General features: G+C 65.3%; 60 protein-coding genes and 1 pseudogene (1 of these 61 cut by a window edge). 49 read left to right on the top strand and 12 right to left on the bottom strand.

The features are described 5' to 3' along the window. The 29 genes and pseudogenes from tuf to HFK18_RS00145 form a co-directional block, all read left to right on the top strand. Positions 1 to 240, top strand: a pseudogene (tuf, locus tag HFK18_RS00005) (elongation factor Tu); the annotation flags it as partial. Between the two features lie 333 nt (positions 241 to 573). Then, positions 574 to 885, top strand: a complete 312-nt coding sequence (gene rpsJ, locus HFK18_RS00010; protein ID WP_010341589.1) for a 30S ribosomal protein S10 — start codon at positions 574 to 576, stop codon at positions 883 to 885. Positions 886 to 896: 11 nt separating this feature from the next. Beyond that, positions 897 to 1,547, top strand: a complete 651-nt coding sequence (gene rplC, locus HFK18_RS00015) for a 50S ribosomal protein L3 (protein WP_049470484.1) — start codon at positions 897 to 899, stop codon at positions 1,545 to 1,547. A gap of 12 nt (positions 1,548 to 1,559) precedes the next feature. Further along, positions 1,560 to 2,165 carry a 50S ribosomal protein L4 gene (gene rplD, locus HFK18_RS00020; RefSeq protein WP_025879302.1) on the top strand — a complete coding sequence of 202 codons (606 nt, stop codon included), beginning with the start codon at positions 1,560 to 1,562 and terminating at the stop codon, positions 2,163 to 2,165. Then, on the top strand, positions 2,162 to 2,461 hold the full coding sequence (rplW, locus tag HFK18_RS00025) for a 50S ribosomal protein L23 (RefSeq protein WP_025879303.1): 300 nt from the start codon (positions 2,162 to 2,164) through the stop codon (positions 2,459 to 2,461). The genes rplD and rplW overlap by 4 nt, the downstream gene beginning before the upstream one ends. 10 nt (positions 2,462 to 2,471) lie before the next feature. Continuing rightward, entirely contained in the window at positions 2,472 to 3,299 is an 828-nt protein-coding gene (gene rplB / locus HFK18_RS00030) for a 50S ribosomal protein L2 (protein ID WP_099819139.1), read from the top strand. A 6-nt stretch (positions 3,300 to 3,305) separates the two neighbouring features. Then, entirely contained in the window at positions 3,306 to 3,575 is a 270-nt protein-coding gene (gene rpsS, locus HFK18_RS00035) for a 30S ribosomal protein S19 (RefSeq protein WP_004145340.1), read from the top strand. A gap of 12 nt (positions 3,576 to 3,587) precedes the next feature. Beyond that, entirely contained in the window at positions 3,588 to 3,923 is a 336-nt protein-coding gene (gene rplV / locus HFK18_RS00040; RefSeq protein WP_004145348.1) for a 50S ribosomal protein L22, read from the top strand. Positions 3,924 to 3,941: 18 nt separating this feature from the next. Then, complete coding sequence (gene rpsC, locus HFK18_RS00045; RefSeq protein ID WP_005415414.1) at positions 3,942 to 4,676, top strand: 30S ribosomal protein S3; 735 nt, start codon at positions 3,942 to 3,944, stop codon at positions 4,674 to 4,676. A gap of 5 nt (positions 4,677 to 4,681) precedes the next feature. Further along, positions 4,682 to 5,095: a 50S ribosomal protein L16 gene (rplP, locus tag HFK18_RS00050; RefSeq protein ID WP_025879305.1), complete on the top strand. Its 414-nt coding sequence runs from the start codon at positions 4,682 to 4,684 to the stop codon at positions 5,093 to 5,095. Then, complete coding sequence (gene rpmC / locus HFK18_RS00055; RefSeq protein ID WP_025879306.1) at positions 5,095 to 5,280, top strand: 50S ribosomal protein L29; 186 nt, start codon at positions 5,095 to 5,097, stop codon at positions 5,278 to 5,280. Before rplP ends, rpmC begins: the two co-directional genes overlap by 1 nt. 11 nt (positions 5,281 to 5,291) lie before the next feature. Further along, positions 5,292 to 5,561: a 30S ribosomal protein S17 gene (gene rpsQ, locus HFK18_RS00060; protein WP_004145355.1), complete on the top strand. Its 270-nt coding sequence runs from the start codon at positions 5,292 to 5,294 to the stop codon at positions 5,559 to 5,561. A 12-nt stretch (positions 5,562 to 5,573) separates the two neighbouring features. Then, positions 5,574 to 5,942: a 50S ribosomal protein L14 gene (gene rplN, locus HFK18_RS00065; RefSeq protein WP_025879307.1), complete on the top strand. Its 369-nt coding sequence runs from the start codon at positions 5,574 to 5,576 to the stop codon at positions 5,940 to 5,942. A 16-nt stretch (positions 5,943 to 5,958) separates the two neighbouring features. Then, entirely contained in the window at positions 5,959 to 6,276 is a 318-nt protein-coding gene (rplX, locus tag HFK18_RS00070) for a 50S ribosomal protein L24 (RefSeq protein ID WP_025879308.1), read from the top strand. Positions 6,277 to 6,287: 11 nt separating this feature from the next. Further along, on the top strand, positions 6,288 to 6,830 hold the full coding sequence (gene rplE, locus HFK18_RS00075) for a 50S ribosomal protein L5 (protein WP_025879309.1): 543 nt from the start codon (positions 6,288 to 6,290) through the stop codon (positions 6,828 to 6,830). An 18-nt stretch (positions 6,831 to 6,848) separates the two neighbouring features. Next, positions 6,849 to 7,154: a 30S ribosomal protein S14 gene (gene rpsN / locus HFK18_RS00080; RefSeq protein WP_032977438.1), complete on the top strand. Its 306-nt coding sequence runs from the start codon at positions 6,849 to 6,851 to the stop codon at positions 7,152 to 7,154. A gap of 231 nt (positions 7,155 to 7,385) precedes the next feature. Then, positions 7,386 to 7,784 (top strand): 30S ribosomal protein S8, encoded by a 399-nt coding sequence (rpsH, locus tag HFK18_RS00085; protein WP_025879311.1) that lies wholly within the window; start codon positions 7,386 to 7,388, stop codon positions 7,782 to 7,784. Between the two features lie 17 nt (positions 7,785 to 7,801). Next, positions 7,802 to 8,326 carry a 50S ribosomal protein L6 gene (gene rplF, locus HFK18_RS00090; protein ID WP_089239003.1) on the top strand — a complete coding sequence of 175 codons (525 nt, stop codon included), beginning with the start codon at positions 7,802 to 7,804 and terminating at the stop codon, positions 8,324 to 8,326. An 86-nt stretch (positions 8,327 to 8,412) separates the two neighbouring features. Then, positions 8,413 to 8,766, top strand: coding sequence for a 50S ribosomal protein L18 (rplR, locus tag HFK18_RS00095; RefSeq protein WP_099819141.1), 354 nt, complete (start codon positions 8,413 to 8,415; stop codon positions 8,764 to 8,766). A gap of 161 nt (positions 8,767 to 8,927) precedes the next feature. Further along, positions 8,928 to 9,470 carry a 30S ribosomal protein S5 gene (gene rpsE / locus HFK18_RS00100; RefSeq protein ID WP_025879314.1) on the top strand — a complete coding sequence of 181 codons (543 nt, stop codon included), beginning with the start codon at positions 8,928 to 8,930 and terminating at the stop codon, positions 9,468 to 9,470. Further along, complete coding sequence (gene rpmD, locus HFK18_RS00105; RefSeq protein ID WP_038690275.1) at positions 9,463 to 9,654, top strand: 50S ribosomal protein L30; 192 nt, start codon at positions 9,463 to 9,465, stop codon at positions 9,652 to 9,654. Before rpsE ends, rpmD begins: the two co-directional genes overlap by 8 nt. A 4-nt stretch (positions 9,655 to 9,658) precedes the next feature. Beyond that, positions 9,659 to 10,102, top strand: a complete 444-nt coding sequence (gene rplO, locus HFK18_RS00110) for a 50S ribosomal protein L15 (protein WP_089239007.1) — start codon at positions 9,659 to 9,661, stop codon at positions 10,100 to 10,102. Between the two features lie 7 nt (positions 10,103 to 10,109). Continuing rightward, positions 10,110 to 11,477, top strand: a complete 1,368-nt coding sequence (gene secY / locus HFK18_RS00115; protein WP_025879317.1) for a preprotein translocase subunit SecY — start codon at positions 10,110 to 10,112, stop codon at positions 11,475 to 11,477. 345 nt (positions 11,478 to 11,822) lie between these two features. Then, a complete protein-coding gene (rpsM, locus tag HFK18_RS00120; protein ID WP_025879318.1) occupies positions 11,823 to 12,179 on the top strand; it encodes a 30S ribosomal protein S13 in 357 nt (118 codons plus the stop codon). Between the two features lie 11 nt (positions 12,180 to 12,190). Continuing rightward, positions 12,191 to 12,580, top strand: a complete 390-nt coding sequence (gene rpsK / locus HFK18_RS00125; protein ID WP_004145443.1) for a 30S ribosomal protein S11 — start codon at positions 12,191 to 12,193, stop codon at positions 12,578 to 12,580. A 15-nt stretch (positions 12,581 to 12,595) separates the two neighbouring features. Then, entirely contained in the window at positions 12,596 to 13,225 is a 630-nt protein-coding gene (rpsD, locus tag HFK18_RS00130; protein ID WP_025879319.1) for a 30S ribosomal protein S4, read from the top strand. 55 nt (positions 13,226 to 13,280) lie between these two features. Next, the gene (gene rpoA, locus HFK18_RS00135; protein WP_025879320.1) at positions 13,281 to 14,279 is read left to right on the top strand and encodes a DNA-directed RNA polymerase subunit alpha; all 999 of its coding nucleotides are present in this window, start codon (positions 13,281 to 13,283) and stop codon (positions 14,277 to 14,279) included. Positions 14,280 to 14,476: 197 nt separating this feature from the next. Beyond that, positions 14,477 to 14,860, top strand: coding sequence for a 50S ribosomal protein L17 (rplQ, locus tag HFK18_RS00140; protein WP_089239009.1), 384 nt, complete (start codon positions 14,477 to 14,479; stop codon positions 14,858 to 14,860). A gap of 193 nt (positions 14,861 to 15,053) precedes the next feature. Then, a complete protein-coding gene (locus tag HFK18_RS00145) occupies positions 15,054 to 15,560 on the top strand; it encodes a disulfide bond formation protein B (RefSeq protein WP_180163696.1) in 507 nt (168 codons plus the stop codon). Between the two features lie 134 nt (positions 15,561 to 15,694). On the opposite strand, the gene HFK18_RS00150 is transcribed toward HFK18_RS00145, so the two are convergent. Continuing rightward, on the bottom strand, positions 15,695 to 17,821 hold the full coding sequence (locus HFK18_RS00150) for a TonB-dependent receptor (protein WP_180163697.1): 2,127 nt from the start codon (positions 17,819 to 17,821) through the stop codon (positions 15,695 to 15,697). A gap of 223 nt (positions 17,822 to 18,044) precedes the next feature. Here HFK18_RS00150 and HFK18_RS00155 point away from each other — a divergent pair, with 223 nt between their 5' ends. Together HFK18_RS00155 and HFK18_RS00160 are read left to right on the top strand one after the other, a co-directional pair. Next, positions 18,045 to 19,436: a 3-deoxy-7-phosphoheptulonate synthase class II gene (locus HFK18_RS00155; protein ID WP_025879324.1), complete on the top strand. Its 1,392-nt coding sequence runs from the start codon at positions 18,045 to 18,047 to the stop codon at positions 19,434 to 19,436. A gap of 626 nt (positions 19,437 to 20,062) precedes the next feature. Further along, positions 20,063 to 21,205: a mechanosensitive ion channel family protein gene (locus HFK18_RS00160; RefSeq protein WP_180163698.1), complete on the top strand. Its 1,143-nt coding sequence runs from the start codon at positions 20,063 to 20,065 to the stop codon at positions 21,203 to 21,205. A gap of 75 nt (positions 21,206 to 21,280) precedes the next feature. Here HFK18_RS00160 and HFK18_RS00165 read toward each other — a convergent pair whose 3' ends face one another. The 3 genes from HFK18_RS00165 to typA are packed head-to-tail and all read right to left on the bottom strand — an operon-like array spanning position 21,281 to position 25,271. Beyond that, complete coding sequence (locus HFK18_RS00165) at positions 21,281 to 22,903, bottom strand: amidase (protein ID WP_180163699.1); 1,623 nt, start codon at positions 22,901 to 22,903, stop codon at positions 21,281 to 21,283. Between the two features lie 41 nt (positions 22,904 to 22,944). Continuing rightward, positions 22,945 to 23,412, bottom strand: coding sequence for a DUF2127 domain-containing protein (locus tag HFK18_RS00170; protein WP_025879438.1), 468 nt, complete (start codon positions 23,410 to 23,412; stop codon positions 22,945 to 22,947). Between the two features lie 11 nt (positions 23,413 to 23,423). Beyond that, the gene (gene typA, locus HFK18_RS00175) at positions 23,424 to 25,271 is read right to left on the bottom strand and encodes a translational GTPase TypA (protein ID WP_025879437.1); all 1,848 of its coding nucleotides are present in this window, start codon (positions 25,269 to 25,271) and stop codon (positions 23,424 to 23,426) included. Between the two features lie 239 nt (positions 25,272 to 25,510). Between typA and HFK18_RS00180 the strand changes: the two genes are divergently transcribed. The 6 genes from HFK18_RS00180 to HFK18_RS00205 all read left to right on the top strand — a co-directional run bounded on the left by HFK18_RS00180 (position 25,511) and on the right by HFK18_RS00205 (position 32,130). After that, complete coding sequence (locus tag HFK18_RS00180; RefSeq protein WP_025879436.1) at positions 25,511 to 26,002, top strand: peptidylprolyl isomerase; 492 nt, start codon at positions 25,511 to 25,513, stop codon at positions 26,000 to 26,002. Between the two features lie 123 nt (positions 26,003 to 26,125). Next, on the top strand, positions 26,126 to 27,112 hold the full coding sequence (locus tag HFK18_RS00185; RefSeq protein WP_025879435.1) for a malate dehydrogenase: 987 nt from the start codon (positions 26,126 to 26,128) through the stop codon (positions 27,110 to 27,112). Positions 27,113 to 27,236: 124 nt separating this feature from the next. Further along, positions 27,237 to 27,851 carry an RluA family pseudouridine synthase gene (locus tag HFK18_RS00190; RefSeq protein WP_180163700.1) on the top strand — a complete coding sequence of 205 codons (615 nt, stop codon included), beginning with the start codon at positions 27,237 to 27,239 and terminating at the stop codon, positions 27,849 to 27,851. A gap of 611 nt (positions 27,852 to 28,462) precedes the next feature. Continuing rightward, positions 28,463 to 30,343: a propionate--CoA ligase gene (gene prpE, locus HFK18_RS00195; protein ID WP_180163701.1), complete on the top strand. Its 1,881-nt coding sequence runs from the start codon at positions 28,463 to 28,465 to the stop codon at positions 30,341 to 30,343. 193 nt (positions 30,344 to 30,536) lie between these two features. Further along, positions 30,537 to 31,040 carry a hypothetical protein gene (locus tag HFK18_RS00200; protein ID WP_180163702.1) on the top strand — a complete coding sequence of 168 codons (504 nt, stop codon included), beginning with the start codon at positions 30,537 to 30,539 and terminating at the stop codon, positions 31,038 to 31,040. A 46-nt stretch (positions 31,041 to 31,086) separates the two neighbouring features. After that, on the top strand, positions 31,087 to 32,130 hold the full coding sequence (locus tag HFK18_RS00205) for a suppressor of fused domain protein (RefSeq protein WP_180163703.1): 1,044 nt from the start codon (positions 31,087 to 31,089) through the stop codon (positions 32,128 to 32,130). A gap of 65 nt (positions 32,131 to 32,195) precedes the next feature. Here the strand turns inward: HFK18_RS00205 and HFK18_RS00210 are convergent, their stop codons facing one another. The 5 genes from HFK18_RS00210 to HFK18_RS00230 all read right to left on the bottom strand — a co-directional run bounded on the left by HFK18_RS00210 (position 32,196) and on the right by HFK18_RS00230 (position 37,564). After that, positions 32,196 to 32,807 carry a glutathione S-transferase N-terminal domain-containing protein gene (locus HFK18_RS00210; RefSeq protein ID WP_100463223.1) on the bottom strand — a complete coding sequence of 204 codons (612 nt, stop codon included), beginning with the start codon at positions 32,805 to 32,807 and terminating at the stop codon, positions 32,196 to 32,198. Between the two features lie 86 nt (positions 32,808 to 32,893). After that, the gene (locus HFK18_RS00215; RefSeq protein WP_025878087.1) at positions 32,894 to 33,352 is read right to left on the bottom strand and encodes a cell wall hydrolase; all 459 of its coding nucleotides are present in this window, start codon (positions 33,350 to 33,352) and stop codon (positions 32,894 to 32,896) included. 299 nt (positions 33,353 to 33,651) lie between these two features. Then, complete coding sequence (locus tag HFK18_RS00220) at positions 33,652 to 35,682, bottom strand: NADPH-dependent 2,4-dienoyl-CoA reductase (protein WP_180163704.1); 2,031 nt, start codon at positions 35,680 to 35,682, stop codon at positions 33,652 to 33,654. Positions 35,683 to 35,773: 91 nt separating this feature from the next. Beyond that, entirely contained in the window at positions 35,774 to 36,403 is a 630-nt protein-coding gene (locus tag HFK18_RS00225) for a hypothetical protein (protein ID WP_180163705.1), read from the bottom strand. Between the two features lie 141 nt (positions 36,404 to 36,544). Further along, complete coding sequence (locus HFK18_RS00230; protein ID WP_180163706.1) at positions 36,545 to 37,564, bottom strand: zinc-binding alcohol dehydrogenase family protein; 1,020 nt, start codon at positions 37,562 to 37,564, stop codon at positions 36,545 to 36,547. Between the two features lie 359 nt (positions 37,565 to 37,923). Here HFK18_RS00230 and HFK18_RS00235 point away from each other — a divergent pair, with 359 nt between their 5' ends. The 4 genes from HFK18_RS00235 to HFK18_RS00250 all read left to right on the top strand — a co-directional run bounded on the left by HFK18_RS00235 (position 37,924) and on the right by HFK18_RS00250 (position 40,987). Then, the gene (locus HFK18_RS00235; RefSeq protein WP_176021648.1) at positions 37,924 to 39,012 is read left to right on the top strand and encodes an OmpA family protein; all 1,089 of its coding nucleotides are present in this window, start codon (positions 37,924 to 37,926) and stop codon (positions 39,010 to 39,012) included. Between the two features lie 217 nt (positions 39,013 to 39,229). Further along, the gene (locus tag HFK18_RS00240) at positions 39,230 to 39,736 is read left to right on the top strand and encodes a hypothetical protein (RefSeq protein ID WP_049467667.1); all 507 of its coding nucleotides are present in this window, start codon (positions 39,230 to 39,232) and stop codon (positions 39,734 to 39,736) included. A 20-nt stretch (positions 39,737 to 39,756) separates the two neighbouring features. Continuing rightward, positions 39,757 to 40,566, top strand: a complete 810-nt coding sequence (locus HFK18_RS00245; protein WP_180163707.1) for a pseudouridine synthase — start codon at positions 39,757 to 39,759, stop codon at positions 40,564 to 40,566. An 85-nt stretch (positions 40,567 to 40,651) separates the two neighbouring features. Next, positions 40,652 to 40,987, top strand: coding sequence for a hypothetical protein (locus tag HFK18_RS00250; RefSeq protein ID WP_180163708.1), 336 nt, complete (start codon positions 40,652 to 40,654; stop codon positions 40,985 to 40,987). Positions 40,988 to 41,106: 119 nt separating this feature from the next. On the opposite strand, the gene kbl is transcribed toward HFK18_RS00250, so the two are convergent. Beyond that, complete coding sequence (kbl, locus tag HFK18_RS00255) at positions 41,107 to 42,312, bottom strand: glycine C-acetyltransferase (protein WP_180163709.1); 1,206 nt, start codon at positions 42,310 to 42,312, stop codon at positions 41,107 to 41,109. 210 nt (positions 42,313 to 42,522) lie between these two features. Between kbl and HFK18_RS00260 the strand changes: the two genes are divergently transcribed. Beyond that, positions 42,523 to 43,215, top strand: coding sequence for a TorF family putative porin (locus HFK18_RS00260; protein WP_089239045.1), 693 nt, complete (start codon positions 42,523 to 42,525; stop codon positions 43,213 to 43,215). A 197-nt stretch (positions 43,216 to 43,412) separates the two neighbouring features. On the opposite strand, the gene tdh is transcribed toward HFK18_RS00260, so the two are convergent. Continuing rightward, complete coding sequence (tdh, locus tag HFK18_RS00265) at positions 43,413 to 44,435, bottom strand: L-threonine 3-dehydrogenase (RefSeq protein WP_032952044.1); 1,023 nt, start codon at positions 44,433 to 44,435, stop codon at positions 43,413 to 43,415. Positions 44,436 to 44,774: 339 nt separating this feature from the next. Between tdh and HFK18_RS00270 the strand changes: the two genes are divergently transcribed. The 7 genes from HFK18_RS00270 (at position 44,775) to HFK18_RS00300 (ending at position 53,390) form a co-directional block, all read left to right on the top strand. After that, entirely contained in the window at positions 44,775 to 46,937 is a 2,163-nt protein-coding gene (locus HFK18_RS00270) for a S46 family peptidase (RefSeq protein WP_180163710.1), read from the top strand. A 217-nt stretch (positions 46,938 to 47,154) separates the two neighbouring features. Further along, complete coding sequence (locus HFK18_RS00275; protein ID WP_180163711.1) at positions 47,155 to 47,799, top strand: histidine phosphatase family protein; 645 nt, start codon at positions 47,155 to 47,157, stop codon at positions 47,797 to 47,799. Positions 47,800 to 47,841: 42 nt separating this feature from the next. Continuing rightward, positions 47,842 to 49,113: a bifunctional tetrahydrofolate synthase/dihydrofolate synthase gene (gene folC / locus HFK18_RS00280; RefSeq protein ID WP_180163712.1), complete on the top strand. Its 1,272-nt coding sequence runs from the start codon at positions 47,842 to 47,844 to the stop codon at positions 49,111 to 49,113. 81 nt (positions 49,114 to 49,194) lie between these two features. Next, complete coding sequence (locus HFK18_RS00285; protein WP_180163713.1) at positions 49,195 to 50,232, top strand: SPOR domain-containing protein; 1,038 nt, start codon at positions 49,195 to 49,197, stop codon at positions 50,230 to 50,232. A 46-nt stretch (positions 50,233 to 50,278) separates the two neighbouring features. Continuing rightward, positions 50,279 to 51,058: a CvpA family protein gene (locus tag HFK18_RS00290; RefSeq protein ID WP_180163714.1), complete on the top strand. Its 780-nt coding sequence runs from the start codon at positions 50,279 to 50,281 to the stop codon at positions 51,056 to 51,058. Between the two features lie 30 nt (positions 51,059 to 51,088). Beyond that, on the top strand, positions 51,089 to 52,555 hold the full coding sequence (gene purF / locus HFK18_RS00295) for an amidophosphoribosyltransferase (protein ID WP_025878104.1): 1,467 nt from the start codon (positions 51,089 to 51,091) through the stop codon (positions 52,553 to 52,555). Positions 52,556 to 52,565: 10 nt separating this feature from the next. Continuing rightward, positions 52,566 to 53,390, top strand: a complete 825-nt coding sequence (locus tag HFK18_RS00300) for a ferritin-like domain-containing protein (RefSeq protein ID WP_180163715.1) — start codon at positions 52,566 to 52,568, stop codon at positions 53,388 to 53,390. A gap of 123 nt (positions 53,391 to 53,513) precedes the next feature. Here the strand turns inward: HFK18_RS00300 and HFK18_RS00305 are convergent, their stop codons facing one another. Next, a protein-coding gene (locus HFK18_RS00305) for a DUF2235 domain-containing protein (protein WP_180163716.1) crosses the window boundary here: on the bottom strand, positions 53,514 to 54,829 show its 3' portion. Its footprint extends 157 nt past the window's final position; only the last 1,316 of its 1,473 coding nucleotides appear in the window; its start codon lies beyond the right edge, outside the window; it ends in the stop codon at positions 53,514 to 53,516.

Below are 54,829 nucleotides of genomic sequence, written 5' to 3' on the forward strand. Positions count from 1 at the left end.
GAGGGCGGCCGTCACACCCCGTTCTTCAAGGGCTACCGTCCGCAGTTCTACTTCCGTACTACCGACATCACCGGTGCGGTCGAGCTGCCGGAAGGCGTCGAGATGGTGATGCCGGGCGACAACATCAAGATGGTTGTCACCCTGATCAACCCGGTCGCCATGGACGCCGGTCTGCGCTTCGCAATCCGCGAAGGTGGCCGTACCGTCGGTGCTGGCGTGGTTGCCACCATCCTCGAGTAATCTGCTAGACTCTGCGCCCCGATGTTGCCTGGGTAGGGCATCGGGGCGTATCAAACGGGAAAGTAGGCACAGGATGTGCCTTGTGTTCCCCGGACCAGGAAGGGTCAATGCCATTCAGGCGGCGTCAACAGGAGACTGTTGACAGCTGCCTTGCGTGCCATTATGCTTCTCCGTCTGGGCAGGCCGGTTTCATGGGTCTGCCTATGCATTTGGGGTCTACGGATTGACCTTGTCGGCCTGCGGGAATGCGGGCCGTCTGTATTCAGGGATTTCATGGGGCAAAGCAACCCAGAGGCTTTGTCTGTCGCTCTTTTATCGAAGGAACCTACCGCCATGGCGGACCAAAAGATCCGGATCCGGCTGAAAGCGTTCGATCATCGTCTGATCGACCGTTCGGCCAGCGAGATCGTTGAGACGGCGAAGCGGACCGGCGCGCAAGTGCGTGGCCCGATCCCGCTGCCGACCAAGATCGAGCGTTACACCATCCTCGTCTCCCCGCACGTCGACAAGGACGCGCGTGACCAGTACGAGACCCGCACGCACAAGCGCGTGCTCGATATCGTTGACCCGAATGACAAGACCGTGGACGCGCTGATGAAGCTCGAACTGGCTGCCGGCGTCGACGTTCAGATCAAGTTGACCTGAGGACTACGACCATGACGAAGAAATATTCGTTGGGCTTCGTGGGCCGCAAGGCTGGCATGAGCCGCGTGTTCACCGAAGATGGCCGTTCCATCCCGGTGACCCTGATCGAAGCAACCCCCAACCGCATCGCGCAGATCAAGACCGTCGAAGCTGACGGCTACAGCGCCGTGCAGGTGACCGTCGGCGCGCGTCGCGCTGCCCTGGTCAACAAGCCGGAAGCCGGCCACTTCGCCAAGGCGAAGGTGGAAGCGGGTCGTGGCCTGTGGGAATTCCGCGTTGAAGACGCCCAGCTCGGCGATTTCGCCGTTGGCGGCGAAGTCAAGGCGGACATCTTTGAAGTCGGCCAGATCGTCGACGTCCAGGGTGTCACCAAGGGTAAGGGCTTCCAGGGCACCATCAAGCGCTACAACTTCCGCATGGGTGACGCTACCCACGGCAACTCGCTGTCGCATCGCGCGCCGGGTTCGCTGGGTCAGCGCCAGACGCCCGGCCGCGTGTTCCCGGGCAAGAAGATGTCCGGTCACATGGGTTCGGTGCAGCAGAGCACCCAGAACCTGGAAGTTGTCAAGGTCGACGTCGAGCGCGGTCTGATCGCAGTTCGCGGCGCCGTTCCGGGCGCGGCGGGTGGCGACGTGATCGTCCGTCCGGCGAGCAAGGCATAAGGAGAGATGACGATGGAACTCGTTATCACGGGTAGCAATAACAAGGTCTCGGTCTCCGACGCCGTGTTCGGTCGCGATTTCAGCGAAGATCTGGTTCACCAGGTCGTCGTTGCTTACCGCAACGCCGGTCGCGCCGGCACCAAGGCGCAGAAGACTCGCTCCGAAGTGGCAGGTACCACCAAGAAGTCGAAGAAGCAGAAGGGCGGCGGCGCGCGTCATGGCGCACTGACGGCTCCGATCTTCGTCGGCGGCGGTGTCACCTTCGCGGCAAAGCCGCGCAGCTTCGAGCAGAAGGTCAATCGTAAGCAGTACCGTGCCGCCATGTGCGCGATCCTGTCCGAGCTGAACCGTCAGGGCCGTCTGACCATCGTGGAGTCCTTCGATGTCGAAGCGACCAACACGAAGGCTCTGATCGCCAAGCTGGCCGGCCTGGAAGTGGGCAAGCGCCCGCTGATCGTCACTGAAGAAGCCTCCGAGCACCTGTACCTGTCGGCGCGCAACATTCCCTACGTGGAAGTGCGTGACGTCCAGGGCCTGGATCCGGTGTCGCTGGTCGGTGCCGACACGGTCGTCATCACCGCTGACGCGGTCAAGAAGGTCGAGGAGTGGCTGGCATGAACAGCAACGAAAAAATCTTCAGCGTGCTGCTCGCCCCGCGTGTCTCCGAAAAGACCGCGCGCCTGCAGGAACTCTCCAATCAGTACGTCTTCGAAATTTCGAACGAAGCCACCAAGGCCGATGTAAAGGCCGCGGTTGAGCAGCTGTTCGACGTCAAGGTCGAAGCAGTCAACGTGGTCAACGTCAAGGGCAAGAACAAGTCCTTCCGTAACCGTGCTGGCCGCCGCGGCGATTGGCGCAAGGCGTACGTTCGCCTGGCCGACGGCCAGTCGATCGATGTAACGGCCAAGGCCTGAGGTACATCCCATGCCATTGATGAAATTCAAGCCCACTTCTCCCGGTCGCCGTTCGGCCGTGCGCGTGGTTACTCCCGACCTGTACAAGGGCGCTCCGCATGCCCCGCTGGTCGAGTCGCAGAGCCGTTCGGGTGGTCGCAACCACCACGGCCGCATCACCGTGCGTCACGTCGGTGGTGGCCACAAGCAGCACTACCGCCTGATTGACTTCAAGCGCAACAAGCTGGGCATCCCGGCGCGCGTGGAACGCATCGAATACGATCCGAACCGCACCGCCCACATCGCCCTGCTGTGCTACGTCGACGGCGAGCGCCGCTACATCATCGCCCCGAAGGGTCTGAAGGCTGGTGATCAGGTGATCGCTGGTTCGGATGCTCCGATCAAGGCGGGCAACACCCTGCCGCTGCGCAACATCCCGGTCGGTACCACCATCCACTGCATCGAGCTGAAGCCGGGCAAGGGCGCTCAGATCGCCCGCGCTGCCGGTGCTGCCGTGCAGCTGGTTGCTCGTGAAGGCATCTACGCCACCCTGCGCCTGCGCTCGGGTGAAATGCGCAAGGTTCCGGTCGAGTGCTGCGCGACCATCGGCGAAGTCGGCAACGACGAGCACAGCCTGGAAAAGCTGGGCAAGGCCGGTGCCAAGCGCTGGCGCGGCGTCCGCCCGACCGTTCGTGGTGCTGCCATGAACCCGGTTGACCACCCGCACGGTGGTGGTGAGGCGAAGGCCGGCCAGGGTAACCCGCATCCGGTCACCCCGTGGGGTGTTCCGACCAAGGGTTACAAGACGCGCCATAACAAGCGCACTCAGCAGTTCATCGTCCGCGATCGTAGGGGCTAATCGACCATGGCACGTTCACTCAAGAAGGGCCCGTTTGTCGATCACCACCTGGTTGCTAAGGTGGCTGCCGCTGCGGGTAGCAAGCGTCCGATCAAGACCTGGTCGCGTCGTTCGATGATCCTGCCTGACATGGTAGGCGTCACCATTGCCGTGCATAACGGCAAGAACCACATCCCGGTTCTCGTCAACGAGAACATGGTCGGCCACAAGCTCGGCGAATTTGCCATCACCCGGACCTTCAAGGGTCACGGTGGTGACAAGAAGTCGGGCAAGTAAGGAGAGATGACAATGGAAGCGAAAGCCATCCTGCGCACCGCGCGCATCTCCCCGCAGAAGGCACGTCTGGTCGCTGACCAGGTGCGCGGTCTGCCGGCCGAGCGTGCCGTCAACCTGCTGAAGTTCTCGGACAAGAAGGCTGCCCACCTGATCAAGAAGGTGGTGGAGTCGGCTATTGCAAATGCCGAGAACAACCAGGGCGCCGACGTCGACGAGCTGAAGGTTCAGACCATCATGGTAGATGAAGGTCCGACCCTGAAGCGTTTCATGGCGCGGGCGAAAGGCCGCGGTACCCGCATCCTCAAGCGCACCAGCCACATCACTGTGGTTGTGGGCGCCGCCAAGTAAGCGGATAAGGAAAAGACCATGGGTCATAAAGTTCATCCGATTGGTATCCGCCTCGGCATTTCCAAGGACTGGAACTCCAAGTGGTACGCCAACAAGGCCGAGTTCGCTGGTTACCTGGCAGCCGACCTGAAAGTGCGCGACATGCTGCGCAAGAAGCTGGCTCAGGCCGGCATCAGCAAGATCCTGATCGAGCGTCCGGCCAAGACCGCTCGCGTGACGATCCACACCGCCCGTCCGGGCGTGGTGATCGGCAAGCGCGGTGAGGACATCGAGAAGCTGCGCAAGGAAGTGAGCGAGATGATGGGCGTCCCGGCGCACATCAACGTCACCGAAGTGCGCAAGCCCGAGCTGGACGCACAGCTGGTTGCCGAATCGATCGCGCAGCAGCTGGAGCGTCGCATCATGTTCCGCCGTGCAATGAAGCGCTCGGTCGGCAACGCGATGCGCCTGGGTGCCCTGGGCATCAAGGTCAACGTCGGTGGCCGCCTCAACGGTGCAGAAATCGCCCGTTCGGAGTGGTACCGCGAAGGCCGCGTGCCGCTGCACACGCTGCGTGCCGACATCGACTATGGCTTCGCTGAAGCCAAGACGACCTACGGCATCATCGGCATCAAGGTCTGGATCTACAAGGGCGAGGTCTTCGATTTCTCCCAGGTTGGCCAGGAAAAGCAGGACGACACCCCGTCGCGCAACGATCGTCATGATCGCGGCGACCGCGGTGACCGTCAGCGCCCGGCTCGTGAAGCGAGGTAACGACAATGTTGCAACCCAAGCGAACCAAGTACCGCAAGGTGCACAAGGGCCGTAACGAAGGCCTCAGCTGGAGCGCAAACGCTGTCAGCTTTGGCGAGTACGGCCTGAAGGCAACCGCCCACGGTCAGCTGACCGCGCGTCAGATCGAAGCGGCTCGCCGTTCGATCAGCCGCTACGTGAAGCGCGGCGGCAAGATGTGGATCCGAGTGTTCCCCGACAAGCCCATCACCAAGAAGCCCATCGAAGTTCGAATGGGTTCGGGTAAGGGCAACGTGGAATACTGGGTGGCCCAGATCCAGCCCGGCCGCATGATCTATGAAATCGAGGGTGTTACCGAGGAAGTGGCACGCGAGGCGTTCCGCCTGGCCGCTGCCAAGCTCTCGGTCACCACCACTTTCGTGACCCGGACGGTGCGCTGATGGATATCAAAACTCTCCGTGAAAAGTCGGCTGACGACCTCAAGGCCCACCTGATCGACCTGCGTAAGGAACAGTTCTCTGTCCGTATGCAGCAGGTCACCGGCCAGCTGCCGAAGACACACGACATCCGCCGGGTGCGTCGCGAAATTGCTCGCGTCAAGACCCTGCTCGGCAGCACGAAGTAAGGATGGCCGCTATGAGCGACAATACTGAAAACAAAGCGCTGCGCACGGTCGAAGGCCGTGTCGTCAGCAACAAGATGGACAAGACGGTTACCGTCCTGGTCGAGCGTCAGGTCAAGCACGCACTGTACGGCAAGTACATCAAGCGCTCGACGAAGCTGCACGCCCACGATGCCGACAACGCCTGCAAGGAAGGCGATGTCGTCCGCGTGACCGAGATTGCTCCGATGTCCAAGACCAAGAACTGGCGCGTGGTGGAAGTCATCACGCGTGCGGCTGAATAAGGAGTCTGAATCATGATCCAGATGCAGAGCTACCTTGACGTCGCCGACAATTCTGGTGCCAAGCGAGTGATGTGCTTCAAGGTGCTGGGTGGTTCCAAGCGCCGTTACGCCGGCATCGGCGACATCATCAAGGTCACCGTGAAGGATGCGATTCCGCGCGGCAAGGTCAAGAAGGGTGAAGTGTATGACGCCGTCGTGGTGCGTACCCGCAAGGGTGTGCGTCGCGCCGACGGCTCGCTGATCCGCTTCGACGGCAACGCTGCCGTTCTGCTTAACAACAAGCAGGAGCCGATCGGGACCCGTATCTTCGGGCCGGTGACTCGTGAACTTCGTTCGGAGAAGTTCATGAAGATCGTCTCGCTCGCTCCCGAAGTGCTGTGAGCGACAGGAGATAATCATGGCTAACCGTATCAAGAAGGGCGACCAGGTTGTCGTCAACGCCGGCAAGGACAAGGGTAAGCAGGGCGAAGTCGTCCGCGTCGATGGCGACCGTCTGGTCGTCGCCAACGTGAACATCGTCAAGCGCCACACCAAGCCGAACCCGCAGGCAGGTGTTGCCGGCGGCGTGGTCGAGCGTGAAGCGTCGATCCATATCTCCAACGTGAATGTGCTGAACCCGGCTTCGGGCAAGGGCGAGCGCGTTGGCTTCAAGGTGCTGGAGGATGGACGCAAACTGCGTGTGTTCCGCTCCAGCGGTGAGGCGCTCGACGCCTGAGGAATGAGAAGATGACTTCCCGTCTCGAAAAGTTTTACAAGGAAGAAGTGGTGCCGGCGCTGATGAAGCAGTTCGGTTACACCAATTCCATGCAGGTGCCGAAGCTGGTCAAAGTCACCCTGAACATGGGTGTCGGCGAAGCGGCCACCAACAAGAAGATCCTGGAAAACGCCGTTGGCGACATGACCAAGATCTCGGGCCAGAAGCCGATCGTCACCAAGTCGCGTATCTCGGTGGCATCGTTCAAGATCCGTGATGGTTGGCCGATCGGCTGCAAGACCACGCTGCGTCGCCACAAGATGTACGAGTTCCTGGACCGCCTGATCAACATCTCGCTGCCGCGCGTGCGCGACTTCCGTGGTGTTTCCGGTCGTTCCTTCGACGGTCGCGGCAACTTCAACATGGGTGTGAAGGAACAGATCATCTTCCCGGAAATCGACTTCGACGCTGTCGACGCGATCCGCGGTATGGATATCGCCATCACCACCACTGCGAAGACCGACGCGGAAGCGAAGGCGCTGCTGGCAGCGTTCAAGTTCCCGTTCCGTAACTGATTCGTCGAGGAAACCGAAATGGCAAAGACCTCCATGGTCAACCGCGACATCAAGCGGAAGAAGCTGGCTGAAAAGTTCGCTGTCAAGCGTGCTGCTCTGAAGAAGATCGTGTCCTCCCCGGACGCGAGCTACGAAGAGAAGATCGAGGCCGCCACCAAGTTGTCGAAGCTGCCGCGCGATTCGTCGCCGAGCCGCCACCGCAACCGTTGCGAACTGTCTGGCCGCCCGCGTGGCGTGTACAGCAAGTTCGGCCTGGGTCGCAACAAGCTGCGTGAAGCCACCATGCGTGGCGACGTTCCGGGCCTGCGCAAGGCCAGCTGGTAATACCAGCCGGTCCTGCCAGCGAGGGCGCCTTCGGGGGCCCTCGCAGCCGGGGAGGGGGAGTGTTCAGCTTTCCCTCTGCAAAAAACCGAAGAGCCCGACGCAAGTCGGGCTCTTTTGGCGTATACTCCCGCGTCTTGCTCTGCGCAGTGCGTAGGGGAGGGGGCCTGGCCCGTTTCCAGGAGACAACAGATTTTCGCGAAAGCGGATATCGGTGCACTCAAAGGTACTCATATGAGCATGACTGATCCCATCGCCGACCTGCTGGTCCGCATCAAGAATGCGGCAGCGGTTGGCAAGCAGACGGTGAAAGCCCCGTCGTCCAAGATCAAGGTTGCGATCGCCCAGGTCCTGAAGGACGAGGGTTACATCGCCGACCTGCGCGTGACCGCGCTCGAGAACAACAAGTCCGAGCTGGAAATCGTGCTGAAGTATTTCGAAGGCAAGCCGGTCATCGCGACCCTGAAGCGCTTCTCGCGTTCGGGCCTGCGCCAGTACCGCGGCAAGAGCGAACTGCCGAAGGTCATGAACGGCCTGGGCATTTCCATCATTTCCACTTCCAAGGGCATCATGACTGATGCGCAGGCGCGCCAGTTGGGCGTCGGCGGCGAAGTCCTGTGCTTCGTGGCCTAAGGCGAAAGGAGTAGACCATGTCCCGTGTAGCCAAGAAGCCGATCGACCTGGGTAAGGTTGAACTGAACGTCCAGAACGACAACGTCATCGCCAAGGGCCCGAAGGGCACCCTGTCGCTGGCCAAGCCGGCTGGTATCAACATCAATGTCGAAAACGGCGTTGCCACCCTGAGCACCGACAACGTGGACCTGATCCCGCTGACCGGTACCGTCCGCGCCATCCTGTCCAACATGGTCAAGGGTGTTTCCGAAGGCTTCGAGCGCAAGCTGGAGCTGGTCGGCGTGGGTTACCGTGCTGCGATGCAGGGCAAGGACCTCAGCCTTTCGCTGGGCTACTCGCACCCGATCGTGTTCGTGGCGCCGGAAGGCATCACCATCACCACCCCGACCCAGACCGAAATCCTGGTGCAGGGCGCTGACAAGCAGGCCGTCGGTGAAGCTGCCGCCAAGATCCGTGCGTTCCGCAAGCCGGAGCCGTACAAGGGCAAGGGCGTGAAGTACTCCGACGAAGTCATCATCCGTAAGGAAGCCAAGAAGGCGTAAGCGCGAGTCCCTCGCAAGAGCCCGCACATCCATGTGCGGACTTTCCAGGGAAAAGCCCAACCTTCAGCTTTCAAGGAAAACACATCATGAACAAGAACATCGCCCGCCTGCGTCGCGCCAAGTCGACCCGTGCCCACATCCGTGTGCTCGGTGTGGCCCGCCTGTCGGTGCTGCGCACCGGCCAGCACCTGTACGCACAGGTCTTCACCGCTGACGGCTCGAAGGTGCTGGCTGCTGCCAACACCACCCAGGCCGACGTCAAGGAAGGCCTGAAGAACGGCAAGAACGCTGATGCCGCCGCCAAGGTTGGCCGCATCGTCGCTGAGCGCGCCAAGGCCGCCGGCGTCGAGAAGGTTGCCTTCGATCGTTCGGGTTACCGTTACCACGGCCGCATCAAGGCCCTGGCTGACGCTGCCCGCGAAGCCGGCCTGCAGTTCTAAGGGATCAGGGCAGGGGGCTTCGGCCCCCATGTCCGCCTGCTCGCCAGCCTGAGTGAGGCTGGGCGGCGCCGCTCTTCTGCAGCGGCCCACCGCAACAACGCACCACTCCACAACCATAAGCGGCCTCGAGCCGTACATAACCCAACAACCAAGGAATAAACATGGCAGAAGAACGTCAGCAGCGGGGTCGCGATCGCGACCGTAACCGCGAAGAGAAAGTCGACGACGGCATGATCGAAAAGCTGGTCGCGGTCAACCGCGTCAGCAAGACCGTCAAGGGTGGCCGTCAGTTCACCTTCACCGCCCTGACTGTTGTCGGCGACGGCGAAGGCAAGGTCGGTTTTGGTTATGGCAAGGCCCGCGAAGTGCCGGTCGCCATCCAGAAGTCGATGGAGCAGGCTCGCAAGAACCAGGTCACCGTCGATCTGAACAACGGCACCCTGTGGCACACCATCAAGGATGGTCACGGCGCAGCGCGCGTGTTCATGCAGCCGGCTTCCGAAGGTACCGGCGTCATTGCCGGTGGTGCCATGCGCGCCGTGCTGGAAGCAGTGGGCGTGAAGAACGTGCTGGCCAAGGCCACCGGTTCGCGCAACCCGATCAACCTGGTGCGTGCCACCGTGAAGGGCCTGACTGCAGCGCAGTCGCCGGCTCGTATCGCGGCCAAGCGCGGCAAGAAGGTGGAGGATCTCAACCATGGCTAATGACACCACCAAGACCGTCAAGGTCCGTCTGGTTCGCGGCCTGCGTGGTGCCCAGGCGCGTCATCGCCTGTCGGTGCGTGCGCTGGGTCTGGGCAAGCTGAACGATGTGCGTGAACTGAAGGACAGCCCGCAGGTTCGCGGCCTGATCAACAAGGTCCACTACCTCGTCAAGGTTGAGGAATAATCCAATGACCATGCATCTGAATGAATTGAGCCCGGCACCGGGCGCCCGCAAGGAACGTACCCGCGTCGGTCGCGGTATCGGTTCCGGCCTGGGCAAGACCTGCGGCCGCGGCCACAAGGGTTCGTTCGCCCGTAAGGGTGGCGGCAAGATCAAGGCTGGCTTCGAAGGCGGCCAGACCCCCATGCAGCGTCGTCTGCCGAAGATCGGCTTCCGTTCGCCGATCGCCAAGGACACCGCTGAAGTGCTGCTGTACCAGCTGGACAAGCTGCCGGCCGGCGAGATCGACTTCGCTGCCCTGCGTGCTGCCAAGCTGGTCCCGAGCACTGCCAAGAAGGCCAAGGTCGTCGTCAAGGGCGAAGTGACCAAGGCGTTCACCCTGAAGGGTGTTGCTGCCACGGCTGGTGCCAAGGCTGCGATCGAAGCTGCCGGCGGCAGCGTAACGGAGTAAGAGAATCATGGCGCAAGCTGGCATCGGTAACCTCGCGGGCGGAATGGGCAAGTTCACTGAACTTCGCCAACGTTTGCTGTTCGTCGTCGGGGCTTTGATCGTCTATCGCATCGGCTGCTACGTGCCGGTGCCGGGCGTCAATCCCGATGCCATGCTTGCCATGATGCAACAGCAGGGCGGCGGCATCGTGGACATGTTCAACATGTTCTCGGGCGGCGCCCTGCACCGTTTCAGCATTTTCGCGCTGAACGTGATGCCGTACATCTCGGCATCGATCGTGATGCAGCTGGCTGTGCACATCTTCCCCGCCTTGAAGGCGATGCAGAAGGAAGGTGAGTCCGGCCGCCGCAAGATCACCCAGTATTCGCGTATCGGCGCCGTGCTGCTCGCAGTGGTGCAGGGCGGTTCGATCGCGCTGGCGCTGCAGGGCCAGGTGTCGCCGACCGGCGCACCGGTCGTGTACATGCCGGGCATGGGCTTCGTGCTCACTGCCGTGGTCGCACTGACCGCCGGCACCATGTTCCTGATGTGGGTTGGTGAGCAGGTGACCGAGCGCGGCATCGGCAACGGTGTCTCGCTGATCATCTTCGCCGGTATCGTGGCGGGCCTGCCGGGTGCGGTCATCCACACCTTCGACGCCTACCGCGACGGCAACATCCAGTTCATCCAGCTGCTGCTGATCGCCATCGTCGTGCTCGCCTTCACCTTCTTCGTGGTGTTCGTCGAACGCGGCCAGCGCCGGATCACGGTGAACTACGCGCGCCGCCAGGGCGGTCGCAACGCGTACATGAACCAGACCTCGTTCCTGCCGCTGAAGCTGAACATGGCCGGCGTCATCCCGGCGATTTTCGCCTCGAGCCTGCTGGCCTTCCCGGCCACCCTGGCCATGTGGTCCGGCCAGGCGGCCAACCAGAGCACCTTTGGCCAGACCCTGCAGAAGGTCGCCAATGCCCTGGGTCCGGGCGAGCCGCTGCACATGATCGTGTTCGCTGCGCTGATCACCGGTTTCGCGTTCTTCTATACCGCGCTGGTGTTCAACTCGCAGGAAACCGCCGACAACCTGAAGAAGTCGGGCGCGCTGATTCCGGGCATCCGTCCGGGCAAGGCCACCGCCGACTACATCGACGGCGTGCTGACCCGACTGACTGCTGCCGGTTCGGCCTACCTGGTGATCGTCTGCCTGCTGCCGGAACTGATGCGCACGCAGTTGAATGCCTCGTTCTACTTCGGCGGTACTTCGCTGTTGATCGTGGTGGTGGTGGTGATGGACTTCATCGCCCAGGTGCAGGCGCACCTGATGTCCCACCAGTACGAGAGCCTGCTGAAAAAGGCCAACCTGAAGGGCGGCAACCGCGGTGGTTTTGCTCGCGGCTGATTAGCCTGTTATACTTTCGTCTTCCTGACGTGATGGTCCTCCGCTTCGCGGACTCTGGCCACACAAACGAAGGGCGGCCCCGCAGCGGTTCCGGGTGGGGGTGTGATGAGGTGGTCCCGCGCTGGAGTAGCGCGGGCGGCCCGGGAGGCAACTCCAGGTCCAACCCCATCCGGCGCCGGAGCCTGGGCACACTCCCCGGGCCGAGTTCATGAAACCTCTGGTTTCACGGGCTTCCAAGTAAACCGGAACCTTGTTAGTATCACTGGTTCACTTTTTTGATCCATCCTGCCGGATCGGCGTGCCTTGAGCGCGCTGTCGGCCATCACTCAGCTGGAGAACCGCGTCATGGCGCGTATTGCAGGCGTCAACCTGCCAGCCCAGAAGCATGTCTGGGTCGGGTTGCAAAGCATTTACGGCATCGGCCGTACCCGTTCGAAGAAGGTCTGCGAAGTCGCAGGCGTCACTTCGACCACCAAGATCCGCGATCTGTCGGAGCCGGAAATCGAGCGCCTGCGCGCCGAAGTCGGCAAGTACATCGTGGAAGGCGATCTGCGCCGTGAAATCGGTATCGCGATCAAGCGCCTGATGGACCTGGGCTGCTACCGCGGCCTGCGTCACCGTCGCGGTCTGCCGCTGCGTGGCCAGCGCACCCGTACCAACGCCCGCACCCGCAAGGGCCCGCGCAAGGCGATCAGGAAGTAAGGGACATATAAATGGCTAAGCCTGCTGCTAAGACCAAGAAGAAGATCAAGCGCGTCGTCACCGACGGCGTTGCCCACGTCCACGCTTCGTTCAACAACACCATCGTGACCATCACCGACCGTCAGGGCAACGCTCTGTCGTGGGCGACCTCCGGTGGCGCTGGCTTCCGCGGTTCGCGCAAGTCGACCCCGTTCGCAGCCCAGGTGGCTGCCGAAAAGGCCGGTCGTGCTGCGCTGGACTACGGCGTGAAGTCGCTGGAAGTCCGCATCAAGGGTCCGGGTCCGGGCCGTGAGTCGGCCGTGCGTTCGTTGAACAACGTCGGCTACAAGATCACCAACATCATCGACGTGACGCCTATCCCGCACAACGGGTGCCGTCCGCCGAAGAAGCGTCGCGTCTAAAGGGAGCGATAAGAAATGGCTCGTTATATCGGTCCTACCTGTAAGCTCGCCCGTCGCGAAGGCGCCGACCTGTCCCTGAAGAGCCCGGCGCGTGCGCTGGACTCCAAGTGCAAGTTGGAGCAGAAGCCCGGCCAGCATGGCGCCACTGCCCGTAAGGGCAAGCTGTCCGACTACGCTACCCAGCTGCGTGAAAAGCAGAAGGTCAAGCGTATCTACGGTCTGCTGGAGCGTCAGTTCCGCAACTACTACAAGAAGGCCTCGACCAAGAAGGGCAACACCGGCGAGAACCTCCTGCAGCTGCTGGAAACCCGCCTGGACAACGTTGTCTACCGCATGGGCTTCGCCGTGACCCGTCCGGCTGCCCGTCAGCTGGTGTCGCACCGCGGCGTCACCGTGAATGGCAAGTCGGTCAACCTGGCCTCGTACCAGGTCAAGGCTGGCGACGCCATCGCCCTGTCTGAAAAGGCTGCCAAGCAGCTGCGCGTCCAGGAAGCCCTGACCGTCGCCGCCCAGCATGACCTGAGCCCGTCGTGGGTTGAAGTGGATTCCGGCAAGTTCTCCGGCATCTTCAAGGCTGTTCCGGATCGTTCGGATCTGCCTGCAGACATCAACGAAGCGCTGATCGTCGAGCTGTATTCGAAGTAATTCACATTGGAGAGCCCCCGGCGACGGCCGGGGGTTCACTAGGAGAACCCGCAACATGACGGTTACCGCCAACCAGGTTCTGCGTCCTCGCGGTCCGCAGATCGAACGCATTACCGACACCCGTGCAAAGGTCGTTATCGAACCTTTGGAGCGGGGTTACGGGCATACGCTGGGTAATGCCCTGCGTCGCGTGCTGCTGTCGTCCATCCCGGGCTTCGCCATCACGGAAGTCGAAATCGACGGCGTGTTGCACGAGTACACCACGGTCGAAGGTCTGCAGGAGGACGTGCTGGAAGTCCTGCTGAACCTGAAGGACGTGGCCATCCGTATGCACTCTGGCGACAACGCGACTCTGTCCCTGTCCAAGCAGGGTCCGGGCGTTGTCACCGCTGCCGACATCAAGGTCGACCACAATGTGGAGATCTTGAACGGCGACCACGTGATCTGCCACCTGACCAAGGACACGGCAGTGAACATGCGTCTGAAGATCGAACGTGGTTTCGGCTATCAGCCGGCTGCTGCGCGTCGTCGTCCGGACGAAGAAACCCGTGCCATCGGCCGTCTGGTCCTGGATGCCTCGTTCTCGCCGGTCCGCCGTGTCGCCTATGCCGTGGAAGCGGCTCGTGTCGAACAGCGCACCGATCTGGACAAGCTGGTCATCGATATCGAGACCAACGGCACCATCGACGCCGAAGAAGCAGTGCGTACCGCTGCCGACATCCTCAGCGATCAGCTGTCGGTGTTCGGTGACTTCACCCACCGCGACCGCGGTGCGGCGAAGCCGGCCAACAACGGCGTGGATCCGGTGCTGCTGCGCCCGATCGACGATCTGGAGCTGACCGTGCGTTCGGCCAACTGCCTGAAGGCCGAGAGCATCTACTACATCGGCGATCTGATCCAGAAGACCGAAGTCGAGCTGCTGAAGACCCCGAACCTGGGTAAGAAGTCGCTCACCGAGATCAAGGAAGTGCTGGCCCAGCGTGGCCTGTCGCTCGGCATGAAGCTGGAGAACTGGCCGCCGGCCGGCGTCGCCAGCCACGGCATGCTGGGCTGATACAGCCTTTCTGCAAGACTGCATGGCCCCGTCGGCAACGACGGGGCCATTGCACCAAGGCAATACCGCCACGACGAACGAAGGTTCGCGGGCAGGTCGTCCAGGACGGATGGCCAGGACCAACCGCAGTCCGAGCAGCAGCGCCAGGAAGGCGACAACGATCAGCAAAGCCACATCATTAACCAAGGAATATCACCATGCGTCACCAGAAATCCGGCCGTAAGTTCAGCCGTACCAGCGCCCACCGCGAAGCGATGTTCAAGAACATGGCCGCCTCGCTGTTCAAGCACGAGCTGATCAAGACCACCCTGCCGAAGGCCAAGGAACTGCGCCGCGTCGCCGAGCCGCTGATCACCCTGGCCAAGGTCGACTCCGTCGCCAACCGTCGTCTGGCCTTCGCCCGCCTGCGCGACAACGAAGCCGTCGGCAACCTGTTCACCATCCTGGGCCCGCGCTACGCGACCCGTCCGGGCGGCTACCTGCGCCTGCTGAAGTGCGGCTTCCGCGCTGGCGACAACGCGCCGATGGCCTACGTCGAACTGGTTGACCGTCCGGTCGTGGCTGAAGCCGTCGAAGAATAATCGACGCGCGACACCCGTCATTCGGTGAAGAACCCGGCCTCGTGCCGGGTTTTTCCGTTTCTGCGGGGTCAGAGCCCTTTGCATCCGCAAAGGGATCCGACCCCGCACCGTTCCGACGGGCGCGACGTTGTGGCGGTTCGAACGGCGCGCAGTCTCGGTTACGCTTGCGGTCCGTACTACACGAGCGTTGCCGATGAATCCTCTGCGCTGGCCTTTCCGCGCCCAGTTCCTGCTGGGCTTCCTGATCTGCGCGGGCCTGCTGGGCTACGCCATCTTCCTGCAGTTGAAGATGGGCCTGGAGCCGTGTCCGCTGTGCATCTTCCAGCGCCTGGTGTTCGTCGCCCTGGGCCTGCTGTTCCTGATCGGCGCCCTGCATGGTCCGTCCAACCGTCCGGGGCGGGCGACCTACGGCATCCTCGCGTTCATCGCTGCTGCCGTGGGCGTGGGCATCGCCGCACGCCACGTCTACGTGCAGATGCTGCCGCCGGAGATGGGTGCAACCTGTGGCCCGCCGCTGGCCTTCCTGCGCGAAACCATGGGGCCGCTGGAAGTGTTCCGTACCGTGCTGACCGGCACCGGCAACTGCGGCAACATCGACTGGACCTTCCTCGGTCTGACCATGCCGATGTGGTCGGGCGTGTGGTTCGTGCTGCTGGCGCTGTGGGCGTTGGTTGTGTCGCTGCGCAAGGTCAAGCGCTGAGCCAGCCTGGAGCCACGCATGGCGTGGCTCTACTGCATATCGGCAGCCACGCATGGCGTGGCTCTACTGGGTTCCGGTAGCAACCCTGAGGGCGGTGCAGTCCCCTGCAATGCCGGCCAGCGGCCGGCACCACCTTAGAAATCCTGCTGCAGGCTCAGATAGGCGCCGCGACGCGGCCCCCATTGCGGCGCGAACACGCCGATGCCGCCGCCATCGCGCAGCTGGTAGCTGCGGTCCAGCGTGTTGAGCACGGCCAGCTGCACATGCAGCGGATGGCCGCTGTCGGCGTTGAAGTCATGCGCGGCGCTGAGATTGACCTGCAGGTACGACGGCAGCTCGCCGCCATTGGGCACGCCCTCGATGTCCGAACGCAGGCCGCTGCCGTACACGTAGTTCGCGCCCACCCGGTTATGGCCAGCGAACGCGTAGCTGACGCCGCCGGAAGAGGTCAGCTTCTGGTCGTGGTCCAGATGGATCCAGTTCTGCTGCACGTAGGCCAATGCATCCGGATCGAGGTTGTACTGGCTGGTGATGACCTGGGTGCCCATCGCCTTGTTGTAGGCGGCGTTGAAGTACGCACTGATCGGCCCGTTGCTGTAGTCGGCGCTGAACTCCAGGCCGTGGATGTGGCCGCGCCGATAGTTGAAGGTGGAATAGATGTAGGCGGCGCCGAACTGGCCTTCGTCCTGCAGGCGCGAGACGCGGCGGTCGTAGGCATCCAGGCCGAGGGTGAGGTGCTCGCCGACCTGCTGTGACACGCCGATGTCGTAGTAGTCACTGCGCTCGGACAACGGCGTGTTGCTGCCACCGGCGGGTTGCTGGTTGCTGGTGCCGTCGAACAGGGCCAGATCGCTGCCGGCAACCAGTTCGCTGGCGGGCGGGGTGAAGTAGCGCGAGTAGCCGGCATGCACCGTGGTGCTGTCGCTGGCATTCCAGACCACGCCCAGGCGCGGGCTGAGCTGGCCCTCGGTGTGGCCGAACGCCTTGAAGCGGTCGCCGCGCAGGCCGTAGTTGACGGTCCAGTCATCGCCTATCCGCCACTCATCCTGCACGTACAGTGCGGCTGTGCTGGCGTGGAAGGCGTTGCGGTCCGGGATCAGCTGCGGCGTGGTGCTTGTCTGCCGGCCATCGGCATCGACCGGGAAGACCCAGCTGCTGTTGTTGGCCGCGGCGTGTTCGTAGTTGCCATACAGGCCATAGCGCAGGGTGTGTTTGTCGCCCAGCGGTGTGGAGAAATCGGCCTGCAGGGTGTTGGCGCGGTTGCTGCGCTGGACCTGCGAGGCGACGCCACTGAACACCAGGTCGCCGACAATGTCCGGGTTGAAGGCCACGTCGCTGTAGCGCTGGCCGGCCGACAGCTGGTACGCGGTCTGGCCCAGCGTGCCCTGCAGCACCAGCATGCCGAAGCGGGTGGTTTCGCGCTGGGTTTCGTCCAGCTGGCTGGAATCGAAGGTGGTGGTGTCCAGGTAACCGAACTGCGGGGTCTGCCCCGGGTTGACCGGAATCTGGAAGCGGTTGTTGGCGAAGCCGGCGAACACGCTCAGGCGGGTGTTGTCGTTGACCAGATAGGTCAGGTCGGCAAAGGCCTTCCCTTGGTGGGTATCGTCATGCAGCGGCTTGCGTGAGTTGGTGGGGTTCTCCAGCCCGACTTCGTTCTGATCGTAGTTGCCGGTCAGGAACCAGCTCCAGCGGCCCTGGTTGCCCCACCAGGAGGCATTCGGGTTGACCTTGCCGAACGAGCCGGCGGTGATGCCGGCGCTGCCGCCGTTGCCCAGCTCGGCCCCGCTGCGGGTCGTGATATCGACCACCGCGGCGGTGCGTTCACCGAACTGGGCCGGCAGGGCACCATCCATCAGGCGGATGCTCTTGATGGTGCGGGCATCCAGGGTCTGGCCGAAGCCGGAGATCGATTCGGGCAGCAGTACGCCGTTGATGCGGTACTGCAGGTTGGCGTGGTCGCCGCGCACGTGCACGCCGCCGTAGGAGTCCTGGACCACGCCCGGGGCCTGCAGCAGCACCTGGCTGAGCGGGGCGGAGGCGCCCAGCGGCTGCTTCTGGATGTCCTCGGCGGTGATCTGGTACTGGCTGCTGCCGATGTCCGGGGACAGGGCGTTGCGGGCCTGGTCGAGCTGGGCGCTGACGGTGACCACGTCGAGGTTCTTGACCGCAGCCGCGCTGGAATCAGTGTCGGCGGCAAGTACGGGTTGGCTGGCCAGGATCAGGGCGAAGGTGATGGCGGTGGTGAGCAGGGAGGGCTTCATGGGAAATGGGCAGGGAAGAGGGAAGGGGCCGGTCCATGAGGGAGTGTTACTCCGTAACAACTGCGTGCCGATCATGCGCCTGTCCCGCGGCGGCGACCATGCCGTTTCTGGCCGATCACGCGGCCCCTTTCCACGCCGTTCAGGCAGTCGTGGCGGTGCCTGGCCCTTTGCGTCAGCGGCTGGCTCTGCGACCATGACCGCCCCCCACCCCCGGATGTCCGTGATGAGCCTGTCCGCCGTTCCGCCCGCCCCCGATCCTGCCGCCATCGCTGCTGGTGCTGCCTGGTCACCGGAGAGCTGGCGGGGCAAGACCGCGCTGCAGATGCCGACCTATCCCGATCCGGTGGCACTGGATGCGGCGCTGCACGAGTTGAAGCGGCTGCCGCCGCTGGTGACCTCGTGGGAGATCCTGGCGCTGAAGCAGCAGCTGGCCGACGCCCAGGAAGGCAAGCGTTTCCTGCTGCAGGGTGGCGACTGCGCGGAGAATTTCAGCGACTGCGAATCGGGCACGATTTCCAACCGGTTGAAGGTGCTGCTGCAGATGAGCCTGGTGCTGGTGCACGGCCTGCGTCAGCCGGTGATCCGCGTCGGCCGATTTGCGGGGCAGTACGCCAAGCCGCGTTCGGCCGATACCGAGACCCGCGACGGCGTGACCCTGCCCAGCTACCGCGGCGATGTCATCAATGCGCCGGCCTTCACCGAGGCGGCGCGGCTGCCCGATCCGAAGCGGATGCTGCAGGCCCACGCGCATTCGGCGATGACGATGAACTTCGTGCGCGCGCTGATCGATGGCGGCTTCGCCGACCTGCACCATCCCGAATACTGGAATCTGGAATGGGTAAGCCATTCGCCGTTGGCCGCCGAGTACCAGAAGATGGTCGCCTCGATCGGCGATGCCGTGCACTTCATGGAGACCCTGGCCGGGGCCCGCGTGCACAACCTCAACCGCATCGATTTCTACACCTCGCATGAAGCGCTGCTGTTGCCCTACGAGCAGGCGCTGACCCGGCAGGTGCCGCGCCAGCAGGGCTGGTTGAACCTGAGCACGCACTATCCGTGGATCGGCATGCGTACCGCCGCGCTGGATGGCGCACACGTGGAGTACCTGCGTGGCGTGCGCAACCCGATCGCGATCAAGGTAGGCCCGTCGGTGACGCCGGACCAGTTGCTGCGCCTGATCGATGTGCTCAATCCGGATGACGAGCCGGGCCGCCTGAGCTTCATCCACCGCATGGGTGCGGCGCAGATTGCGCAGAAGCTGCCGCCGCTGCTGGATGCGGTCAAGCGCGATGGTCGTCGCGTGCTGTGGGTGTGCGATGCGATGCACGGCAACACCGAAAGCACCGCCAATGGCTTCAAGACGCGGCGCTTCGACAATGTACGTGGTGAGGTCGAGATGTCGTTCGACCTGCACGCGGCCGCAGGCACCCGCCTGGGGGGCGTGCATCTGGAACTGACCGGTGAGGATGTGACCGAATGCACCGGCGGTGCGCGCGAGTTGACCGAGCGTGACCTGGAACGTGCGTATCGTTCGACTGTCGATCCGCGTCTGAACTACGAACAGTCGCTGGAGATTGCGATGGCGATCGTGCGCAAGCAGGAGCAGGTACGGTAAAAGGTGTTTCGGCAGGGCTGCGCCCTGCACCTGCCGAGGCCACTGCCAGAGCAACGGCAACAGCAAGAGCGCTATCCGTGTGTTGGCGGGGCGGTGTCGGAGTGCGGGGACGCCGCAAGTACGTCCCTGTAGGCTTGGCAGCCGCATCCATGCGGCTGACACCCCGCACTCCGACACCGCCCCACCTCTGACGGATTCCTGCGGCTGTTGGTAGGTGTCGACCTTGGTCGACACAAGTAGATCCACGCCATGCGTGGATGACTCCATCGGAATCGACTATTTCGATATCGGAACGAATTGAGCCGAGCATTGCTCGGCTCCACAGAATTGCCGGCAGATCGCGGAAAGCTGTTGAAGGCGGCGTGGGTCCGGTTGCGGGAGTGTCAGCGGCATGGATGCCGCGGCCAAGCCCCCAGGGATGGGTTTACGGCGTCTCCCGCAACCGGACCCACCCCGCCATCCCGCAGGAAATCCGCTTCTGCTTCGGCTGTTGTTGTTGCTCCAGCTTGCAGCAGGTGCAGGGCTGCAAGCCCTGCCGACCAACACCCTCCTTACGAACGACTGACGTGACGCTCATGCGCTATGCGCGAGGCTGTCCGCTTGGTGTTCGAGTGGAGGTGGCAACGGTGCACTGGGAAAGCGCACAGGCCTATGCATGGCCGTTGGGATTGGCAGTGTTGGTGGGTGGCATCGGCGCGTGGTTGATCCTGTGGATCTACCATCGGCTGAAAGGACGTGATCGTCGCCGCGCGCGCATCGGTCGTGTGCTCGGGCTGCCGATGGCCACGGCATGGCCGTTGCTGCTGCTGATTCCCGCGTTGCAATCCACACCGCTGCCGGAACACGCGCTTGATCAACTGCTGCGCGTGCTGCACATCGGCTTGACCGCCTGCTTCATCTGGCTGCTGGTGCGCGGCGTTGCTGCGGGTGAGCGGGCGATCCTGCGCAGCCATCCGATTGATGTCTCGGACAACCTCGAAGCGCGCCGCATCCAGACCCAGACGCGGGTGCTCAGCCGCGTGCTGATGGGCGGCATCATCGTGCTCGGTGCTTCGCTGGTGCTGTTGACCTTTCCGATGGTGCAGAAGATCGGCACCGCACTGCTGGCGTCGGCCGGCCTGATCGGCCTGGTGGCGGGTATCGCTGCCAAACCGGTGTTCGGCAATCTGATCGCCGGCCTGCAGATCGCGGTGACACAGCCGATCCGGCTCGACGACGTGGTGATCGTCGAAGGCGAATGGGGGCGCGTCGAGGAAATCGGCAGCAGTTATGTGGTGGTGCGCATCTGGGATGAGCGGCGGATGGTGGTGCCGCTGACATGGTTCATCGAGCATCCGTTCCAGAACTGGACGCGACGCAGTGCCGACCTGCTGGGAACGGCTTTCCTGTGGCTGGACTACCGTGCGCCGATCGCGGCGATACGTGCCGAGCTGGAACGCATCTGCCAGGGCCAGCCGCTGTGGGATGGACGGGTGTGCGTGACCCAGGTGACCGAGACCAGTGAGCGTGCGATCCAGGTGCGGCTGCTGGTCAGTGCGCGCAGTTCCGGTGATGCGTTCGACCTGCGCTGCCTGGTGCGCGAGCGCATGCTGGATTTCCTCGCGCGCGAGCATCCGCAATCGCTGCCGCAGGTGCGCGCGCGCCTGCAGCGGGACGATGAGCTGGATATGCCGCGGATGCGGCGTGCAGGCAGCGCCGATGTGCGCTCGCCGGGTGCGGAGGACGGTGAGGCGGCGATCGCGCCGGTGGAGCCGGATCCAGAACGGTAGCGCCGGGCCATGCCCGGCGAGCGCAGCGGTGACCCTCAGGCCGCCGGGCATGGCCCGGCGCTACCAAGAGCCAGCTCACGGATCGCCGGATTCGATCAGGGTGTCGGTATCGAAGCGCGGCGGACGCCGGGCGCGCGTGCGCTGCTCATACGCGTAGGCCATCTCGATCAGCTTCGGTTCGCTCCACGCCGTGCCCATGAACAGCAGCCCCGCCGGCAGGCCATCGATCTGGCCCATCGGCACGCTCAGGCTGGGGTAGCCGGCGACGGCGGCGACACTGTAGCTCTCGCCGGGGAAGTCATCGCCTGTGCTGCGCAGGGGCCAGGCCACGCCGGTCGTCGGTGCGACCAGCGCGTCGAGCTTCTGCGATGCCAGCACGGCGTCGATGCCCTCCGGGCCCGCCAGTCGCCGCGCATCGCTGCGCGCGCGGATGTAGACGGGATCGCCCAGGCCAGGGGTTGCCTGGGCCTCCTGCAGCAGCTCCTGGCCGAACAGGCCCAGTTCCTGGCCCTTGTGTGCCTCGTTGAAGGCGATCAGCCCGGCCAGGCTGCGCAGTGGCGCCTGGTAGGTGCTGAGGTAGCGCTCCAGTCCCGCCTTGAATTCATACAGCAGGACGATGCGCTCGGCATCAGCCCAGGCGCCCTGGTTGGGCAGTTCCACCGGCACCACCACGGCGCCGGCGCGGCGCAGCTCGGCGACCGCCTGCTCAACCAGCGGCGGCATCCCGCGATACTTCAGCAGTGGTGTCTGCAGCAGGCCGATGCGCTTGCCGCGCAGTCCCTGCGGATCCAGTCGTGCGGTGTAGTCGTAGACCGCGCGGCCGGGCATGGTCGCGGTGGCGGGATCGGCATCATCGCGGCCGGCGATGGCGGTCAGCACGGCGGCGGCGTCGGCGACGCTGCGGGTCATCGGGCCCGCGGTGTCCTGGCTGAAGGAGATCGGGATGATGCCTTCGCGGCTGACCAGGCCGACGGTCGGTTTCAGGCCGACCACACCGTTGATCGCCGCGGGGCAGACGATGCTTCCATCGGTTTCAGTGCCGATGGCCACGCTGACCAGGTTGGCGGCCACGGCTACCGCGCTGCCGCTGCTGGAGCCGCAGGGTGAATGACTGAGGCGGTAGGGATTGCGGGTCTGGCCCCCGCGCGCGCTCCAGCCGGAGATGGAGTCGTTGCCACGGAAGTTGGCCCACTCGCTGAGGTTGGTCTTGCCCAGCACCACCGCGCCCGCTTCGCGCAGGCGTCGCACCAGGTAGGCATCGTCGGGGCGGAAGCCCTGCAGGGCGAGGGAGCCGGCACTGGTGGCCATTGGCGCGGCGTTGATGTTGTCCTTCAGCAGGATCGGGATGCCATGCAGGGGGCCGCGCAGGCGGCCGTTACGGCGCTCGCGATCACGCTCTGCAGCTTCCTTCAGGGCATCCGGATTGAGCTCGATCACCGCGCGCAGACGTGGCCCGGTGCGGTCCAGCGTGGCGATGCGCTTGAGGTAGGCGCCGGTCAGGGTGACGCTGTCGAGCTCACCGGCGACCATCCGCGCCTGCAGGTCGGAGACTTCGGTCTCGGCGTAGGGGAAGGGCATGGTGCTGTTGCCGGGTTCACCGGCATGCGCGGTGGACGCGGCCGGGCTGCAGCCAGCAGCGAGCCCCGCAGGCAACGCGGCGATCAGGAAGGACAGGAGGGGCGGCAAGGACAGGCGCATGGGGCAGCTTCGACGGCTCCGATCCCCAGTGTAGCGGCTGCTCAGCGGCGGCGCTTGCGCAGGTCGCGCGCCAGCACGTAGACCACGATCAGGTTGATCGCCAGCACGGTCCACGAGGCCCAGCCGGGATGGCGGACGATCGCGTAGATGTCGAAGGGCAGGTAGATGGAGGCGGTCAGGCAGCCCAGCCAGGAGGCCCATGCCTTGGCTTTCCACAGACCCCAGGCTTCGACCAGGTGCAGCAGGCCGTAGCCGATCATCGCCGCCGCAGCCAGGTGCACCGCGTCGGGGCTGATCGCATTCAACAGCGAGGGCAGGGTGCCGTGATCCGGGTCCAGGCTGAAACGCCGGATCAGGGCATTGACGCCGTCGCGAAGCGGCTGCGGACCAAGGATTTCCAGTCCGGTAGCCGCCAACAACGCCAGCATCGCCTTGCTCGCTTCGAGCAAGGCGATGACATGGAGGCCCGGATGCCGATGCGGATCCGGGTTGTAGCCGTTCTGGCTCACGGTTCGCTGGATCAGCCGCCGCGCGAGTTCTTCTTGCGGTCGCTTTCGGTCAGGAACTTCTTGCGCAGACGGATCTCCTTCGGGGTGATCTCGACCAGCTCGTCGTCTTCGATGAAGTCCAGGGCCTGTTCCAGCGAGTACTTGATCGCCGGAGTCAGCTGGATCGCATCGTCCTTGCCCGAAGCGCGCATGTTGGTCAGCGGCTTGGTCTTGATCGCGTTGACGGTCAGGTCGTTGTCCTTGGAGTGGATGCCGACCAGCTGACCTTCATACACGTTGTCGCCTTCAGCAGCGAACAGCTTGCCGCGTTCCTGCAGCGGGCCCAGCGAGTAAGCCGGGGTGGTACCCGGGGCATTGGCGATCATCACACCATTGATGCGCTTGGCGATCGCGCCCTGTTCCTTCGGGCCGTAATGGTCGAACACGTGGAACAGCAGGCCCGAACCCTGGGTGAGGGTCTTGAACTCGTTCTGGAAGCCGATCAGGCCACGGGCCGGGATCTGGTACTCCAGGCGCACACGGCCCTTGCCGTCCGATTCCATGTTCTTCAGCTGGCCCTTGCGGGTGCCCAGCTTTTCCATCACGCCGCCCTGGTGGACTTCTTCGATATCCACCACCAGCTGCTCGATCGGCTCCATGGCCTGGCCGTCGATCTGCTTGATGATCACTTCCGGGCGCGACACGGCCAGCTCGTAGCCTTCACGACGCATGTTCTCGATCAGCACCGACAGGTGCAGTTCGCCACGGCCGGAGACCAGGAACTTGTCGGCGTCTTCCAGCTGTTCGACCTTCAGGGCCACGTTGTGGACCTGCTCGCGGTCCAGACGGTCCTTGATCTGGCGGCTGGTCAGGAACTTGCCACCGGACAGGTCCTTGTTGCCGGCGAACGGCGAGTTGTTGACCTGGAAGGTCATCGAGATGGTCGGCTCGTCGACGGTCAGTGCCGGCAGCGCTTCCGGGGTTTCCGGGTGGCACAGGGTGTCGGAGATGGTCAGTTCCGGAATACCGGAGATGGCGACGATGTCGCCGGCTTCGGCGGTGTCCTGCTCGATGCGCTCCAGGCCCAGGAAGCCCAGCACCTGCGCGACCTTGCCGTTGCGCTTCTTGCCTTCACGGTCGATCACCGCGACCTGCATGTTCTTCTTCAGGGTGCCGCGCTGGATGCGGCCGATGCCGATCACGCCCACGAAGTTGTTGTAGTCCAGCTGGCTGATGCGCATCTGGAACGGACCTTCCGGGTCCACTTCCGGCTTCGGTGCGTGCTGCATGATCGCTTCGTACAGCGGGGTCATGTCGCCGTCGCGCACGGTGTCTTCCAGGCCGGCGTAGCCGTTCAGGGCCGAGGCGTAGACGATCGGGAAGTCGAGCTGCTCATTGGTGGCGCCGAGCTTGTCGAACAGGTCGAAGACCTGGTCGATCACCCACTCCGGACGCGAGCCCGGACGGTCGACCTTGTTGACCACGACGATCGGCTTGAAGCCCATCGCGAAGGCCTTCTGGGTGACGAAGCGGGTCTGCGGCATCGGGCCGTCCATCGCGTCGACCAGGATCAGCACGGTGTCGACCATCGACAGCACGCGCTCGACCTCGCCGCCGAAGTCGGCGTGTCCGGGGGTGTCGACGATGTTGATCCGGTTCTTGATACCGGTCTTCTTGTCTTCCCAGGTGATGGCCGTGTTCTTGGCCAGGATGGTGATGCCGCGTTCCTTTTCCTGGTCGTTGCTGTCCATCACGCGCTCGGCGAGGACGGTACGCTCGGACAGGGTGCCGGACTGCTTCAGCAGCTGGTCGACCAGGGTGGTCTTGCCATGGTCGACGTGGGCGACGATGGCGATGTTGCGAAGATTTTCGATGGACATACGAAAGGGGGCCAGTCGGCGCCGGATTTGGAAAAAGAAGTCCAACATTATACGTCGAACTTGACGATTGGCGAAAACCTGGATTTCAGACCTTCCGAGGTCCCCATTCAGCCTGGCTCGCGGCGCTCCCCGTCCGCGGGCTGAAGACCCTGCCTGCGCCGATGGTCGAAGCAGCCCATGTCACGGGGGAGGTGTATCCTTATGGGGCTGATTACACACCCCGCATCCCAAGGATCTGCATGTCCCTCATCGCCACTTTCGACACCACCCAGGGCCCGATCAAGGTCGAGCTGTTCGCCGACAAGGCGCCGCTGACGGTCGCCAACTTCGTGAACCTGGTCAAGCGCGGCTTCTATGATGGCCTGATCTTCCACCGCGTGATCCCCGATTTCATGATCCAGGGCGGTTGCCCGCAGGGTCGTGGCACCGGCGGCCCGGGCTACAAGTTCGAAGACGAGAAGAATGGTGTGAAGCACCAGATCGGCTCGCTGTCGATGGCCAACGCCGGCCCGAACACCAATGGCAGCCAGTTCTTCATCACCCACATCAAGACCGATTGGCTGGACGGCAAGCACACCGTGTTCGGCCAGGTCCTGGAAGGCCAGGCGATCGTCGATTCGGTCAAGCAGGGCGACGTGATCCATTCGATCACCCTGGAAGGCGACACCGACGCCGTGCTCGCCGCCCAGGCTGAGCGCGTGGGTGAGTGGAACAAGATCCTCGCCGCCTGATCCGCCCCCGACGGCCCCCTGCAGAGGGGGCCGTTTCCATGTTGCGGCCGCCCCGCCAGGCCATCCCCGCCCGCGCGGCCATCTTCTACAACGCTACTTAGCTTCTTAGCAGAGGAAATCCCCATGAAAGCACCTGTTCGTGTTGCCGTGACCGGCGCCGCCGGCCAGATCGGCTACGCCCTGCTGTTCCGTATCGCCTCCGGTGAAATGCTGGGCAAGGACCAGCCGGTCATCCTGCAGCTGCTGGAGCTGCCGGTCGACAAGGCCCAGGCCGCCCTGAAGGGCGTGATGATGGAACTGGAAGACTGCGCGTTCCCGCTGCTGGCCGGCATGGTCGGCACCGACGATGCTGAAGTCGCCTTCAAGGACGCCGACATCGCCCTGCTGGTCGGCGCGCGTCCGCGCGGCCCGGGCATGGAGCGCAAGGATCTGCTGCTGGAAAACGCAAAGATCTTCACCGCCCAGGGCGCCGCACTGAACAAGGTCGCCAAGCGTGACGTGAAGGTGCTGGTGGTCGGCAACCCGGCCAACACCAACGCCTACATCGCGATGAAGTCGGCACCGGACCTGAACCCGCGCAACTTCACCGCCATGCTGCGCCTGGACCACAACCGTGCGCTGAGCCAGCTGTCGACCAAGCTCGGCAAGCCGGTTGCCGGCATGGAGAAGCTGGTGGTGTGGGGCAACCACAGCCCGACCATGTACCCGGACTACCGTTTCGCCACCGCCGATGGTGCGTCGATCGCCGATGCGATCAACGACCAGGAGTGGAACGCCAACACCTTCATCCCGACCGTCGGCAAGCGCGGCGCGGCGATCATCGAAGCCCGTGGCTCATCCTCGGCTGCTTCGGCCGCCAACGCAGCGATCGACCACGTGCGTGACTGGGTGCTGGGCAGCAACGGCAAGTGGGTCACCATGGGCGTGCCGTCCGACGGTTCCTACGGGATTCCGGAAGGCGTGATCTTCGGCTTCGCGGTCACCACCGAGAACGGCGAGTACACCCTGGTCAAGGATCTGCCGGTCGACGACTTCAGCCAGAAGTACATCGACAAGACCCTGGCCGAGCTGGAAGAAGAGCGCGCCGGCGTCGCCCACCTGCTGGGCTGATGCGGTCTGTGCCGGCAGCTTGCCGGCACGTTTTCCATCAGGGTAGGTGCCGGCCGTTGGCCGGTACGCAGGAAACGGGGAGGCTTCGGCTTCCCCGTTTTCGTATGGAGCACCTGGCAACGACATGATCCACCTGCATTACATCGACGAGGCGCTGCTGGTGGCCGAGAAGCCTGCCGGCCTGCTGTCCGTGCCCGGCCGCTCGGCGGAGAACCAGGACTGCGTGGTCGCGCGGTTGCAGGCGGTGTATGCCGATGCGCTGACCGTGCATCGCCTGGACCAGGTCACCTCCGGCCTGCTGCTGCACGCGCGTGGCAAGGACATGCAGGTGGCGCTGTCGATGCAGTTCGAGAAGCGCGAGGTGGGCAAGCGTTATGAAGCCATCGTGCAGGGGCTGCTTGAAGGAGATGCGGGTGAAGTGGATCTGCCGCTGATCGTCGACTGGCCGAACCGCCCGAAGCAGATGGTCGACCACGAACGCGGCAAGCCGGCACTGACCCGGTGGCGCGTACTGTCGCGTGACATCGCGGCGCAACGCACGCGTGTTGAACTGGAGCCGGTCACCGGCCGCAGCCACCAGTTGCGCCTGCACATGGCCAGCCTCGGTCATCCCATCGTCGGCGACGTGCTGTACGGCGCGGACGCCGCGCAGCGCGTGCACCTGCATGCGCGGAAGCTGCAGTTCACCCATCCGGTGACGGGCGAGGCGCTCGCGTTCGAGTCTGCGACTCCGTTCTAGAGAGTGGGTGTATCGGCAGGGCTGCGCCCTGCACCTGCCGAATCAACGGCAACAGCAACAGCGGGATTCCGTGGGTTGGCGGGGCGGTGTCGGATTGCGGGGACGCCGCAAGTACGTCCCTGTAGGCTTGGCAGCCGCATCCATGCGGCTGACACCCCGCAATCCGACACCGCCCCACCTTCGACAGATTTCCGATGGCCGATGGGTCCACGCTTTGCGTGGATCAAATCCATCGGAATCGAATATTTCGACAATTCATCGAAAAGCATCCACGCATGGCGTGGATCTACGTGTCGACCAAGGTCGACAGCTACCAACAGCAGCCCAACAGCAGCGGGAAATTGTCGGAGGCGGGGAGGGGGCAGATGGCGGGGGCGTGAGCGCCATGGATGGCGCGACCGAGCTTACATGGACGTACTTGCAGCGACCCCCGCCATCTGCCCCCTCCCCGCCATCCCACGGACTGCACGCTTTTGCCGTTGCCGTTGCTCCGGCCTCGGCGGGTGCAGGGCGCAGCCCTGCCGGCAACACACCCCCTACCAAGGTAGGGCGGCCCGCGCGCCAGCGCCGGACTATGCTCGAACCATGACTTTGTCTGGGAGGGCTGCGTCATGAACTACGAGGAAACCTACCGCCGTTCGATCGACGAGCCGGAGGCATTCTGGGGCGAGGAAGCCAAGCGCATCCATTGGCACAAGCCACCGCAACAGGTGCTCGACTACAGCAACCCGCCGTTCCGGCGCTGGTTCGTCGGTGGCGAAACCAATCTCTGCTACAACGCCGTCGACCGGCATCTGGCCGACCGCCCGGACCAGCTTGCGCTGGTCGCCATCTCCACCGAAACCAACAGCACCCGTGAAATCACCTATCGCCAGCTGTATCGCGAAGTGAACGACTTCGCCGCCGTGCTGAAACACCTTGGTGTCGGCCACGGCGACCGCGTGGTGATCTACATGCCGAACATGGCCGAGGCCGTGTTCGCCATGCTTGCCTGTGCACGTATCGGTGCGGTGCACTCGGTGGTGTTCGGTGGTTTCGCCGCGCACAACCTCGCGCTGCGCATCGACGATGCCAAGCCGAAGCTGCTGATCGCTGCAGATGCCGGTATGCGTGGCGGCAAGCTCATTCCGTACAAGGCGATGGTCGATGCCGCCTGCGCCGAAGCCAGCAATCCGCCGCCGCGCGTGCTGATCGTGTCGCGCGGGCTGGACCCGGCCGAGCCCCGCATCGAAGGGCGTGATGTCGAGTACGCCAGCCTGCGTGCGCAGATCGGGCAGACCGATGTGCCGGTGCAATGGCTGGAATCGAGCGAGCCCAGCTACCTGCTGTATACCTCCGGCACCACCGGCAAGCCGAAGGGCGTGCAGCGCGATGTCGGTGGCTATGCGGTGGCGATGGCGCAGTCGATGCAGACCGTGTTCGACTGCAAGCAGGGGCAGGTGATGTTCTCCACCTCCGACGTCGGTTGGGCCGTGGGCCATTCCTACAACGTGTATGGCCCGCTGATCGGCGGCTGCACCTCGCTGCTGTACGAAGGGCTGCCGACCAACCCCGATCCGGGCATCTGGTGGGCGCTGTGCGAGCAGTACAACGTACGCACGATGTTCTCTTCGCCGACGGCGATCCGCGTGCTGAAGAAGCACGACGCCGATTTCATCCACCGGCACGACCTGGATGCGCTGAAGTATCTGTTCCTGGCTGGCGAGCCGCTGGACGAACCGACCGCACACTGGATCAGCGACGCGCTGGGCAAGCCGATCATCGACAACTACTGGCAGACCGAAACCGGCTGGCCGGCATTGACGCTGCTGCCAGGCCTGGACATGAAACCGGTGCGTTTCGGCTCACCGGGTTTCCCCAATCTCGGCTACCGGATGAAGGTGATCGACGAGAACACCGGTGAAGAAGTGGCTGCCGGGCAGAAGGGCGTGCTGGTGATGACGCCGCCGTTGCCGCCGGGCTGCATGAGCACGGTCTGGAATGACGACAGCCGCTTCCTGCAGAGTTACTTCAGCCACTTCAAGGAACTGCTGTACAGCTCGCTGGACTGGGCCATCCGCGATGACGATGGCTATACCTTCATCCTGGGCCGCACCGACGATGTGATCAACGTGGCTGGCCACCGCTTGGGCACGCGTGAGATCGAAGAGGCGATCTCCAGTCACCCGCGCGTGGCCGAGGCCGCGGTGATCGGAGTGAAGGACGAGTTGAAGGGGCAGGTGCCGCTGGTGTTCGTGACACTCAAGCAGGGCCTTGATGGCGAAGACCCGGCGGCGGTGGTGGCCGAGATGATGGCCACGGTGACCGCGTCGCTGGGGGCGGTGGCGCGGCCAGCGCATGTGCACGTGGTCAACGCGCTGCCCAAGACCCGTTCGGGCAAGCTGCTGCGGCGTTCGCTGCAGGCATTGGCCGAGCAGCGCGATCCCGGCGATCTGTCGACGCTGGACGACCCGGGTGCGCTGGAAGAGATCCGCCGCGCGCTGGGGCGTTGATCCGGTCCTGTAGAGCCGAGCCCATGCTCGGCTGCCCGGGTCAGGTACACGCAGCCGAGCATGGGCTCGGCTCTACAGAGATCCAGCGGTGCTGCAGCGCAGCTTCCTCGCCGCCACCGGTGCGCTAAGCTCGCCCCCGGGGAGCGTGCCCGCAAGGGCACGCATGCGTATCGCATCGAGGGAGGGGGGAGCTATGGCACTGCTGCATGCCAAGACGGCCGCTGGCCGCCAGGAGATCGAAGACCGCGCCCGGCGCCTGCCGGCGGCGCTGCGTTCGATCCTGTTGATGGTGGACGGTCAGCGCGATGAAAGCGAACTGCGCGGCTTGTTCGAAGGACTGCGCGCACCGCAGGATGCGCTGGAGCAGTTGGCCGCACTCGGCCTGATCGAAGTGGTCGGCGGCAGGGCCGAACCTGCCCCGCAGCGCGGACTCTGCAGCGGCCGCGAGCAGGATCCGGCGCTGTACCAGCAGTTGTACGATGCGATGAGCGATGCCGTGCGCCGCCATCTCGGCCTGAAAGGCTACTTCATGCAGTTGAAGATCGAGCGCTGTACCGACGCGGTCACCCTGGAACGGCTGTGCCCGGAAATGATCACCGCGATCGGCAAGGCGCGCAGCCCGGCGCTGGCCCAGCGCTGGTGGCAGGAGGTCCAGGTGTCGCTGGCACCGGTCACCGCCGAGGTCGTGCCCGGCTGACACGCGGGGTAAAGTGGTCCGCTCTTTTTCCGCCCAGGAGCCCCGCATGCAGGACGACACCGATACACCCGGTTGGGATGCGATCAATGCCGCATTGGCGCCGCTGTACGCCGGCCAGGAGCCGCGTCACTTCGGTACCGCGTTGCCGTACACGCTGGGTGGCCAGGATCCGCTCGACGGCATCAGCGTGTACTGGGTGGAAGCACCGGTTCCGCATTGGCACTACGTCACCTACGGTTTGTCCGAACTGTATGCAAAAGAGAGCAGCGATGCGGCCACCAGTGGCTACGGCTTCGAGCTGACGTTCCGCCTGGCTGCGGACAAGGGCGAGCATGCGGAGAGCACGCCGCCGGCGTGGCCGATGAACCTGCTGCAGAATCTGGCGCGCTATGTGTTCAGCAGCGGCAATGTGTTCGAGGATGGACACCACCTCAACGCCAACGGCCCGATCGCGCTGGAGACCGACACCCGGCTTTGCCATCTGGCGTTCGTCGCTGATCCGCAGTTGCCCGCGCGCGATACCGCCAATGGGCAGCTGCAGTTCCTGCAGGTGGTGGGGCTGACCGACGGGGAAATGGACGCGATCAAGCGCTGGTCCACGCGCGGTGTGCTGCAGGTGCTCGAGCCGGCGATGCCGTTGTGGATCACCGATCTGCATCGCGGCAACCTGCTGGATGATCCGGCGCTGGCCGCGCAGGTGCAGGCCGGCAGCGAGCGTGAGGGATCCAGTACCGGCATGTTGTTCATCGAGACGCTGGACTGGCGGCAGACGGCGGGCATCACCACGCTGGTGCTGGGGGCGGGGCAGGTCAGCAGCGTGGGTGAGCTGCTGCCACTGCGCCTGCGCCACGGCAAGGCACTGACGCTGGTCAGCCGCGAACGGCAATGGGAGTTCGTTCCTGCTACCGATGGCGCCACCACGGTCGAGGGCGACAACGTGCGCTGGCTACTGGACGACGCGGCGTTGCAGTCCTGGCATGAAGTGCGGCCGCAACGCGGTACCTACACGGTGTCGAGCACATTGCAGGTTGAAGTGGTGCCGACGTTCCTGCGCGATGCGAAGGGCGAAGTGATCCGCGAAATCGGCTGACCGCGTCGATGGTACCGATGGAGTCGGAGCCGTTCGCGCTGCGAACGGATCCGACACCGGTTCCATCAGGCCAGGCCTTCGGCCTTCAGCGCCGCCTGCACGCCCGGATCGGCGTCCATGCGCGCCTTGTAGGCGGCCAGGTTGTCCAGGCCCGACAGGTCAACCTTGGTGCCGGCGGCCCAGCGCAGGGTGATGTAGAAGTAGGGATCGGCGAAGCTGCGGAAACCGGCCAGCCACGGCTTGTCGGCCAGCTGCTTGTCGGCGGTCTCGAACAGTGCGCGCAGGCGCTTGTGTGCAGCGGCGCGGATCGCGTCGTACTGCCCTTCATCGGCGATGAACTTGCCCGGCGAGAACAGCGGCGAGAACGCCGGGTGCACGTCGGAGTTGACGAAGGCCAGCCAGCGGGTGGCTTCAGCGCGCTGGCGCGGGCTGCCATCGCCGCCGAGACCGGCCTGCGGGTAGGTGTCGGCGATGTAGCCCATGATCGCTGCGTTCTGCAGCAGCACGAAGTCGCCATCGACGACCGCCGGCACGGCGCCGGCCGGATTGATCTTGAGGAATTCCGGACCCTTCAGGGTGTCCTTGTTCAGCAGTTCGACCTCGAACGGCTGGCCGGTCCACTGCAGGGCGATGTGGTCGGCGGTGGAACAGGCACCGGGCTTGCTGTACAGCTTCATGGGAACTCCAGGCGGGGTGTGGCGGGAAACCCCCACTATCCCAGAGCCCACCGGCGCGCAGCAACGCTGCCGCCGGCAACGGATCGTTACGACTGCCGGGGCTTGAGGTTCTGCACTTTGTAGAAGGTGTGATCGCCGATGGTGGCCACCTGGTACGCATTGCGCCAGTTCGGGCTGGCAATCGCCAGCGCAGCGAAGTGGCTGGCGCCGGGTACGATCTCGCGGCGCTCACCGGCCGGCAGCGCCCAGTTGCGCTCGGCGTCGAAGGCCACGTCCATCGCTTCACTCCAGGCCGCATCGTTGCCCAGCTGGGTGCCGGGGGAGACGATGGTTGGGGCGAACTGCTTGCGCGCGGTCACCACCTGGCACATCGAGTCGCCCCAGAGGCCGCTGTCGAGACGACGCAGGGCGACCTCGGCCACGGCCTGCTGGCCGCGCAGGGTCTGGTCGCGGGCTTCCAGGTAGACGGTGGTGCTCAAACACAATGAATCAGCGGCCGGCTGCGGCAACAACTGCGACAGCCAGAGAATCCAGGCCAGTTTCATATAACTCCTTGCTCCGTGTGGGACGCACCTGGCGGTTCCGGCAGCGCAGGCTGCTGGAGGCGGGGTACGACTTGGCGTCATGGGGAGGCGGCCATCGGGGCTGCCCCGTGGGCGGCCCCAAGAACACGATCGTGGATCGATCGGCGGGGTCCGCACCGGCTCACCGGAAACTGGCTGGTGAGCGGAAAGATGGCGCAAGGTAGGGGGGCATTGCCGAACGCATCCTGAATCGTCCGGCTTGACATTCAGCTTGGGGGCCGGTGACGGAAATCACATTCCGGCCCCTATTCAGGTATTGATCAGAGCGCGGCGGCGACCCGGCTGCCCTGATCGATGGCACGTTTTGCATCGAGTTCGGCGGCCACATCGGCACCGCCGATCAGCTGTGCGGCGATGCCGGCTGCCTGCAGTTCGGCCTGCAGCGCGCGCTGCGGTTCCTGACCGGCACAGATCACCACGTGGTCGACCGGCAGCAGCTGATCGCTGCCATCGACGCGGATGCGCAGGCCCGCATCGTCCACGCCCAGGTACTCGACACCGCCCAGCATGCGCACGCCCTTGGCCTTCAGCGTGGCGCGGTGGATCCAGCCGGTGGTCTTGCCCAGGCGCGCACCGGGCTTGCCGGCGCTGCGCTGCAGCAGCCACAGCCTGCGCGGCGAGGCTTCCACGGCCGGCCGGGCCAGTGCGCCGCGGGCCTCGAAGGTGGCATCCACGCCCCATTCGGCCATCCAGCGCTGCGGGTCCAACGATGGAGAAGGGCCGTCATGGGCAAGGAACTCGCCGACATCGAAGCCGATGCCGCCGGCGCCGATGATGGCGGCGCTGGCACCGACCTCGACCCGGCCCAGCAGCACGTCCAGGTAGTTCACCACCTTGGCGTGGTCGGCACCGGGGAAATCGACCTTGCGCGGCACGATGCCGGTGGCCAGCACGACCTCATCAAAACCGGCCAGGCTGGCCGCGTCGGCACGGGTGCCCAGGCGCAGCTGCACGCCGGTCTCGGCCAGTTTGTGGCGGAAGTAGCGCAGGGTCTCGTGGAATTCTTCCTTGCCAGGAATGCGCTTGGCCACGTTGAACTGGCCACCGATCTCCTCGCTGGCATCGAACAGGGTGACCTGGTGGCCGCGTTCGGCAGCGACCGTGGCGCAGGCCAGGCCGGCCGGCCCTGCGCCGACCACGGCCACCCGCTTCGGTGCGGTGGTCGGGGTATAGACCAGTTCGGTCTCGTGGGCAGCGCGCGGGTTGACCAGGCAACTGGCCAGCTTGTTCTCGAACACGTGGTCCAGGCAGGCCTGGTTGCAGGCGATGCAGGTGTTGATGGCCTCGGCACGGCCGGCGCGGGCCTTGTTCGGCCACTGCGGATCGGCCAGCAGCGGGCGTGCCAGCGACACCATGTCGGCCCCGCCATCGGCGAGGATGCGCTCGGCAACATCGGGCATGTTGATGCGGTTGGTCGCCACCAGCGGAACCTTTACATGCGGCTTCAACTTGGCGGTGACACTGGCGAACGCGCCACGCGGTACCGACGTGGCAATGGTCGGAATGCGCGCTTCGTGCCAGCCGATACCTGAGTTGATGATCGTAGCGCCAGCGGCTTCGATGGCCTGGGCTTGCTGCACGATCTCTTCCCAGTTGCTGCCGTCTTCGACCAGGTCGACCAGCGACAGGCGGTAGATGATGATGAAATCCGGACCACAGGCTTCGCGGATGCGCCGCACGATCTCCACCGCGAAGCGCATGCGCTGTGCGGCATCACCACCCCAGCGGTCGTTGCGCTTGTTGGTGCGCGGGGCGATGAACTCGTTGATGAGGTAGCCCTCCGAGCCCATCACTTCCACGCCGTCGTAGCCGGCCTCGCGGGCCAGCTTCGCGCTGCGTGCGTAGTCGGCGATGTGCCGCTCGACGCCGCTGGCCGACAAGGCGCGCGGGGTGAACGGATTGATCGGCGCCTTCAGCTTCGACGGCGCCACCGACAGCGGGTGATAGGCATAGCGCCCGGCATGCAGCAGCTGCAGGCAGATCTTCGCGCCGTGCTGGTGCGCGGCGGCGGTCAGCTGCCGATGCGGGCGCACTTCCCAGGGCCAGGACAGCTTGCCGCCGAACGGCTTGAGCCAGCCCACCACGTTCGGTGCGAAGCCGCCGGTGACGATCAGGCCGACACCGCCTTCGGCACGCTCGGCGAAGTAGGCGGCCAGGCGCGGGAAGTCGCGTGCGCGGTCTTCCAGGCCGGTGTGCATCGAGCCCATCAGCACCCGGTTGCGCAGCTGGGTGAAGCCCAGGTCCAGCGGGGCGAACAGGTGGGGGTAGGCGCTTTCGTTGGCTGGCGACATGTCGATACGCTTGCGTACGGAAGCGCGAAGGGTGCCGCGAAACGGCGCCGGGGGCAAGGGCTGGCAGATGGGGAGCGCCGGTCGCTATGGGTCAGGGGGCCTGCGGTTGCCGGCCAGCGGCCGGCACTACCGGTACGCGGCCGATCCCGAACCAGCCGAGGGTGATCCCGCACAGCGGCCCGATCAGCGACGCGAAGGCGAGCGTGCCGACGCCGACGTTGCCGCCCAGCCACCAGCCCAGCAGCAGCACGCTGCCTTCAATCAGGCTCCGCACCTTCCAGATCGGCCAGCCGGTGCGCGCGTGCAACCCGGTCATCAGGCCATCGCGCGGGCCCGGGCCCAGCTTCGCGCCGATGTACAGGCCGGTGGCCAGCGCCACCAGCAGCATGCCGGCGCAGAACATCGCCACCTGCCAGCCCAGGCCGACGGCCGGGGGCAGCAGCCACAGCCCGAACTGGGCCGAGGGGCCGATCAGCATCACGTTGAGCACGGTGCCGACGCCTGGCTTCTGTCGCAGCGGCCACCACAGCAGCAGTACCAGCGCGCCGATGACATTGGTGGCCAGGCCGAACGACAACGGTGTCTGTGCAGCGATGCCCTGCGACAGCACATCCCACGGCGCGACACCGATCGCGGCGCGGATCATCAGCGAGGCGCCGAAGCCATAGAGGAACAGGCCGATGATCAGTTGCAGCAGGCGGAGGGGCAGGGCGGTGGGCATGACGGGCTCGGGGGGGAGGGGGATCTGTTTCCACCCTATCCCCGAAATGGGCCATTCAATAGATACAGATGCCGGCCAATCCACTGCCACAGGTCGCAACCAACGAAACACCGGGCAGCGCCCGGTGCGCGCGGCAGTCAATCAATCGTCCCAGCCGGCCAGCGCCAGCTTGCCGATGGTGCGGCCGCCGGCCAGGCGCTGGTGGGCGGTTTCCAGGTTGGCCGCATTGATCGGCCCCAGCACTTCGCTCAGCGTGCCGCGCGACTGCCCCGCATCGATCATGCTGGCGGCGCGGTTGAGGATGCGGTGCTGCTCGATGCGGTCGGCGGTGGCAAAGCGCGCGCGGGCGAACATGAATTCCCAATGGATGCCGATGCACTTGGCCTTGTACGGATCGCCGATGCGCAGCGGGCCGCGCGGTTCGACGATCAGGCCGACATGTCCCTGCGGCGCCAGCAGATGGCCCAGTTCGTCCCAGTAGTGGTCGGTATCGGCCAGATTGAGTGCCACCTGCACGTCGTCGACGCCAAGCGCCTGCAGCTGCGGCAGCAGCGGCTGGCGATGATCGATCACATGCTGGGCGCCCATCCGCCGGCACCAGTCGATCGAGGCTTCACGCGAGGCGGTGGCAATCACCTCGAATCCTGCGTGGTGGGCCAGCTGGATCGCCATCGAGCCGACGCCGCCGGCACCACCGATCACCAGCAGGCGCTGGCCGGCGTGGCGGCGGTCATCAAGCAGCAGGGGCATGCGCTGGAACAGCAGTTCCCACGCGGTCAGGGTGGTCAGCGGCAGCGCGGCTGCTTCGGCGAAGTCGAGGGTGGTCGGTTTGCGCGCCACCAGCCGCTCATCCACCAGCTGATACTGCGCATTGCAGCCAGGGCGGGTGACATCACCGGCGTAGTAGACCTCGTCACCGGAGGCGAACAGGCTGGCCTCCTCGCCCATCGCTTCGACCACGCCTGCCGCGTCCCAGCCGAGAATGCGCGGAGTATCCAGCGATGCGGCCGACGTGCCTGCACGCAGCTTCCCATCCACGGGATTGACGGAAAGTGCTTCGACACGGATCAGCAGGTCACGGCCCCGCGGCGGCTGCGGTGGTGGCAACACCAGATCGCGCAGGGCAGGGGCGGATTCACGGCACAGGGCGACGGCTTTCATTGCGGCTCCAGCTCGGTTCCTGTCTGCATCATAAGGTTCCTCACCTCGATGGGCGCGCGCTGAACCGCTTTGCGATAAACCAGAGGCAAAACTGTCGCATCTGGCCCTTAAACCCTTCCAAACCCTTGTGGTGTGTGGGTCTTGCGGATTTTCATCATCCTGTATAGGGTTTCAACGTCGGACCGGTGGCCGGTCGTGCGCAGCGCTTCACATGTTACGGGACTGTTAACATGACCTTCACCCGCCTGAGCATAATGTTCGCGGCGGTGGCGTGCTGAATCGGCTGTCTGAACATCGACGCAGTAGTGCTGGCCCATGCCTCTACCGGTTTCATACCCCCGAAATAGGAGCTGTACTCAATGAACAAGAAGATCCTTACTGCCGCGCTGCTGGGCGGTCTGGCTTTCGCCCAGGCTGCGTCGGCGCAGGAGTTCGATGACCGCTGGTACCTGACCGGTTCGGCCGGCTTCAACTTCCAGGATAACGACCGTCTGACCAACGACGCTCCGTTCGTGACCCTGGGTCTGGGCAAGTTCATCAGCCCGAACTGGTCGCTGGATGGTGAGCTGAACTACCAGAACCCGAACTTCGACGCCAACCAGGATCAGAACTGGTCGCAGTACGGCGTGTCGTTCGATCTGCGTCGCCACTTCATCAAGGAAGGCCGCGGCTGGAACCCCTACATCGTGGGCGGCCTGGGCTACCAGAAGTCTGAAGAAGAGTACGCAGCTGGCCCGAACGGCCCGGCCGACCGCAAGGACGGCAACCTGGCTGCCAAGCTCGGCGTCGGCCTGCAGACCACCTTCGACAAGCGCGTTGCTGTCCGCGCCGAAGTGGCCTACCGCGCTGACTTCGACGACCAGAGCATCGCCGCGCGCGACGAAAGCTGGTTCGGCGACGTGCTGGCTTCGGTCGGCGTCGTGATCCCGCTGGGCCCGGCCCCGGTGGCTGCTGCTCCGGCTCCGGCTCCGGTTGCCCCGAGCTGCGCCGACCTGGATGACGACGGTGACGGCGTCAACAACTGCGACGACAAGTGCCCGAACTCGCAGCCGGGTCAGACCATCGGTCCGGACGGTTGCCCGGTGCCGGTCTCGATCGACCTGAAGGGCGTGAACTTCGACTTCGACAAGTCGAACCTGCGTCCGGACGCTGTGGCCATCCTGAGCGAAGCCACCGAGATCCTGAAGCGTTACCCGGATCTGCGCGTTGAAGTCGCCGGTCACACCGACTCGAAGGGTACCGACGCTTACAACCAGAAGCTGTCGGAGCGCCGCGCCACCGCGGTGTACAACTACCTGACCAAGAACGGCGTCGACGCTGGCCGTCTGGCCGGTCCGATCGGCTACGGCGAGAGCCGTCCGATTGCGCCGAACACCAACCCGGATGGTTCGGACAATCCGGAAGGTCGCGCCAAGAACCGTCGTACCGAGCTGAACGTCCAGAACTAAGTTCTGACGCTCTGCCAGTAAGACACAGCAGGACCCGGCTTCGGCCGGGTCTTGTTGTTTGTGCGGCCCGGCATGATGAATCAGCACTTCAGTGGCGACCGTTCGTCGGCGATTTGCCCATGAAACCAATGAGTTGCCGTATTCATTGAAAGTGGCGCTTGAAAGATGACGCGGCATTGCTAAACTCGCCGCGTCACTTCCTTTCGTGGATGCCCTCATGCTGCGCTCTGCATCGGCTGCCGTTCTGGCGCTGGCCCTGGTTCCTGCTGCTCACGCTGCGGTCGATTGCTCGGTCAACACCAGCGCTTCGCCGCTGCCGTTGCCGGCCACGGCCGTCGCCCCGGTGGCCGACGAGCTGTACATCCGCAGCAGCCAGCTGGGCATGGCCAGCGGCGTGCTGGGCAGCAGCTACGATCCGTCCCAGTCGCTGGACCAGGTGCTGCAGCGGTTGCGCATCGATGGCTGCCAGAACATCGCCAAGGCGATTCCGAGTGCGCCGGCGGTGAAGCCGAATGATCCGGCCGCGTACAAGCCGCAGACCGAGTTCGACAACACGCCGTGGCGCTTCGACATGAGCCAGAACGGCAAGCGCATGACCGCCGAAGAGTTCGACGCCTGGATGAAGGCGCGCGGCGTGCGCGTGGTCAAGGCGCGTCCGGTTCCGGCCGCCACCCCGGCCGCAGCCGAAGTACCGGCTGAGACCAAGCCGGTCGACAAGAAGTAAGCGCGGCGGGGAGCAGAGGCTTGCGCACGCGCCGCCCACCTGCTGCCCCCGCTGCCCGCTCCCACGCTGCGCGTGGGCGTGCGAATCCTCCTGCGGTTTCCGCTGGCGTGCGCCATGGCCTGGCGCGCGTGCTGTCCAAGGCCGGCGTGTGCTCGCGCAGCGAAGCCGCGCGCTGGATCGCCGATGGCCGTGTCCGTGTCGCCGGGCGCATCGTCCGTGATCCGGAATTTCCGATTGCCAGCCCGGCGCCGCCGATCGAGGTCGACGGCCAGCCGATGGGCGCACCACAACGCCTGTACCTGATGCTCAACAAGCCGCGCGGGGTGGTCACCACCGTGCAGGACGAGCGTGGCCGCGACACGGTGTACCGCTGCTTCGATGGCGCGGGCCTGCCGTGGATCGCGCCGGTCGGTCGCCTGGACAAGGCCAGTGAAGGCCTGTTGCTGTTCAGCAACGATCCGCAGTGGGCTGCACGCCTGACCGATCCGGAGACCGGCCCGCAGAAGACCTACCACGTGCAGGTGGATCGCCTGCCCGATGACGACACCCTGGCGGCGCTGCGCGCCGGTGTCGAAGACGAGGGTGAATTCCTCCTTGCCCTGGCCGTGCGCGTGCTGCGCAGCGGCGACAAGACCGCCTGGTTGGAGGTGGTCCTCGACGAGGGCCGCAACCGCCATATCCGTCGCCTGCTGGCGGCCTTCGACCTGCAGGTGCTGCGCCTGGTCCGCGTTGCGATCGGAGAGCTCACGCTCGGCGATCTCGGCAAGGGCCAGTGGCGGGCGCTGGAGGTCAGCGACCAGCAGCGGCTGGGGGCCGCTGCACCGGGCTGAGTGATGCCCACGGCCGGCGGTTGCCGGCCACCGTTCCAGGCGTGGGGGGCGCCTGGTTGTCGAATGTCCAGAACGGAGCCTGCCCATGTATCACCCGACCCTCAAGCAAACCCTGCGCTGCGCCAGCCTGTTGTTGCCGATCGTGCTGTTGACCGCGTGTGGCGGCCACAAGAAAACGGCCAAGGCCGATCGCCCGGCCGAGACCCCGGTGGTTGAAGTGAAGACCCCGGAACTGGATGGCCGCGGCAGCTATCGCTTCATGATGAGCAACGGCGACCAGAAGATGACCGCCGACCAGTTCGATGCCTGGATGAAAGCCAATGGCATCCGCGTGGCCAAGGGCAATGGGCAGGATGCCGTCGCCAAACCGGTGGTGGTCGCCAGCAAGGACGAGCCCAAGGACAAGAAGAAAAAGAAATGACGCGCGTCGCGCGTCATTTCGGTAGCGCCGGGCCGTGCCCGGCGAGCGCCTGGCGCGGCTATCGGGAAACCGCCGGGCATGGCCCGGCGCTACCCGTGGGGATCCGACCCCGCCGGTGATCAGCCCTTGATCACGCCCAGCTCGACGCCGATGCGGGTGAACGCATCGATCGCACGGTCCAGATGCTCACGGCTGTGCGCGGCGCTGATCTGGGTGCGGATGCGCGCCTGGCCCTTGGGTACCACCGGGAAGAAGAAGCCGATCGCATAGATGCCTTCTTCCAGCAGGCGCTCGGCGAACTTCTGCGCCAGCGGTGCGTCGTACAGCATCACCGGGCTGATCGGGTGCACGCCGGGCTTCACGTCGAAGCCGGCAGCGGTCATCTTCTCGCGGAAGTAGGTGGTGTTTTCGGCCAGGGTGCTGCGCAGGTCATCGGCTGCGGCCAGCATCTCGAACGCCTTGATGCCGGCGGCAACCACGTGCGGCGGCAGCGAGTTGGAGAACAGGTACGGGCGCGAACGCTGGCGCAGCAGCTCGATCACTTCGGCGCTGGCGCAGGTGAAGCCACCCAGTGCGCCGCCCATGGCCTTGCCCAGGGTGCCGGTGATGATGTCGATCTTCTCCAGCACGCCCTTGACCTCGGCCGAGCCGCGGCCCGTCGCGCCGAGGAAGCCGGTGGCATGGCATTCGTCGATGTGCACCAGCGCGTTGTACTTCTTCGCCAGTGCGGTGATTTCGTCCAGCGGCGCGATGAAGCCATCCATCGAGAACACGCCGTCGGTGGTGATCAGCTTGGTCTTGCAGCCGGCAGCATCGGCGGCCTGCAGCTGCGCCTCTAGGTCGGCCATGTCGCAGTTGGCGTAGCGGAAGCGCTTGGCCTTGCACAGGCGCACACCGTCGATGATCGAAGCATGGTTCAACGCATCGGAGATGATCGCGTCGTTCTCGCCCAGCAGCGGCTCGAACAGGCCGCCGTTGGCGTCGAAGCAGGCCGCGTAGAGGATGGTGTCCTGCTTGCCGAAGAAACCGGCGATCTGTGCTTCCAGCTGCTTGTGCAGGTCCTGGGTGCCGCAGATGAAGCGCACCGATGCCATGCCGAAACCATGGCTGTCCAGCGCGTCCTTCGCGGCCTGGATCAGGTCCGGATGGTCGGCCAGGCCAAGGTAGTTGTTGGCGCAGAAATTCAGCACCGTGCGGCCGTCTTCGAGGGTGATCTCGGCGGACTGCGGGCTGGTGATGATGCGCTCGGACTTGAACAGGCCCTGGGCGCGGATGGCGTCCAGTTCCTCAGCATAGTGGCGGGTCAGGGCGGAGGAGTCGGTCATGGCGTGGGCACGGCTCAGCACGGGAAACCACTGATTCTACCGGGCATCGACGGCTGCGGACCGGGCCGGAGGGGGCACCGCCATGGCCGGCACATGTTGCATCGCAATAGCAAACGGGTTAAAAATTCGTGAACCGGGCCTGTCTGGCTCCGGTCGCTGCGCCCGCTGCAGATCCCGCCTTCCACGCCACCGCCCCCACCGGAGACGCCCATGAAGCACGCCCGTGCCTGCCTCGCCATTGCCGCCGCCCTGACCCTCGCGCCGTTCGCCGCCAGTGCCCAGGACAACGAATCTCCGTACAGCTGGAACGTCACCGCCGTCTCGGACTACCTGTTCCGTGGTGTGTCGCAGACCGATGAGGATCCGACCCTGCAGGCCGGCTTCACCTACACCAGCCCGGTCGGCCTGTATGCCGGCGTCTGGGGCTCGGGCGTCGACTTCGGCGCAGGCGATCCGAAGACCGAGGTCGACTACCTGATCGGCTACGGCGTGGACGTGACCGAGCGCGTCAACTTCGACGTGCTGTTGAACCGTTACACCTACCTCAAGTCCAGCCACCAGAACTACAACGAGCTGATCACCACCACCACGCTGGACGACACCTACAAGCTGACGGTGGCCTACAGCAACGACGTGTGGAACAGCAGCACCGATGGCTGGTACTTCGGCCTGGGTGGCAGCTGGGGCCTGCCGAAGGAGTTCACGCTCAACGCCAACGTCGGCCGCAGCACCTTCGAGGATGGGATCGCCAAGGACTACACCGACTGGAATGTCGGCGTCGCCCGCCAGTTCGGCCTGTTCAACGTCGGCCTGGGCTACTACGGCACCGACGGCAATGGCCGCGACAACTCCGGCAAGCTGGCGCACAGCCGGGTGATGCTGAGCGTGGCGGTCGGAAAGTAACGCCGCAGGCGTTACCGGTAGTGCCGGCCGCTGGCCGGCAACACCAAAGAAAAAGGCGCCCAACGGGCGCCTTTTTCAATTCCTGCCGCGTTCCTGACCCCGGCTGGGTGAGAGCCCCCTTGTTGTTCAAGGGGGCGCGCCGCAGGCGCGGGGATAAGGAAACCTGCGCGGATTCAACGTGGCGAAGCCACGATGAATCAATTCCAGCTCAATACCACCTTGCCTGCCTTGCCTTCTTCCATCAGGTCGAAGCCCTTCTGGAAATCGTCGATCGGCAGCTGGTGGGTCATCACCTTGCCGAGCGGGAAGCCGGACAGCACCAGCTGGGTCATCTTGTACCAGGTCTCGTACATCTTGCGGCCGTAGATGCCCTGCACGGTCAAGCCCTTGAAGATGATCTTGTCCCAGTCGCAGCCGGCGCCCTTGGGCATGATGCCGAGCATGGCGATCTTGCCGCCGTGGTACATGCAGTCGAGCATGTCGTTGAACGCGCGCGGATTGCCGCTCATTTCCAGGCCCACGTCGAAGCCCTCCATGTGCAGTTCCTTCATCACGTCCTTCAGCGACGTGTTGGCAACGTTGACCACTCGCGTGGCGCCCATGTCGGCGGCCAGCTTGAGGCGGAAGTCGTTGACGTCGGTCACCACCACGTTGCGTGCACCGATGTGCTTGCAGATGCCGGCGGCGATGATGCCGATCGGGCCGGCGCCGGTGATCAGCACGTCTTCGCCGATGACGTTGAATTCCAGCGCGCAGTGCGCGGCATTGCCGTACGGGTCGAAGAAGGCGGCCAGCTCGGACGGGATCTGGTCGGGGATCGGCCACAGGTTGCTGGCCGGCATCACCATGTATTCGGCGAACGCGCCGTTGACGTTGACGCCGATGCCGACGGTGTTCGGGCACAGGTGCGGACGACCGCCGCGGCAGTTGCGGCAGTGGCCGCAGACGATGTGGCCTTCGGCCGACACGCGCTGGCCGATCTCGTAGCCGGTCACGCCCGGGCCGATCTCGGCGATGCGGCCGACGAACTCATGGCCGATGGTCAGGCCGGGCTTGATCGTGCGCTGGCTCCATTCGTCCCACAGGTAGATGTGCAGGTCGGTGCCGCAGATCGCGGTCTTTTCCAGCTTGATCAGGACCTGGTTGGGGCCCGGGGTCGGCACCGGAACCTCTTCCATCCAGATGCCCTTGGCCGCTTCGCGCTTGACCAGGGCCTTCATCGTTTGCTGCGCCATCGGGGTGGAACTCATCAGGGGGAAAGCGCGGATTATAGGGCGCTACGCGGATTTCCCATGTTGCGCTGCGGGTGCATTGGTGGAACGAAAGCTGCACGCAGGCGGGCGTTTCGAACGTTGCCGCTGCGCTCGCCGGGCATGGCCCGGCGCTACCCCGCATGGCGGCTGCCCCGGTAGCGCCGGGCCATGCCCGGCGGATGCGTGGGTGCCAACCGCGGTTGGCTGCTACCGGGGCATCGGGGCGTCCGGCCCATGACTTCCGGGGTTCGGGGCGGGGCAGGGTGGCGGGCTACAATCGAAGGTTCCACTACCAGGGGCCGCTCCATGCGCTCGAACCTGCTTGCATTCTCCGTCGTCGCCAGCCTTGGGCTGGTCCAGGTCGCCCATGCCGCTGAAGGCATGTGGGTGCCGCAGCAGCTGCCGGAAATCGCCGGCCCGCTGCAGAAGGCCGGCCTCAAGCTGTCCCCGGAACAGCTGGCCAACCTGACCGGCGACCCGATGGGCGCCGTGGTCGCGCTGGGCGGCTGCACCGCCAGCTTCGTCTCGCCGCAGGGCCTGGTGGTCACCAACCACCACTGTGCCTACGGTGCGATCCAGCTGAATTCGACCGCGCAGAAGAACCTGATCAAGGATGGCTTCAACGCGCCCAAGCTCAGCGATGAACTGAGTGCCGGCCCGAACGCCCGCGTGTTCGTGCTCGACCAGATCACCGACGTCACCGCCCAGGCCAAGGCCGCCATCGCCGGCGCCGGCAAGGACCCGCTGGCCCGCAGCCGTGCGCTGGATGCCTTCGACAAGGCCCAGGTTGCCGCCTGTGAAGCCGATGCCGGTTTCCGCTGCCGCTTGTACAGCTTCTCCGGCGGCAACGCCTACCGCCTGTTCCGCAACCTGGAAATCAAGGACGTGCGCCTGGTCTATGCACCTCCGGGCAGCGTCGGCAAGTTCGGCGGCGACGTCGACAACTGGATGTGGCCGCGCCACACCGGTGATTTCTCGTTCTACCGTGCCTACGTCGGCAAGGACGGCAAGCCGGCGGCGTTCTCGGCCGACAACGTGCCGTACCAGCCCAAGCACTTCCTGAAGTTCGCCGATACGCCGCTGGGTGCCGACGACTTCGTGATGGTGGCCGGCTACCCGGGCCGCACCAACCGTTACGCGCTGGCCGGTGAGTTCAACGAGACCGCCAGCTTCACCTACCCGACCATCGCCCGCCACTACAACGCGGTGCTGAAGATGATCGCCGACGCCGGCAAGGCCGACGCCGACGTCAAGGTGAAGTACGCCGCCACCGCCGCCAGCATGAACAACGTGGCCAAGAACTACCTGGGCCAGCTGGAAGGCTTCAAGCGCATCGACGCCGCTGGCCAGAAGCAGGCCGAAGAAGCCGCCGTGCTGGCCTGGCTGAAGAAGCAGGGCGCTGCCGGCAAGCCGGCGCTGGCCGCACACGCGCAGCTGCTGCAGCACCTGGACACCAGCAAGTCCACGCGCGAGCGCGACCTGTTCGTTGGCCAGTTCAACAACACCTCGGCCGTCGGCGCGGCGATCACTCTGTACCGCCTGTCGATCGAGCGCAGCAAGCCGGACGCCGAGCGCGAAGCCGGCTACCAGGACCGTGACCTGACCACCATCGAAGGCAGCCTGAAGCAGATGGATCGCCGCTACGTGGCGAAGATGGACCAGCAGCTGCAGACCTACTGGCTGGACCAGTACGTGGCCCTGCCGGCCGCGCAGCGCGACAACGAAGTGTTGAACAAGTGGCTGGCCGGCAGCGATGCCACTGCCGTGAAGTCTCTGGTGACCAAGCTGAGCGGCACCGAGCTGGGCAGCCTGGACAACCGCCTGAAGTGGTTCAAGGCCGACCGCGCTGCCTTCGAAGCCAGCAATGATCCTGCCATCCAGTACGCGGTGGCCGTCATGCCGGCGCTGTTGAAGCAGGAAGAGCAGAAGAAGATCCGCGAAGGCGAATCGCTGACTGCCCGTCCGCTGTACCTGCAGGCCGTGGCCGACTACAAGAAGAGCCAGGGCGAGTTCGTCTACCCGGACGCCAACCTGTCGCTGCGCATCACCTTCGGCAACGTCATGGGCTATGGCAAGGACGGCGTGAAGTACACCCCGTTCACCACCCTGGAAGGTGTGGCGGCGAAGGAAACCGGTGAAGATCCGTTCGACTCGCCGAAGGCACTGCTCGATGCGGTCAAGGCCAAGCGTTACGGCGGCCTGGAAGACAAGCGGATCGGTTCGGTACCGGTGAACTTCCTGTCCAACCTGGACATCACCGGCGGCAACTCCGGTTCGCCGGTGCTCGATGCCAACGGCAAGCTGGTCGGCCTGGCCTTCGACGGCAACTGGGAATCGGTCAGCTCCAACTGGGTGTTCGACCCGGTGATGACCCGCATGATCGCCGTCGACAGCCGCTACATGCAGTGGATCATGCAGGAAGTGGCGCCGGCGCCGCAGCTGCTGAAGGAACTGAACCTGGCCAAATGAGATCCGCCGTCCCCGCGTGAGCGGGGACCGCCGGTTGTAGCGCCGAGCCATGCTCGGCGGGAATGGCCAGGAAACCTGAAACCTCGCGACGTCTGTCGCGGGGTTTTTTCATGCCCCGTCCGGCCCGGTCCGCCGAACAGGTATCATCCCTGTTCCGCGTACTTCACAGGATGTGAACACTGCGCCGGAACTCCTCCCCCAAGGACCCCTTGTTCGCATGCGCATCCTGCTTGCCCGTCACGGCGAAACGCCGTGGAACGCCGAAGGCCGCTACCAAGGCCAGATCGACATCCCGCTTTCGCCCATCGGTGAGGCCCAGGCCCAGGCGCTTGGCGCCCGCCTGGTTTCGGTGGACATCACCCGTGCGGTGGCCTCGCCGCTGTCGCGCGCCCAGCGCACCGCGCAGCTGGCCCTTGGCGCTGAGCGCGCCGACATGCTGCTGACCGAGCCGGAACTGCAGGAGATCGCCCACGGTGAGTGGGAAGGTCTGCTGGCCAGCGAAATCAACGAAAAAGATCCGTCGCGCCTGCAGGCCTGGCGCAATGAGCCCGACACCGTGCTGATGCCGGGCGGCGAGTCGCTGCGCCTGGTGCTGGAGCGCAGCTGGCGCGGCTTGGCCCGTGCCGTTGAAGGCCTTGGCGAACACGACACGCTGCTGGTGGTCGCCCACGACGCGGTCAACCGGGTGATCCTGTGCAAGGTGCTGGGCCTGCCGCTGTCGCGGCTGTGGACCTTCCGCCAGGCACCGACAACCCTCAACCTGCTTGAAGGCCCCGATCTGGACAGCCTGGAAGTGGTGCGCCTGAACGACTGCGCCCACCACACGCCGTTCTTCGGTGAAGCCAAGCACCGCGCACTCTGAATTTCCTGTCCTGAACCACCTGTACCTGTTGGAAGCCTTGCCGTGAAGAACACCCCGACCACTCTGGCCGATTGGCTGGATTACATTGAACGCCAGCACCCGGCCACCATCGACATGGGACTGGAGCGCGTGCGCACCGTGGCCACCGCGATGGGCCTGGGCACGCCGGCCAGGCACACCATCGTGGTCGGTGGTACCAACGGCAAGGGCTCCACCGTTGCCTTCATCGAAGCCATCGCGCGCGCTGCGGGCTGGAAGGTCGGTGCGTACACCTCACCGCACCTGCTGCGCTACAACGAGCGCGTGCGCATCGATGGCCAGGATGCCGATGACGCCGCACTGGTCGCTGCGTTCAACGTAGTCGAGGCCGCGCGCGGTGATGTGACGCTGACCTATTTCGAATACGGAACGCTGGCCGCGCTGCAGTTGTTCGCCGACGCCGATCTTGATCTGGCCGTGCTGGAAGTCGGTCTTGGCGGCCGCCTGGACGCGGTCAACATCGTCGACGCCGATGTGTCGGTGATCACCACCGTGGACATCGATCATGCCGAATGGCTGGGCGAGGACCGCGAGGCCATCGGTGCCGAGAAGGCCGGCATCATCCGCGGCTGGAAGCCGGTGATCCTGGGCGAGACCGATCCGCCGTCGAGCGTGCTGGCGCGCGCCTATCTGGTAGGTGCCAATGCGATCCGCGGTGGCAGCGATTATTTCTACGAACCGATCGACGCACAGCGTTGGCGTTGGCGCGATGTCGGCACCCGCCTGGAGCTGCCGACCCCGGCGCTGGCCGGGCCGATCCAGCTGGCCAACGCCGGTGCGGCGATTGCGGCGCTGCGTGCGCTGGACAAGCCGGTGCCGCGCGCGGCATGGGCCGCAGGCGTGGCCGCAGCGCGCATCGCCGGGCGGCTGCAGGCGTTCGAACGCGATGGCGTGCAGGTCCGCGTCGATGTCGGCCACAACCCGCAGGCGGCCGGCCAGCTGGCGCGTGCGCTGAAGGCCGAGGCGACCCCCGGGCGCACCCTGGCGGTGTACGCCGCGTTGCAGGACAAGGATGCCGTGGGCGTGGTGCAGGCCCTGCAGGACGTGGTGGGCGATTGGACCCTGGCCGGCCTGGAGGGGGCACGTGGGCAGAGCGCGGCGCAGCTGCAGGCGCGCTTGGCCGATACCGCCGCAGCTTCTGCGGCGCTGGCCGACACGGTCGAACAGGCGCTGGCGCAGGCGCTGGCCCGTGCCGAACGCGGCGACCGGGTACTGGTGTTCGGTTCCTTCCATACCGCCGCCGCTGCGCTGCAATGGCTGCAGGCCCACGCCTGACCGCCGTTCAGCCATTACCGACGCCGTCCGGTCGCGCACCCGTATAATCGACCGCAACGTCCAGCCTGCCGCCTGCCCTACGTGGATACGCCCCTGAAACAGCGTCTGATTGGTGCCATCGTCCTGGTGGCCTTGGCCGTCATCTTCCTGCCGATGCTCGTCAAGGGCCCGGCCCCGGACAGCGGTGTGGCCAATGTGCCGATCGCCGCGCCCGATGCGCCGGCAGATGGCCAGTTCGAAACCCGTGAACTGCCGCTGGTCGCGCCTGCCGGTGGCGCCACCGGATTGCAGAGCGGCCAGGCCCGTCCCGTCGAGGAGGCCGCTGCACCGGCTGCGCCGCCGACCGTGGACACCTCGCCAGCAGTCGCCGCCGGCAACTACGCGGTGACCTTCGGTGCCTACGGCAGCCAGGCCGACGCCGATGCAGTGGTCGCCTACCTGAAGCGCTCGCAGCTTCCGGGCTTCATCGAGACCGCATCGATCAACGGTCGCCCGGCCTGGCGCGTGCGCGTAGGACCGTATGCCGACCGTGCTCAGGCCGAAGCGGGCCGGCTGCAGGCGGTGAAGGTCCGTGCCGACGTGAAGGCAGAAGTCATCACCCTCGATGCGAAGCCCTCGACCAGCGCACCGGTGGCCAGCACGCCGGCGCCCGCGCCGAGCGCCAGTACCCCTGTCGCGGCGTCTACGCCGTCGGCGACCGGCAACCCGGTGCGCAGTGAAAGCCTGCCGCCGAGCACGCCGACCGCAGCAACAGCGCCGGTCACCAAGCCGGAACCGGCCAAGCCGGTGGTCAAGCCGGAACCGAAGCCCGAGCCCAAGCCGGAAGCGACCGCCAGCAAGCCGGCCACTCCGCCGACGACGCCGGCCGCGCCGGCTGCCAGCGGAGTAGGTTTTGCCGTGCAGCTCGGCGCATTCGGCCAAGCCAACGACGCCAACGCCTTGCGCGACAAGGTCCGCGCGGCAGGCTTCAGCGCCTTCGTCGAGCAGGTTCGCACCGAAAAGGGCAGCCTGCACCGGGTCCGCGTCGGGCCGGTGGCCAATCGTGCCGATGCCGAACAGTTGAAGGCGCAGGTCGCCGCCAAGGTCGGCGTGGCCGGCATGGTGCGCCCGCACCCATGACCTGTACGCAGCCCCGTTGCCAGCGCCGCCGAAGGAGCGGGGCGCCATGATCGACGTGGTGCTGCTGATCGTGATCGCCGCCTCCACCCTGCTCGGGTTGCTGCGCGGCTTCGTTGGCATCGTCATCGGCACCGTTTCGTGGCTGGTGGCCGCCTGGGCGGCCTTCGCCTTCGGCAACGACGCCGCACGCTGGTGGGCGGCACCGGCCGCGCCCGGCGGCGAGCATTTCATCGGCGGTTACCTCAGCGTCGGCATCGGCGTGATGGTCGTCGTCGCCGTGATCGGCATGGTCATCAAGGCCATCGTCCACCGCAACATGCTGGGCAGCCTGGACCGCCTGCTGGGTGGGATCCTCGGCGCCGTGCGTGGGGGCCTTATCGCGGCCGTGCTGCTGCTGCTGGCCGGCTTCACCCCGCTCACCGCCGAACCCTCCTGGCGCGGCTCGGCGCTGCGTCCGGTGCTGAACCCGGCCGTGGCCTGGATGAACAACAAGCTGCCGCACTGGCAGGTGCCGGGGGCCGACCTGCTGCCCAAGGCCTTGCCGATGGACGCGCTGTCCCCATCTGCGTTGATGGAGCTGGGCAAGAGCGCCGGCGGCGGAGTGGGCAAGCCGGGGGCGACAGGCGATAATGGCGTACTCGGTCAGATAGTGGCGGGCAGCGGATGGCTGCGGCCTGCGAAGGCGGAACAGGGCGAGGCATATGATCCGGCCGAAGTGCGCCCGGACGCCCCAGCACTACCGGGCAGCATCGAGCCGGACGACCCGGCCAATGTCGACCGCAGACGCGGCGACAACTCTGGCCAGGTACGGCCACCTTCCTTGTAACTGGGCACAGCCCAGCGGAGACCTCGCATCATGTGTGGCATCGTCGGAATCGTCGGCAACCAGAACGTCGCCGGGCAGTTGTATGACGGCTTGACCGTCCTCCAGCATCGCGGCCAGGACGCGGCGGGCATCGCCACCGTCAACGGCAGCCGCCTGCGGGTGCAGAAGGCCACCGGCCTGGTCCGCGATGTCTTCGATGCACGCACCATGTCCACCCTGGAAGGCAGTGTCGGTATCGCCCATGTGCGCTACCCGACCGCCGGTTCGGAAGGCATGGACGAGGCGCAGCCGTTCTACGTCAATTCGCCGTACGGCATCGCGCTGGCCCACAACGGCAACCTGATCAACACCGAGGACCTGCGCCAGCAGGTGTTCGAGCAGGACCGCCGCAACGTCAACACCGATTCGGACAGCGAAGTGCTGTTGAACGTGTTCGCCTACGAACTGGAACAGCAGCGCCAGCTCAGCCCGGAAGCCGCCATCCGCGCGGTGGCCGGTGTGCACCGTCGCTGCAAGGGCGGCTATGCGGTGGTCAGCGTGGTGCTCGGCCTGGGCCTGGTCGCTTTCCGCGATCCGCATGGCATCCGCCCGCTGGTGCTGGGCAAGCGCAGCCACGCCGAGGGTGACGAGTACATCGTGGCCTCCGAGTCGGCCGCGCTGGACGTGCTGGGCTTCCAGCGCGTGCGTGACGTGCAGCCGGGCGAAGCGCTGGTGATCACCGCGCGCGGCGAACTGTTCTCGGAAATCTGTGCCGAGCCGGCCGAACACACCCCGTGCATCTTCGAGTACGTGTACTTCGCACGCCCCGATTCGATGATCGACAACGTGTCGGTGCACAAGGCGCGCATGCGCATGGGCATCAAGCTGGGCGAGAAGATCCTGCGCCTGCGCCCGGACCACGACATCGACACCATCATCCCGATCCCGGACACCTCGCGCGATGCCGCGCTGGAGATCTCCAACGTGCTCGGGGTGAAGTACCGCGAAGGCTTCATCAAGAACCGTTACATCGGCCGCACGTTCATCATGCCGGGCCAGGGCGAACGGGTGAAGTCGGTGCGCCGCAAGCTCAACCCGATCCACCTGGAATTCCGCAACCGCGTGGTGCTGCTGGTGGACGACTCGATCGTGCGCGGCACCACCAGCCAGCAGATCGTGCAGATGGCGCGTGACGCCGGCGCACGCAAGGTCTACCTGGCCAGCGCCGCACCGCCGGTGCGTTACCCGAACATCTACGGCATCGACATGCCGGCCGCTGAAGAACTGGTCGCGCACAACCGCAGCATCGAGGAAATCGAAGCCCACCTGGGCTGCGACTGGCTGATCTACCAGGACATCGAAGACATGGAAGCGGCGGTGAGTGAAGGCAATCCGGCGCTGCGCAACTTCGATTCGTCGTGCTTCAACGGGCATTACCCGACGGGCATCGAGCCGGGTTACTTCGAGCGCATCCAGCAGCTGCGTTCGGACGACGCCAAGCACAAGCGCCGCGCCTGAGGTCCAGGCGGTGATCGACGTGCCTGACGTCGGTGGCAATCTGCTGCGCGCCGCGCAGCAGTGCCTGGCCGAAGCCGATCCCCTGCGCAAGGTTGCACTGACCCAGGCCTACGCCGCTGCGTTCCGCGCCGGCCGGTTGAACGTACCGGCCGATGCGCCGCCAGCCGAACCGATCCGCATGCCGGGCCGACCGCCGCAGCTGCTGATGGTGCATCCGCGTGAAGTGCCCCGGCGCGGCCTGGGCGGGGTGGAGGGGCGCGCGGCGTTCATCCATGCCATCGCCCATATCGAGCTCAATGCGATCGACCTGGCCTGGGACGCGGTGTACCGCTTCCGCGGTCTGCCGGCAGCGTTCCATGCCGACTGGGTGAGCTGCGCCGACGACGAATCGCGCCACTTCATGCTGCTGCGCGAGCGCCTGCTGGCACATGGCCATGAGTACGCCGATTTTCCTGCGCACAACGGCCTGTGGGAAATGTGCGAGAAGACCGCGCACGACGGCCTCGCGCGCATGGCGCTGGTGCCGCGCGTGCTGGAAGCGCGTGGGCTGGACGTGACCCCGGGCATGATCGACAAGCTGCGCAATGTCGGCGACGGTGAAACCGCCGATGTGCTGGAAGTGATCCTGCGCGAGGAGGTTGCACACGTTGCCGCCGGATCGCGCTGGTTCCGCTGGTACTGCGAGCGCGCCGGCGTCGAACCGCGTGCGCGTTTCAGGGAACTGCTGGTCGAGTATGCCGGCGGCTACCTGCACGGGCCGTTCAACATGGAAGCGCGCCTGCTGGCTGGGTTCGATGCGGATGAGCTCGCCAATCTGATCGAGCAGGCGGGTTGACCGGCGTCGGTTGATCCATCATCCACGCATGGCGTGGATCTACTGCAAGGCCGGTGCCCCGGTGGATGAGGTCCACCCGCCACCCCAGTAGATCCACGCCATGCGTGGATGCCGTTCGCTCGTTCACCCGTTGGGCAACACCACGCGCCTGCCATCCACCGTCGGCCGGTTGATGTAGAACAGCCCCGGCCCGGGCCGATACGGCAGCTCGCTGACACCAGCATCAGCGGTGTAGGTCAGGGCGGTATCGCCCAGCGCATCGAAATTCCAGTGGGCGGACTGCATCAGGTAACGGCGGCGCAGCAGCGCTTCCTGCGTCGGCGTCAGCGGCTGGCCGGCGATCAGGCGCCGTGCGATCGGCTGCAGCGCGCTGGGCAGCTCCCAACCCGCCACCTCGGCGGCGTCGGCGGTCCAGGCCACGCCGGCATCGATGGCATGCTTCTGCATCACCTGCAGCGCAACCAGCTGATAGCGCCAGTCGATGGGCCGGTGCAGCACCACCGCAGCGGTGGCGTACAGCACCGGCGACAGCAGCACGCTGCGGCTGCCCGCGCGTCGTTGCTGCTGCCACTGGTGCCAGACATCGACCCACACTTCCTTCGGGCTCAGCCCCAGCTGCTGCCGCCAGCGTTCGGCGTCAGCCTGTGCCTCAGCGTAGGCGGTCGTCGCCTGCAGCAGGGCCAGTGGCGGCGTCTGGTAGTCCTCCACGCTGGGCCGGCGCAGCAGCTGCCGTCGCGGCCGGCTGAGCAGCTTGGGCCCTTCCTCCACCTGGTCGTAGCCACCGCCGATGTTGGCGTGCACGCCGGGCAGTGCGATTTCAGGATGGGCCGGTGCCACCGTGGTCAGCGCATAGTGCTGGCGATGCTCGTCGCGCGCGCTGAGCTGCAGCACCGCTTCGGCGATGCCCGCGGGCAGGGCGATGCGGGGATGCTCGTCGGCGCGTCCGCCGTTGACGGCGACCACCGTGTCGAACAGACCGATGAAGCGCAGTGCCGGCCGCGGCAGGGCGAAATCGGCGCTGCACGAAAGCCCGGCCTGCTGCAGCAGCTGCCGCCAGCGCGCGGCATCCCACCCGCGCAGGTGGTTGGCCACATCGCGCGCGGAGGCCGCGCCGCGTGAGTAGCCGAACAGATCAAGCTGCACGCTGTGCAGCGGCGCGCGCCACTGCCCGGCAAGTGACGACAGGGCGGCCGGCAGCAACACCCGCAATGCACGCTGCACCTTCGCCTGCACGCCACTGGCGCCAATCCCGAAGGCCAGGCCGATCAGGTCGTCCTCGGCATCGTCGCGGGTGCCGACACCTTCAACATAGATCGCCAGCGAAGGTGCGCTGCCCGGTGTGCGTCGGCTGTCCGGATACAACTGGTGCAGGCGCGCGATGTTGGTGGCGCCGTTGTCGTAGCTGCTGGTCAGCCGGCTCTGGTAGGTCGAATCGTCAT

Origin of the sequence: Stenotrophomonas sp. SbOxS2 (genome assembly GCF_013416715.1) — a bacterium.
GTDB classification, from domain to species: domain Bacteria; phylum Pseudomonadota; class Gammaproteobacteria; order Xanthomonadales; family Xanthomonadaceae; genus Stenotrophomonas; species Stenotrophomonas lactitubi.

Excerpts from the sequence above, each read along its gene's own strand:
- rpsJ (WP_010341589.1), top strand. The coding sequence starts at position 574 with ATGGCGGACCAAAAGATCCGGATCCGGCTGAAAGCGTTCGATCATCGT.
- rplC (WP_049470484.1), top strand. The coding sequence starts at position 897 with ATGACGAAGAAATATTCGTTGGGCTTCGTGGGCCGCAAGGCTGGCATG.
- rplD (WP_025879302.1), top strand. The coding sequence starts at position 1,560 with ATGGAACTCGTTATCACGGGTAGCAATAACAAGGTCTCGGTCTCCGAC.
- rplW (WP_025879303.1), top strand. The coding sequence starts at position 2,162 with ATGAACAGCAACGAAAAAATCTTCAGCGTGCTGCTCGCCCCGCGTGTC.
- rplB (WP_099819139.1), top strand. The coding sequence starts at position 2,472 with ATGCCATTGATGAAATTCAAGCCCACTTCTCCCGGTCGCCGTTCGGCC.
- rpsS (WP_004145340.1), top strand. The coding sequence starts at position 3,306 with ATGGCACGTTCACTCAAGAAGGGCCCGTTTGTCGATCACCACCTGGTT.
- rplV (WP_004145348.1), top strand. The coding sequence starts at position 3,588 with ATGGAAGCGAAAGCCATCCTGCGCACCGCGCGCATCTCCCCGCAGAAG.
- rpsC (WP_005415414.1), top strand. The coding sequence starts at position 3,942 with ATGGGTCATAAAGTTCATCCGATTGGTATCCGCCTCGGCATTTCCAAG.
- rplP (WP_025879305.1), top strand. The coding sequence starts at position 4,682 with ATGTTGCAACCCAAGCGAACCAAGTACCGCAAGGTGCACAAGGGCCGT.
- rpmC (WP_025879306.1), top strand. The coding sequence starts at position 5,095 with ATGGATATCAAAACTCTCCGTGAAAAGTCGGCTGACGACCTCAAGGCC.
- rpsQ (WP_004145355.1), top strand. The coding sequence starts at position 5,292 with ATGAGCGACAATACTGAAAACAAAGCGCTGCGCACGGTCGAAGGCCGT.
- rplN (WP_025879307.1), top strand. The coding sequence starts at position 5,574 with ATGATCCAGATGCAGAGCTACCTTGACGTCGCCGACAATTCTGGTGCC.
- rplX (WP_025879308.1), top strand. The coding sequence starts at position 5,959 with ATGGCTAACCGTATCAAGAAGGGCGACCAGGTTGTCGTCAACGCCGGC.
- rplE (WP_025879309.1), top strand. The coding sequence starts at position 6,288 with ATGACTTCCCGTCTCGAAAAGTTTTACAAGGAAGAAGTGGTGCCGGCG.
- rpsN (WP_032977438.1), top strand. The coding sequence starts at position 6,849 with ATGGCAAAGACCTCCATGGTCAACCGCGACATCAAGCGGAAGAAGCTG.
- rpsH (WP_025879311.1), top strand. The coding sequence starts at position 7,386 with ATGAGCATGACTGATCCCATCGCCGACCTGCTGGTCCGCATCAAGAAT.
- rplF (WP_089239003.1), top strand. The coding sequence starts at position 7,802 with ATGTCCCGTGTAGCCAAGAAGCCGATCGACCTGGGTAAGGTTGAACTG.
- rplR (WP_099819141.1), top strand. The coding sequence starts at position 8,413 with ATGAACAAGAACATCGCCCGCCTGCGTCGCGCCAAGTCGACCCGTGCC.
- rpsE (WP_025879314.1), top strand. The coding sequence starts at position 8,928 with ATGGCAGAAGAACGTCAGCAGCGGGGTCGCGATCGCGACCGTAACCGC.
- rpmD (WP_038690275.1), top strand. The coding sequence starts at position 9,463 with ATGGCTAATGACACCACCAAGACCGTCAAGGTCCGTCTGGTTCGCGGC.
- rplO (WP_089239007.1), top strand. The coding sequence starts at position 9,659 with ATGACCATGCATCTGAATGAATTGAGCCCGGCACCGGGCGCCCGCAAG.
- secY (WP_025879317.1), top strand. The coding sequence starts at position 10,110 with ATGGCGCAAGCTGGCATCGGTAACCTCGCGGGCGGAATGGGCAAGTTC.
- rpsM (WP_025879318.1), top strand. The coding sequence starts at position 11,823 with ATGGCGCGTATTGCAGGCGTCAACCTGCCAGCCCAGAAGCATGTCTGG.
- rpsK (WP_004145443.1), top strand. The coding sequence starts at position 12,191 with ATGGCTAAGCCTGCTGCTAAGACCAAGAAGAAGATCAAGCGCGTCGTC.
- rpsD (WP_025879319.1), top strand. The coding sequence starts at position 12,596 with ATGGCTCGTTATATCGGTCCTACCTGTAAGCTCGCCCGTCGCGAAGGC.
- rpoA (WP_025879320.1), top strand. The coding sequence starts at position 13,281 with ATGACGGTTACCGCCAACCAGGTTCTGCGTCCTCGCGGTCCGCAGATC.
- rplQ (WP_089239009.1), top strand. The coding sequence starts at position 14,477 with ATGCGTCACCAGAAATCCGGCCGTAAGTTCAGCCGTACCAGCGCCCAC.
- HFK18_RS00145 (WP_180163696.1), top strand. The coding sequence starts at position 15,054 with ATGAATCCTCTGCGCTGGCCTTTCCGCGCCCAGTTCCTGCTGGGCTTC.
- HFK18_RS00150 (WP_180163697.1), bottom strand. The coding sequence starts at position 17,821 with ATGAAGCCCTCCCTGCTCACCACCGCCATCACCTTCGCCCTGATCCTG.
- HFK18_RS00155 (WP_025879324.1), top strand. The coding sequence starts at position 18,045 with ATGAGCCTGTCCGCCGTTCCGCCCGCCCCCGATCCTGCCGCCATCGCT.
- HFK18_RS00165 (WP_180163699.1), bottom strand. The coding sequence starts at position 22,903 with ATGCGCCTGTCCTTGCCGCCCCTCCTGTCCTTCCTGATCGCCGCGTTG.
- typA (WP_025879437.1), bottom strand. The coding sequence starts at position 25,271 with ATGTCCATCGAAAATCTTCGCAACATCGCCATCGTCGCCCACGTCGAC.
- HFK18_RS00180 (WP_025879436.1), top strand. The coding sequence starts at position 25,511 with ATGTCCCTCATCGCCACTTTCGACACCACCCAGGGCCCGATCAAGGTC.
- HFK18_RS00185 (WP_025879435.1), top strand. The coding sequence starts at position 26,126 with ATGAAAGCACCTGTTCGTGTTGCCGTGACCGGCGCCGCCGGCCAGATC.
- HFK18_RS00190 (WP_180163700.1), top strand. The coding sequence starts at position 27,237 with ATGATCCACCTGCATTACATCGACGAGGCGCTGCTGGTGGCCGAGAAG.
- prpE (WP_180163701.1), top strand. The coding sequence starts at position 28,463 with ATGAACTACGAGGAAACCTACCGCCGTTCGATCGACGAGCCGGAGGCA.
- HFK18_RS00200 (WP_180163702.1), top strand. The coding sequence starts at position 30,537 with ATGGCACTGCTGCATGCCAAGACGGCCGCTGGCCGCCAGGAGATCGAA.
- HFK18_RS00205 (WP_180163703.1), top strand. The coding sequence starts at position 31,087 with ATGCAGGACGACACCGATACACCCGGTTGGGATGCGATCAATGCCGCA.
- HFK18_RS00210 (WP_100463223.1), bottom strand. The coding sequence starts at position 32,807 with ATGAAGCTGTACAGCAAGCCCGGTGCCTGTTCCACCGCCGACCACATC.
- HFK18_RS00215 (WP_025878087.1), bottom strand. The coding sequence starts at position 33,352 with ATGAAACTGGCCTGGATTCTCTGGCTGTCGCAGTTGTTGCCGCAGCCG.
- HFK18_RS00220 (WP_180163704.1), bottom strand. The coding sequence starts at position 35,682 with ATGTCGCCAGCCAACGAAAGCGCCTACCCCCACCTGTTCGCCCCGCTG.
- HFK18_RS00225 (WP_180163705.1), bottom strand. The coding sequence starts at position 36,403 with ATGCCCACCGCCCTGCCCCTCCGCCTGCTGCAACTGATCATCGGCCTG.
- HFK18_RS00230 (WP_180163706.1), bottom strand. The coding sequence starts at position 37,564 with ATGAAAGCCGTCGCCCTGTGCCGTGAATCCGCCCCTGCCCTGCGCGAT.
- HFK18_RS00235 (WP_176021648.1), top strand. The coding sequence starts at position 37,924 with ATGAACAAGAAGATCCTTACTGCCGCGCTGCTGGGCGGTCTGGCTTTC.
- HFK18_RS00240 (WP_049467667.1), top strand. The coding sequence starts at position 39,230 with ATGCTGCGCTCTGCATCGGCTGCCGTTCTGGCGCTGGCCCTGGTTCCT.
- HFK18_RS00250 (WP_180163708.1), top strand. The coding sequence starts at position 40,652 with ATGTATCACCCGACCCTCAAGCAAACCCTGCGCTGCGCCAGCCTGTTG.
- kbl (WP_180163709.1), bottom strand. The coding sequence starts at position 42,312 with ATGACCGACTCCTCCGCCCTGACCCGCCACTATGCTGAGGAACTGGAC.
- HFK18_RS00260 (WP_089239045.1), top strand. The coding sequence starts at position 42,523 with ATGAAGCACGCCCGTGCCTGCCTCGCCATTGCCGCCGCCCTGACCCTC.
- tdh (WP_032952044.1), bottom strand. The coding sequence starts at position 44,435 with ATGAAGGCCCTGGTCAAGCGCGAAGCGGCCAAGGGCATCTGGATGGAA.
- HFK18_RS00270 (WP_180163710.1), top strand. The coding sequence starts at position 44,775 with ATGCGCTCGAACCTGCTTGCATTCTCCGTCGTCGCCAGCCTTGGGCTG.
- HFK18_RS00275 (WP_180163711.1), top strand. The coding sequence starts at position 47,155 with ATGCGCATCCTGCTTGCCCGTCACGGCGAAACGCCGTGGAACGCCGAA.
- HFK18_RS00290 (WP_180163714.1), top strand. The coding sequence starts at position 50,279 with ATGATCGACGTGGTGCTGCTGATCGTGATCGCCGCCTCCACCCTGCTC.
- purF (WP_025878104.1), top strand. The coding sequence starts at position 51,089 with ATGTGTGGCATCGTCGGAATCGTCGGCAACCAGAACGTCGCCGGGCAG.